The following is a 57,429-nucleotide window of genomic DNA, read 5'->3' as shown; positions in this document are numbered from 1 at the left end:
GCCGGTAAGCCGGTAGCCAGCACCTTCAAGCCCGCTAAGTTCACCATCAAGGCCTCGAAAAAGCGCGAAGATTTCACCACCGAAAACGTGCTGGGCTACCTCGAAGGCTCCGACAAGAAAAACGAGGTTGTGGTGCTTTCGGCGCACTACGACCATATTGGCATCATCGGCGGCGAGGTGCACAACGGCGCCGACGACGACGGCTCGGGCACGGTGACGGTGCTGGAAATGGCGCAGGCTTTCACCAAAGCCAAAGCCGAGGGCCACGGCTCGCGCCGTAGCATCTTGTTCCTGTGCGTAACGGGCGAGGAAAAGGGTCTGCTTGGCTCGGAGTATTACACCGACCACCCCATTTTCCCACTCGAAAGCACCGTGGCCGACCTCAACACCGACATGGTGGGCCGCACCGACAAAGACCACGAAGGCAAAGCGGACTACGTGTACGTTATCGGCTCGGATAAGCTTTCCTCGGAGCTGCACGAGATTGTGCTCAACTCGAATGAGAAGTACACGAAGATGGACCTGGACTTCCGTTTCAACGACCCCGAAGACCCCAACCGCTTCTACTACCGCTCCGACCACTACAACTTCGCCAAGCACAAAGTACCGGTGGCCTTCTTCTTCAACGGCGTGCACGACGACTACCACGGCCCCGGAGACGAAGTGGAGAAAATCGAGTTTCCGAAGACGGAAAAGCGCGCCCGGCTGGTGTTCCACTCGGCCTGGGAAGTAGCCAACCGGGAGCAACGGCTGGTAGTGGACTCCAGCAAAAAATAGCTGCTTAGCCTGCTTGCATCTCTTGCTGGCCGGCGGGTGTGAGCGGGGCCCCTCGTTCGTGGTAAAACCGGAGCAAGTCTCGGGTGATGGCCGCGGATGAGGGGCTTATTTCGTATTCGGTGTGGTCAGCAAACTGCAAAATCACTATGGCGGCGCGCAGAAATCTTTCGGGTTTATAATCGACTTGCCGTAGGGCCGTATATTCGTGGTGGCTGGTTTGCAGCACCTTGATGGCCATGTGTTGCGGATACAGCACCAACTGCGGGCTGATGCCGTTACGGGAGCGGCCCGGCAGAATGCCCCAGACGCGGAAGTGACTGCGGATTTTGTCGATGGGCACCGTAAAACCGTCGTTGGGTAGCGGGTGAGGAATGCGGGGTGATGCCATAAGAACAGTAACAACTACCAGTACAACCTATTAGCCACGCGCTTACATGGCCTCTTCTCTCAAAGCTGCGCAATTTCTGGCCGACTCCGACCGTAAGGCCTTCGACTTGGAGCACCGGCGCAAAATTCGCTTCAACATCGGCAAATACAACGCGGCGGTAAGCACGGGACTGGGCTTCTACCAGGACCATGAGCTGGCGCGCGAACGGGCGGCCTACCTCAAAGCCGACGTCATCAATCACCTCGACGAGTACTTGCTGGAGTTTGAGCGCAACTTCACAGCGCGCGGCGGCCGGGTGATCTGGGCGCAAAGTGCGGATGAGGCGTTGCGGGAAATCGGGAAGATAATGGCCCGGCGGCACGCCCGCACCGTGGTGAAAGCCAAGAGCATGACCACCGAGGAAATTCACCTGAACCACTTTCTGGAGCAGAACGGCATTGAGTCGGTGGAGACGGATCTGGGCGAGTTTATCGTGCAGCTGAACGGCGAGCGGCCCTACCACATCGTGACGCCGGCCATGCACCTGAGCAAGCTCGACATCGCCGACATCTTCGTCAAGCACCTCGGCATCGAGTACACCGACGACGCGCAGAAGCTGGTGCTCACAGCCCGCCACCTGCTGCGCCGCAAGTACACCGAAGCCGAAGTAGGCATCACGGGCGGCAACTTCCTCATTGCGGATACCGGGGCCATAGCCGTGACGGAAAACGAGGGCAATGCCCGGCTGTCGGCCACGTTTCCGCGCACGCACATTGCCATTGTGGGTATTGAGAAGGTGATTCCGAAGCTGGCGGACCTGGACTTGTTCTGGCCGCTGCTCAGCACCAGCGGCACCGGCCAGCAAGTCACGGTGTACAACACCATCTACACGGGCCCGCGGCAGCCGCTGGAAAAAGACGGCCCCGACGAAATGATTGTGGTGCTGCTCGACAACGGCCGCACCAACCTGCTGGCCCAGCCGGCTCAGCGGGAAGCGCTGCACTGCATCCGCTGCGGTGCCTGCCTCAACGTGTGCCCGGTCTACAAAAACATCGGCGGCCACACTTACGAAACCACGTATTCGGGGCCCATCGGCTCGGTGATTTCGCCCCACCTTGGCGGCATGGCCGAAAACAAGCACCTGAGCTACGCCTCGTCGTTGTGCGGTGCGTGCACCTCGGTTTGTCCGGTGAAGATTCCGATTCATAACCTGCTGCTCCAAAACCGTCAGCAAGCCGTACGCGAGCAACTTACTGATACCGAAGAACGCACGGCGATTCGGTTGTGGCTGCTGGCCATGAAAAACCGCCGTTTGCTGGACCTACTGCCGGCCCGCGCCAAAAATTGGGTGTTGCTGCGCCTGCTCAGCCAAGTAGGCTGGAACAAGCGCCGCGACGCGCTGCAAGTGGCGCCGAAATCGTTCAAGCAGTTGTGGAAAGCCCGGTAGGCCAACCCTAACGCTGCCAGCGTAGTACAAGAAGGGGGCTCCTAAGTGGAGCCCTTTTTCTATATGCTCGATCTTGCGCTTCGCGGGCTGGCTTTGGCCGCCGGCATCTACTTCATTATGGTTACGCTCTCGGCGGCGGTGCGCTCTTTTGTGATGCCCCGCAATGAGGTAGTGCGCCTCAATGGCTACGTGTTCCGCGGCCTACGAGTCATCTTCGATTGGGCCACGTCCATGCACAAAACCTTTGGTGGCCGCGACAAGGTGCAGGCGCACTACGCCCCGGTTGCGCTGGTAGCACTGCCTATTGTGTGGCTGGCGGTGGTGGCCGGAGGCTTTACGCTTATTTACTGGGGTCTGAACGAAGGCTCCTGGCTCGAATGCTACCAACTCAGCGGCAGCTCGTTGCTCACGTTGGGCACTCACAAGACGCGAGGGCCTATTGTTACCATCTTCACGTTTGCCGAGGCTACCATTGGCTTGCTACTGCTGACGCTGCTCATCTCCTACCTGCCCACTATCTACCAAGCTTTTTCGCGGCGCGAACTGGTGGTGTCGCGGCTAGAGTTGCGGGCCGGTACGCCCCCTTCTTCTTGCGCTTTGCTGCAATGGCTCAACCGCAGCGGCTCGCTCAGCGACGACGCTGCGCAGTGGGAGCAGTGGGAAGCGTGGTTCGTGGAAATCGAGGAAAGCCACACCTCGCTGCCCGTGCTTACTTTCTTCCGCTCGCCCCAGCCGGGCCGCTCCTGGGTGACGACGGCCACGCTGATTCTAGACACAGCGGCGCTGATGTTCAGCGTAATCGAAGGACCGCGCGACCCGCAGGCCGAGCTAACCTTTAAGGCGGGCTGCCTAGCGGTGAACCGCGTGTACCGCTTTTTCGACGAAGACCTACGCACAAAACCCACCGATAGGCTACCCAACAACGACCCAATTGAAGACCCCGGCCGCGCCGATTTCGACCAAGCCTACGATGACCTGCGCGACGCCGGCTTGGAACTGCGCCCCAACCGCACGGAAGCCTGGCAGCAGTACCGTGAACTACGCAGCCGCTACGCTACAGCCCTAGATTTTCTAGGCAAGGTCACGATGGCACCGGAGGTGAAACCTGTTTGAGGTTATCATCAGCGTATAAGATATAAGCATCACTCGCTTGCACCAAGAACGGCCTGGTTTGGGCTGGCAGCGCAGCAAAACAAAAGTTTACCACGCATCTAGCTACCCCACGTTGCGGAGTAGGCGCGTAGCGGCGCCAGGTTTGTAGCCTCTAGTCGGTTCAGCAGGTAGTGCCGCGTAGCGGTGCCAGAGACACCCGCCGCTCTGGCACCGCTACGCGGCGCAGGGTCGTTTTGGGCCGGGTGTTCTACAAACCTTCAGCCGCTACCTCGCAACGTGGGGTAGCTAGTTAGCGCGGTTCTGGCCGGGTTTCGGGCCTGTTGGATAGAAGGGCCGAATACTTGACTGTAAATGTTACGGTTCGGCTTGCGCGGCGTACCTTCCCCATCCCGCGCGCAACGCCGCACGTGGCAGTATACTCTCCTCTATGGCTAAGATTAGCAAGCTGTACGACAGCAAATTTCGCAACTGGCTGCTCTATCTCGTGGCATCCCGGCAAGACCTAAAGGCCATTGCGGGCTACACGTTACGGGCCTTGCGCCAAGACGGAGCCTTGTTTCAGGCCCCGGCCGACAAGATTCAGCCGCTTTACGATGCCTTCGACGCTACCCTCACCACGCAGGCCGGGGCCGGCGCCCAGCGCAGCTCCCACACCCTGCAAGCCGAAACCGCTTACGGCCTGGTGAAGCAGTTTATGAAGCGCGCCTACAAGCTGCACTTCGCCGCTCTGGAAGAAACCAACCCCGCCCTGTTCAAAGAGTTCTTCCCGTCCGGCCGCTCAGAGTTTTCCGCCGCCACGCGCAAGTCGCTGAGCACTTCGTTTGCGCGCTTCATCGGCACGCTCGATACCAACCAGGCGGCCATCACGGGTGGGGCGGCCCTGCTGGCCGAGGCCCGCACCCTGGCCGAGCAGTACACCGCCGCCCGCACCGCCCAGGACGAGCGTAAAAAGCAGGTGCGCACCGCTTCCTCTACCCTCGCCACCGACGAAACCGACCTGCTCATTGAGCTATTCGGGGCCTACGCCGCCCTGCTGGCCCACTACTACCGCACCCCGGAACGCGTAGCCGACTACTTCGACTTCTCTACAGTGGCTCGCCGCGGTAGCGACTCCGAGGAGGCAGCGCAGTAATTCGATCCGCGGAGCATTCAACATTGACCGATACGCCCGCGAAACGCTTCGTGAGGCATTGGTTTTTCGCACAAGTGCCCGCGGAACGTTTCGCGGGCACTTTGTTTTTGCCGCAATGGTCCGCGAAACGTTTTGCAGACCATTTGACTTTGCCGCAGTGGTCTGCAAAACGTTTTGCGGACCGTTTGACTTTGCCGCAGTGGCCCGCGAGATGTTTCGCGGACCGTTTGTTTTTGGCGGAGTGCCGCGCGGAACGTTCCGCGCGTGCCCGCGCCGCAAAAAAACCCAGCTGCGCGGGCGGCCGGGGCTGGCAAAAGGGTGGGGCGGTTATTTCCTGGGGCGCGGCTGGCGCTTGCGGCGGGGTGCCTTTTCCGCTTCGGCCCGCGACTGTATTGGGGCCGTACGCGTCAGCTCTTCATACTCGGCGCGGCTGGTATAGAAGCCGATTTCAAAGAGGTAAGGGTCTACGTAATGGTCCTCGACCCCTACAGGGTTGATAGCAAGCGGCGCTGGCTGCTTCTGCTTGGCAGCCATTGCGGCCGTAATGGCGCGCGCTTCCACTGTTTTGCTCAAGCTCGCTTCGGGTGCGCCCCAAGGCCGGTCCAGGGATTTATCAACTGTTTTTTTCATGACTGTTGCGCGGCAGCATAGGCAAGATGCTGCTGTTTATTGGAGCGATATGCCGTAACAACTACGCATTTGCCCGGCCGGTTCCGGCTGCCTTCTACCAAATATACATGTATCTCATATACGCAACGGCGCTGATTGTGCCACTGCAAGAAAGTGTAACGATTGTTGCGTTCCGGCACCACTGCATCGTACTGCTCCAGTAGTTGGGCAATGTCCTCGTGGTGCAGGTCGTGGAGTTTATCGGCATTGAAGTTAGAGCACACATGCCTTGCGTACTGCGTAGTCCAGAAGATTTCGTACTCGCGGCCGGCGTAGCGGATGCGTTTGTTGTGGTGCATAGCAGCCGCTGGTTACAGTTTTTTGCGCACGGCGGGGTCGATGTAAAAGCCTACTTCGCTCAGCTCGTCGGCCAGGCGGCGCTTCCAGGCGTCGGCTTTATCGTAGGGCTCGTACACTACGCCGCTGAAGTCGCTGGGCATTTCCACGCTGCCGGCCATCAGCACAAACACGTGGCGGCGGCCCAGCAGGGCCACAAAGTATCCCAGCTCCAGTATCACGTTCTGGCGGGCGCGGGGAGCTAAGGCGGGTGCCGCCTTGCCGGCTGGTTTCAAGCCGCCTACGTCGTCGGGGCTGCACAGCACAATGGCATACCCGCAGGCGCGTGCTTCCCGGTCGAACTTCTCAATCAGCGCCCAATAAAGCTGAATGAGAAGTAGTAAAGGCATTAGAGCCGCACCATGTGCTGCATCACAGGCTCTTGGCTGGAAGCCGTTTGCTCAAATACCACCATCGACAACGAGCGGGTAGCAGCGGGCGTAGCGCCCAGGCCGAAGCACCCGCCGGTGCCGGCCACGGTGGTAGTTACTTGCTCTAGGCGCACGTAGCGGTAGCCCTGCGCTGAGTGTTGTTGGATGAGTTGCTGCAACTGCTCGGCGGCTTGGGCAGACGTGCCGTTGTTGGCAATGGAGGCTACGAAGGGTACAACAATATAGGACATACAGAAAAAGAGGTTAAAAAATGGAAAATCAAACATACTCGCTGGCCGCTCGTGCCCCCAGCAGCCGCGTCTCAAACGCGGCTTTGGCGGCTGCCCAACCGGCTTCGGCTGCCATGCGCAACTGCTGGGCCTGCGCACGGCGGCACACAGCGAGCGGGATACGGGTGTATCTCTTGCCATCATGCAGATAATATTGAGGTAGAGCGGCCGAAGGTACGGCACACCCTATGCGTCCTCGCCACCCTTTCACCTTATCACTCCCCTTCGTCGGGCAAAATATGCACGTCCTGCACCAGCACCATCTTCTCAATTTCGCGGCCGCGGGGCGTGTTGGCGAGGCCGCCAAGGGCGGTTTCCTTGTAGCGGGTTTCCATGCTCTGGCCTACCTCCCCGAGCGCGGCCACGCATTGGTCGACGGGGATGACGGGGTTGACGCCGGCAATGGCAATCTGGGCGGAGCTGAAGGCAATGGCGGCGGCCGAGGCGTTGCGCACCACGCAGGGCACTTCCACCAGGCCCGCCACCGGGTCGCAGATGAGCCCGAGCATGCACTGAATCGTAACGGCCACGGCGGCAAACGTCTGCTCCACCGTGCCACCCAGGCAGTACACGATGGCCCCGGAGCCCATAGCCGCCGCCGAGCCGGTTTCGGCCTGGCAGCCGCCCACGGCCCCGGCCAACGAGGCATTCTGCTCGATGATGAGGGCAATGCCCGCCGCCACCAGCAGCCCTTCCAGAATCTTTTGGTCCGAGAGGCTATGCAGTTCCTGAACGGTGACGAGCACACCCGGCAAGATGCCCGAGGCGCCAGCCGTTGGGGCCGCCACCACCCGGCCCATGCACGAATTCACTTCCTTGGCTCCCATCGCCCGCGTAATGAGCTGCTTGAATTCCGGTGAGAGCACCGTAACGGGCGAAGCAGCAATTTTCTTCGCCCCGTTGTTGACCATACCCGAGCGGGAAGTCATGTCCTGGGTGAGACCGGTTTGCACGGCGTCGCGCATTACGTCGTAGGCGCGTTGCAGGCCGTCCCAGATTTGTTGTTCGGTGCGGCCTTTCTGCTCTATCTCGTAGGCCAGCACCGGCTGGTAGAGTGGCTCGCCCGTAGCGGCGCAATGCGCCTGCCAGGAGCTGAAATCAGTGAAGAGTAAAGACATGGCGGGTGGGAAGAGGAGACAGAAAACGTAGGTAGGCGGCGTAGAGCGAGGAATCTGAACCTAGGGTTTAATCAGACTCGGCGCACACTCAAAACGAGAGAACAAAGTAACGCAAGTACGGGTGCGAAAGTCAGGAGTTTTTCGGCGCGAGGCCACCCACGAAAAACCGCCATCAACCTAAAGGCTAACGGCGGTTTTTAAGTGGTGAGCAGTGAACAGTTAGACATCCTGCTTGTGAGCAGAATCTTACAGCAGGGGCGCTACTTAGGCCTACCACTCAAGTAAGCGAGGACCGGCGCGGCGGCATATCGCCTCTGACTTGGGTTGCGGACTATACGATTGGCGGCTCGGCGGTAATTTCCTGTGGCTCGCTCACTAGCTTGATGGCGGCCGAATTGATGCACAGACGCAGGCCGCTAGGTGGCGGACCATCGGGGAAAACGTGGCCTTGGTGGGCATCGCAGGTGTTGCAGAGCACCTCCACGCGGGTCATGCCGTAGCTGGTGTCCTTCTTGTAGCGCAGGGCGTTTTCCTTGACGGGCTCCGTGAAGCTGGGCCAACCCGTACCCGAGTCGAACTTGGTGCGCGAGTCGTAAAGCGGGGTGTTGCAGCAGATGCACGCGTACAGGCCGGCTTCGTGGGCCTCGCAGTATTCGCCCGTGAAGGCCCGTTCGGTGCCGTGCTGCCGCGTCACGTGGTACTGCTCGGCCGTGAGTAGCTCTTTCCACTCGGCATCGGTTTTCTCTACGCGCCGGTCGGGGGCGGGGCTGCCGTGGTTGGCCAGCCGGATAACGTCGTTCCAGGTTTGCATCAGGAGGTTGGTTTTGGGGTCAGAAGCGGAAATTAAGTAGTGAAGTCTTAGAACTGAGACAGGAGAAGTAAGGCGTCTGTTAACGCCTTACTAACCACATCATGAGCCTTGGTTTTTGACCTACCACTCAGTTCTCCAACAAACGCGGCAGCCCAACCGGAAGTTTAAAGAAACCTCCCCGCCATTGGCAACGGCTCACAACTGCTCCAACTGGTCGCGCACGGACCACTTGCGCCATTGCTGCCGCGCGAAGCGCAGAAACGCGGGCGGCGCGGCCCGAAACTCCTTCTCTGTCTCGTAGCGGCCAGCCAGCAACAAGTAGCCTTCGGGAGCGTCGAGCTGCTCTTTGCTGATCGTGTCGAGGCAGCAGGGGTTGGCGGGCGCCCGCTGGCTTACGGGTACGGAATCGTACTGCACCACCGTGTTGCCGCGCAGGGCATATTTGGCAGCACCTTCGCGCATGATGAGCTTGAGTTGCGAAGGACTCACGTCGCTGCGGCAGGTGAGGGAGTAGAGCAGCGTGGTTTCGGACTGGCCGTCGTGGTCGAGGTCCGTGACGGAGGTAGCACCGGGCAGCGGACCAAGGCCTAGATCAAACGGGCAGTTATGTACGGCGTCTTGCAAATGCCACAGTTCCTGCCAGCGTCCGGCGCGTTGCACGTATTGGCGGACAAACAGTTCGGCGTAGCTTTCGTCTTCACTGGATTCGGTGGTTTTCTCCGGCAACGGCCCGCGGCGGGTGATTACCAACAGATTTTCGCCGTTGGTATCGGTCCACTGCCGGGCCTCCAGCAAGGTGCCCGGTGGCAGCAGGCCCTTGGCAGGCAGCTGGCTGGCCGTTAGGAGCCGGACGGCGATGGAATCGGAACTAGCAGCCGGTGAGCCCGACGCTGGCGCGGCGGACGAGGCAACGCCGGGAGCCGCGGTTTCCGTAGGTTGTTTCGGCGCTTCGTTGCACGCTGCCAGCACCAGGAGTAGACTTAGAACCCGAAATTTTTTCAGCATTATCGTTCGGTGGTTTATCCGCCAAGTATAGCCAACTCCGCATGAAAATCCTCTCTGCCTCGCAAACTCGCGCCGCCGACCAGGCCACCATTCAGGCCCAGAACATCAGCTCCGCCGACCTCATGGAACGCGCCGCCACAGCCTGCACCGAATGGCTGCTCACCTACCTGGCGCCTGGCTACGGCAACGGAATCATCTGCCTCTGCGGCCCGGGCAATAATGGCGGTGATGGCCTCGTGGTGGCGCGCCAGCTCCACCAGGCGGGCTACGCGCCCCAGGTGTGGCTGCTGCCCGCGGCCCAGCACTCCGCCGACTTCACGCTGAACCGGCAGCGCCTGCCCGCCGCCCTGCCCGTGACCGAGCTGGCTCCCGACCAACTGCCCCAACTGCAACCAGATATGGTGGTGATTGACGCCTTATTCGGAACGGGCCTGAGCCGGCCTCTCACCGGCCTCGCCGCCGAGGTGGTGCAGCAGCTAAATCGTTCGGCGGCGCACGTCATTGCGCTGGATGTGCCCTCGGGCCTCTTCGCCGACGCGCCGCAACCACCCGATAGCGCCGTGGTGCGGGCTCAGCACACACTCAGCTTTGAGTTGCCCAAGCTGGCTTTTCTGCTGCCGCAAAACGCGGAGCTGGTGGGCGAATGGACAGTGCTGCCTATAGCCCTGGACGAAGGTTTTATCGAAGAGACTTCGGTGGACCACTACTTTGTGGATGCTGCTTTTCTGCGGGGCAGGCTACCAAAACGAAAGAAATTCTCGCACAAAGGCACGTTCGGACACGCGTTGTTGCTGGCGGGCAGCTACGGCAAAATAGGCGCGGCCGTGTTGGCGGCGCGGGCCTGCCTGCGCGGCGGCGTGGGTCTGCTAACGGTACGCGTACCCGCCGTAGGCTACGACATTCTGCAAATTTCCGTGCCCGAAGCCATGGCCCTCCCCGACCCTACTCGCGAAGCCGTGACCGAACTCCCAAACCTGCACCCTTACGCGGCGGTAGGCATTGGCCCCGGCCTGGGCCAGGCCGACGCAACGGCGGAGGTGCTGCGGCAACTGCTGCAAACCGGCGCCCACCTCCCCCTGGTACTCGACGCCGACGCGCTGAATCTGCTAGGCACGCACCGGGAGCTACTCGCGCTATTGCCATCTGACAGCCTACTCACGCCCCATCCCAAAGAATTTGAGCGCCTCACCGGCGAACCCGCCCGCGACGACTACCACCGCCTGGCCCAGCTCCGCGACTTCTGCCGCCAGCACCATTGCTACTGCGTGCTCAAAGGTGCTTACACCGCCATCGGTACCCCCGATGGCGCCATCTACTTCAACAGCACGGGCAACCCTGGCATGGCCACCGGCGGCAGCGGCGACGTACTCACCGGCCTGCTCCTGGCCCTGCGCGCCGACAAACGCCTCTCCCCTCTTGACGCCGTGCTACTAGGCGTATTCGCCCACGGCTGCGCCGGCGACCTGGCCGCCGCCGAAACCGGCGAAGCCGGCTTGCTAGCCGGTGACATTGCGCACTTTATTGGGCCAGCTTTGCAGGAAGTCGTTGGTTGATGGTTTGTGTCTAATCTACCTCACAGAGTGAGCAGTTGAGCCCCAGCGGGGCGGCATGTTGGTAGTCATTGGGCTTCCATACCGTTTCAGAGCCCCATCGGGGCGACACACGCATTGCCGAGTGTCGCCCCGATGGGGCTAAATTCAACTTCTCGGGTATTCTTTCTACCGATATATTGCCCCGCTGGGGCTTGATCCTTGGCGCCGTGAGCTGATTAGTGGGCTTTAGGGCACTGAAATAAGTCTTCAAAAGAACTATGATGCTTTTTAGTCGATCATGTTACAAGCTAGCAAACAGTCCTGTGATTCTCGGAGGACCATCAAACGGAAACCAAATACACCACTAAGAACTGCACTATCATTACGCCATCAGTGAGCAGGGCGAAGTAGTAGTCGGGACGGTTTTCGTGGGCGTACCAGATGATGGGGGCGGCCAGCGCCAGGGGTAGTAACTGCGCCAGCAAATGGGAGGGCGTAGTACCCCAAGGCAATAGCAACCCAGCTATAGTAAGCGTTGCCAAGGACACTAATTTGGTGGCTCGCACGCCGAACACGCCCGGAAAGGTGAGCGTGCCCATGAGGCGGTCCTTGGTGTAGTCCCGGATGTCGAAAACGAAGGCCAGGGCCAGAATGAAGCAGAACCGCCGGGCAAACAGCACCATCACCAGCGGAGCGGCCAGCGGCTTGCCCAGGTACAGCGCCGGAATCCAGACCGTAACGGCGGCCCACACATAGGCAATAAGGAACACCTTCAGCAGCGGCAAGTCGCGGAGGGCCCGCCACCGGCCGCGCCACTTCAGCAACGGCAGCGAATAAAGCAGCGAAATAGCCGCTAAGTGGCCCAGAAACAGGGCCAGGTGCAGCCATCCATCCAAGAAAAACAGCACGGCCGCCACCGCCAATGCGCCCAGCGCCAACGCGAACAGCTCGCGCCGATGTTCCAGCATCCAACGCTTGCGTCCCGAGAGAACCAGCTGCTGCTGAAACTTGTAGGGCAGCACGCTGTCGATATTGTAGAGGAAAAGCGTGGCCGCGAAGATGAGCACCGCCAGCCGCCACGGAATATGCACCTGCCACACCAGGAAGGTGGCCCAGGTAAGTCCCAGGGCTGCCAACGCCAACCACGTGCTACTGTAGAGTAGCGCGTCGGTGCCGCGCCGCAGCGTGGTGGTCCAGGGTAGCGGGCCGGCTATTTCGGGGGGCTTGGACGAAGGAGGACGCATACAACCGGAGCTAGCAACCTGAAGGGACGGAAGTCTGCCATGTGCGCCCTAAAGGTAAGGTTCCAGACAATCTACCGTCCCGTCTCCTCGTGGCTGGCATCTACCGGCTTGGACTCCGGGGAGCCTTTCTGCCGCAGAAAAATAGACAGCCCCACAATAGAAACAATGCTCAGCATCTCGCTCTGCCAGTTCTGCAACGACTCAAACCAGAAGCGCGTCGTGCCTAGATACTCCATCGTCGAGACGGCCGGTTTGCCTTCGTGTCGCTGCTCGATGCTGTAGACTTCGGCTCCACCTTTGGCATGCAGCCACATAGCAGCCAGAAACAGGAGGAGAAAAGTCAGGGTGAGCGAGTTCTGGTACAGCAGTAGCTGCCAGCCGCCGCGCTTCACCGGGCTTGGAGCATCAGGTTTGGTAGGGTCCGGCTCCTTGTCTACACCCTCTTCTTCGTAAAGCTTTTTCGACTCGGCGGAGCCCTTTTGTCGCAGCCAAATGGTGAGCAGCACGTACAGGCCCATCTGCAAAAACTCGCTCTCCCAGTTCTCGAACGTTGCCTCTAGAAAGTGCCCCGATGTCAGGTACTTGCCCAGCGTAAGCAGCGGCAGCTTCATTTCTTCCAGCTCGGCATTGTAGTCGTGCCAGCCGGTGAATACCTGTCCCGTCAGCGTGCCGAGCACCAGCACGGCCCCCAGCAGCAATAGCCCATTCTCGTACAGAAAGCGCCGGAAAGCGGAAGTAGAAGGTTGAGCTGCCATGCTGCCGCATACGGCTTTTGGTTTTTGGTTGTTGGCAGATTGTTATCAGCTCCTTTCCAGCAAACAACCAAAAACCAACTACCAATAACCAAAAAACCCTCCCCCGGCGCCTTGGCCGAAGAAGGGTTGCTGTTGCTTGTTAGGCGCAGTGCTTACAGAACTACCGAAGCGGCGTCTTTGGGGAAAGTTTCGTTGTAGAGCTTGATGCTTTGCTCGATGATACGGTAGGCATCGTCGCGGCCCATGAAACGCTCTACGGTTACGTGCTTGTGCTCCAGGGCCTTGTAGTCTTCGAAGAAGCGCTGCATCTCGCGCAGGGTGTGCGGGGGCAGGTCGTCGAGGTCGTTGTAGTGGTTTACGGAGATGTCGTGGGCGGCTACGGCAATGATTTTGTCGTCTTCCTCGTCGCCGTCTATCATCTGCATCACCCCAATTACTTTGGCCTCCACGAGGCACATTGGTACAATGTCCACGGAACACAGCACCAGAATATCGAGGGGGTCTTTGTCGTCGCAATACGTCTGCGGGATGAAACCGTAGGCGGCCGGGTAGTGCACCGCCGAAAACAGCACCCGGTCCAGTTTCAGCAGGCCGCTGTCTTTGTCCAGCTCGTACTTGCCTTTGGAGCCTTTGGGAATTTCGATGATGCCGTTTACCACGTGGGGCGCGTCGTCGCCGCGCGCAACATCATGCCAGGGATTGAAATGAGACATTAAATTCGTTTTTCGTTGTTCGTTTTTTGTTTTTCGTTATTGGTTTCTCGTTGCTCGTTTCTCATTGGGTACTTAGGCAACTCCACCCAACGAACAACAAAAAACGAACAACGAAAAACGATCCATTACCGCCGTAGCACCTCCTGGAGTGGGGTGCCGCTGCTGCCGTTGGGTTCCTGAATGTGGAGCCAGCTCGCCAACGTGGGCGCAATATCGGTAATCTTAGCCGGGTGGTGCGAGTCGCCGCGCTTCACGTGCCAGCCCCAGAATATGAGCGGCACGTGGGTGTCGTAGTTGTTGAGCGAGCCGTGCGTGGTGCCCTTGCTCACGGGGTAGGAGTACGATTCTAGCCAGCCCGGCTGCAACACCACCAGCACGTCGCCGCTGCGCTTGGTGTAGTAGCCGTTTTCCAGGTACATCAGCATCCCGCTTTCCCAGTGCGACTTCTGCAAGTCGTCGGCCGTGATGGCGCGGTTGACGCCGGCCAGCCGGGTGGCAATGTCCACTACTTCGTCTTGTACCAGCCGCAGGTTCAATTTCTGTCGCGCAATGAGCGGGCGGTTGAGGTAGACCTGCTGGTTTTCGTAGCTCAGCACCCACTGGCCCGGCCCGTGGCGGCGCACCAGCGCCTGCTGAATAGAGTCTTGCATGACGCGCGGCCCTACGGAACCGCCCGGCAGGTGATGGTCGGCCAGGAAGCCGGGCGAGTGCGCGGCGGCGTGGTCGGCGGTCAGAAACACCAAGGCCTGCCCCCTTCCTACAGTTTTGTCGAGGTAGTCGAACAGGCGGGCTAGGTCCTGGTCGAGGCGCAGGTAGGTGTCTTCGGTTTCAATGGCATTTACCCCGAACTGGTGGCCCACGTAGTCGGTGCTGCTGAAGCTCAGGGCCAGAAAATCGGTTTGGCCGCGTTGGCCTAGCTGCTCGGCGCGCACGGCTTCGAGGGCGAAGTCCAGCGTGAGCGAGTTGCCGAAGGGTGTGGAGCGTACCAGGTCGAGGTTGCGGGTGGGCGTGGTTTTTTCGCCCGTGGCGGCCAGCGCGCCTTGCACCGGCGCAGGCAACGTGGCGCTCAGCGTGGGCAGATCGTGCGGAAAAACTGGCTTGGCCTCGCCCTTGTATGTGGCTTCCCAGGCTACATCGTCGGGGGAGCTTTCGGTGTACTGGGCTATGGGCAGCAGCGTCTCCCAGGGCTTGCTCAGGTACTGCGCCGCCCTGTTTTCAGCGTTGAATTTGGTAACCCACTCCGGCAGCACGGTTTGGTAGTAGGTGCTCGTGATGAAGGCGCCGTTGGTGCCGTCGTACCAATAGGCGGCGTTGGCGGCGTGGCCAGCCGGCAAAATAGAGCCCCGGTCTTTGATGCAGACCCCAATCACCTTGCTCTGGAAGTTGGTAGCCAGCCGCAGCTCGTCGGTGACAGTGCTCGTCAGCATAAGGCGCGGCGACTGTTGCCCCCACTCCGACGTACTGCCCACCGACTGCACGGTCTTGTCTTCCGTCACGTAGGTGCCTTTGCCCGTCTCGCGCACAAACCAGTTGTTGCCCACGATGCCGTGCACGGAAGGCGTGGTACCGGTGTAGATGCTGGCGTGACCCGGCCCGGTGTAGGTGGGCACGTAGTTGTAATGGGTGTTTTCGTAGCTGAAACCCTCCCCCAGCAACCGGCGGAAGCCGCCGCTGCCGTACTTGTTCCAGTAGCGGTAGAGGTAGTCGTAGCGCATCTGGTCCACCACAATGCCCACCACCAGTTTGGGCCGCGCGAGGGCCGGGGCCTTCTTCTGGCCGGAGGCCGCTCCCGCCAGGGTAGCGGCCAGCAAGAGTAACAGGCTCTTTTTCAAATCGAAAGTAGTTAGGCAGTAGTTAGCCGAAACCTGGAAATTAGGTACCAGCGCAAACGGCCGCAAAGATAGCCGCCACTGGCCGGAATCAACTCGTCCGCAGCTAAATCGGGGCCCGACGCGTACGTGCAGTACCCCGTGGCCGTTGCGCCCGCGCCTACTTCTATCCCGCCATTTCACAACCGAAGTCGTGCTTCGGGCTCCACTTCCTATGCCAGCTTCCAACCAGCCCTACGCCCTCGTCTTCGACATGGACGGCGTGCTCATCAACAACACGCCCTACCAGGCCCGCGCCTTCCAGCTTCTGTTCCGTGACCTGGGCCTAACCACCAACGCCCGCCGCCTGTTGGCGCGCCTCAACGGCATGCCGGCCAGCAACATCCTGCAAACCGTCTTCACCAACCCCGTCCCGAAAGAGAAGCTCAAAGAATACGCCTCGCAGCGGGAGTTCCTGTACCGCACGCTCTACTGGAACAAGCGCCGCGAAACGGCGGGCCTCACGCCGTTTCTGCAAGCGGCCCGCGCGGCGGGCTTCAAAATCGGGCTCGGCACCGGCTCGCCCCCCGAAACCATCGCCTACATCATCGACCACCTCGACCTGCGCCGCTTCTTCGACGTGGTGGTAGGCAAAGCCGACGTAGAGCGCGGCAAGCCCCACGCCGATACCTTCTCCGTCACGGCCCAGCAGCTCGGCGTGCCGCCCGAGCGGTGCGTGGTGTTTGAAGATGCCATCCTGGGCGAGCAGGCCGCCTACAAAGCCGGTATGCGCTGCATCGCCGTCAGCAGCGGGGTGAAGCCGGAGCAGTTTCAGGCGCCCCTGCAAGTCATCCGGGACTTCACCGACATCACTCCCGAGCGGGTGCTAGAGCTATTGGAGCAGCACCCCGACACGCCCAAGCCCAGCAAGGAGTTGGCGAAACGGCAGTATATGCACCTGTAAGCGCAGCTTCCCGCGAACGAGCACAGCGAGTATCCGGTGCCGCGCCCGTAGCGCGAAGCTCCCGCTTCGCGCATCGTTGAACGACAGGCGTTGCAGCCTCGCGCGAGTCGTTCAACCTCAGCAACGATGCGCGTTGCACGGCACGGCTCCAATCGTGCAACCTCAGCAACGATGCGCGAAGCCGGAGCTTCGCGCTACAATCTGCTTGGCGCTCTGCCGGATACTCGCTTCGTTCGTGCGCGGAACGGGGCTTCGTGCTGCGGGCGTGGCAGTCCTGCCTACATACCTTGTCTTTTATAAATAAAAACATCCATATTTAAAGAGCCGGCTGATTGGCTGGTCTGATGGCCTGGCAGCGGGGGCCGTCAGCTCTTTTCTTACTGTTTATTCTCTTACCCTCATGCCGAATCAAATTAACGTCGCCATTCCGCCGGCCGAGCTGGCCAAGGCCCTCGACTTGCTCCAGCAGGCCCGCGCCGTACTGGCGCCCTATCTGCACCCGCTCACCCCGGACGAGCGCAAAAGCATCATCAAAATGGGCGATAAGTCGGTGGGCTTTATGAACAAGCTGCTCGATTACGCCACCAACAACCCCAGCTTCGTACCCGACTTCATCAGCCTGGAGGAGCTGAAGCAGGACGTGAGCGTGGCTACCGACCTGGCTCCGGTGGAGCAGCTCGCCGCCCAGCTCGCCCTCGACCTCGATAGCACCGTGATGCTGGCCGGCTCCGAAGGTATGAGCCAGGCCTCGCCGGTCTACCAGAACATCCGGTTCCTGGCGCAGCAGAACCGGCCCGGCGCCCAGGCCGCCTACGACGACCTGAGCCAGCGCTTCCCCGGCCGGCCGTCCAAAAAACCCTAGCAGCCCTCCGTACTACTTCTGGTAGCGCTGCCCTACCGGTTACCAGCTCCGAACGACCTGTTGCTCGTTCGGAGCTATTTTTTTCTTCCTCCGAGGCTCCGGTAAGTCGTTCGAAAGGACTTATTGGAGCCTCGGAGGGAGTAATAAGTCGTTCGGAAGGAGAAAAAACACCCTCGGAGGGTATTTTTTCTCCTTCCGAGGGTGTAAAAAGTAGCTCCGAGGGTGTTTTTTCTCCCTCTGAGGCTCCAAAAACACCCTCCGAGGGTGTTTTTGGCGGCCCGGCCCGGGCGTGCGCCGCGCCGTAGCGGGCCGCTCCTACCCTGCCGCGGCGGCTCCGGCCGGTAGCGCCACCCCGTAGAGCGCGGCCACGGCGGCATCTACGGCTGCTTCGGCGGCGGTAGTATCGGCGGCGGGGTCGGCGGCTTTGGCGTCGAGGATGCTCTGCACGAGTTCAGCAATGTGGGCCTGCTCGGCGGGCGTGGCGGTGGGGATGGGGAGGTCCAAGATGTTGCTGAGCATGATTTGAGGAAACAAGTCAGTTACATCAATCTCTAGGCGCAACTTGATGATACGTGCCATTATGCGCGAGTTCAGCAACGCCAGAATGAATAGGTAGCCGTAAGGACTATTTGGCTTTAGTTTCAGTAGAAACAACAGCGTGTTGCAGTAGCTCTCCTCATTTATATAGGTGGCGAGCAGAGTATCAGATACGATTTTACGAACCAATATTTTCTCTCCCAAAAAGATGCTTGGCTCACGAGGTTCAGCAAGCCAAGAGCCGTAATGAATCCAATTATCAAAGGCCCAGTTAGTGCCATATCGTAGCACATGCTTCCCTTCATAAAATGGTCTCCACTCTTGAGATAGTTGCTTATTAGAAGTATGTGGTTTTGCCTCAACAATTGCTTTCGTTTGTGGAGGCTTGCCCTTACCTGTTTGGTAAGCTTTAATTCCTGAGATACCATTAGCGTAAGTACTCAGAGGTTGAGAAACAGCCATTATTTTCTCTAAAATCTGCACCTCATGGGTTTCAAGCAATAGAAATAACCCCATTTTCTGCCACAGCATGGGCTCTATCTGAAAGCTTTGTGCGGGAGCATCCATAGCAAAGCGCGTAGCTCGTTTATTAAACCGCTTGATTTGAACAGCCTCAGTTGAGGCTACTGAATTTTGCAATGACAACATGACCACATCCACGACGGCATCTGGAAAGACAGTAGAAGGCATAGTAAATATTTCCTCAATCTGAGACTTGTCTAACAACAACTTTCTAAGGGACGCAGTGAAGTCAAGGGTCAAAAAGGTGTCAGGAATTATGTAAGCCAAATGGCCGGTTGGTGATAGGAGTTGAAGTCCTTGCTCTACAAAAGCGACGTAGCTTTCAATCCTGTAGTTGAGTGTAGAAAAACGTTCAATCAGCGCTTTTCTAACCCCAGCGCTGAATTCCACGCCATACGGTGGATTCCCAATCACCACGTCAAACCCGCGAAACTGGCCGTCCTCATCCAGCACTTCCGGGAACTCGAAGCGCCACTCAAAAGCGTCGCGCAACTGGGCGCCCTGCTCGTGGGCCTGGATGTCGGCGTCGAGCTTGTCGGCCAGCAGCTCCAGGCGGCGCATCTCGAAGTGGCGGGCCTCCTGCTCCTTCGCGGAGCCGGTGAATAGCTGCCCCTGCGTTTCGAGCACCAGCCGCTGGTTGCGGTACTTGCGCAGGTCTTCGCGCTTCTTGTCTTTCTTGTGCAGCACGGTGGTAAACTGCTGCTTGAGCTGCTCGAAGAAGCCCAGCAGCCGGTTTTTCTCCTCGCGCCCCCGGCTGCCGAAGTACTCATGCACGGCCGCCTTGTACTGCTTCGGCGAGAACTTGCCCTGCTTAAACACCTCCGACAAGTCTTCGTCGAGCTTGAAGCGGGCCAGCAGGGAGTTGCCAGTTTTCACGTTCAGGTCGAGGTTGGGCAGGGTTTCCAGCTCGCGCCAGTTGGTTTCGGGCTTGTAGTAGGCGTGTTTGAGCAGCTCTATCCAGAGGCGCAGCCGGCAGATGCGCACCGAGTTGGGGTTCAGATCGACGCCGAACAGGGCATGCTCCATCAGGGCGCGCTTCTCCCGGAATAAGGCTTGCTGGAGGCGGGTGCGCTCCGGCCCCACGCCGCGCTGCCCGGTGGCCGGCTCGAAGGTGGCCACGCGGTAGGGCGCGGGCTGGCCGTCCTGGTCGGTTACTACCAGCTCGTCGTGCTCCACGTCGAGCGTATAAGGCAGCCGCGCCCCGTCGTCGGCCACGAACAGGCCGAGGCGGCTTTTGAGGGCCAGCAGCTCGTTGAGGGCACTCACCAGGAAGTGGCCCGAGCCCACAGCCGGGTCGAGCACGGTGAGCGTGTTGAAGTGCGTGGCGTAGAGCAGGCGCTGGGCGCGCTTGGCCGGGGCCAGGGCATCGGCCAGCTCCTCCACCGATTCGCAGCCGGCCAGCTCCGCGAACTGCGGGGCCTGCGCGAAGTGGCGCACCACGGCGCGGCCCAGCGTCTGGCGGGCCATGTACATGGTCACGAAGCCAGGCGTGTAGAACGAGCCGTCCTTGTAGCCATTGATTTTCTCGAACACCAGCCCCAGCACGGCCGCCGACAGCAGCGGGCGGGCGGCAGCCGGCGCGCCTTCGGTGCCGCCGCCCGCGTGGGTGGTAGTGGGGTCGGTGGCGAAGTCGTAGGCATCGAGAAAGTGCAGCAGATAGGGCAAGGCGGCCCACTGCGGCGCGGCGCTGGTGCTGGCTTTGGCGGGCGGCACGGCGGGCGCACCGGCCTTGCGCAGTACCGAGCCGGGAAAGGGCGCCAGCCCCAGCCCGTCGCGCAGCCCGCTGATGTCGAAGGTGTAGCCTTCCAGGGCGCTGGGCTCGAAAAGGGAGGAATTGAGGTAGGGCACCTCGGCGAAGGCGGCGGCCACGTCGGGGGTGCGCTCGGCGGGGGCGCGGTTGAGCACCTCGAAGAAGAGCGTCAGCACTTCGTCGTAGTCGGAGAGGCGGGCCGGGTGCAGAAAGCGGAAGGCCGCCGCGTGCTCGGGCGCATGGTAGCGCACGAGCTGGCCCTCTAGCAGCTTGAGAAACAGCAGGCGGTTCACCCACATCAGGCACAGCGCCAGCGCCACGCCCTCGCGCTGGGCGGGCAGCGTGTCGCCGTAGCCCAGGCGCTCGGCTTCGGGCAGATAGTTGAGGCCGTGGCCGGTTTCGAGCTTGCGCAGGGTGTTTTCGAGCAGGGAGCCGGGCTGCCGCTCGCCCTCCGGGCAGCGCCCGATGCGGCGCACCGAGCCCTGCTTATCTTCCCGCAGGCCCATCAGGTAGAGCAGCTCGTGGTAGAACTCCTGGTTGAGCGTGTTGGGGTCGCGCCGCCCGGTGAGGGGTTCCTTGAGCAGGTAGCCAGGGTGAAAGAGCCGGTAGAGGTGGAGCAGCTCGGCGGGCGTGGTGGGCAGGCCGGGGCGCAGGTCCACGTAGGCCACGCGCAGCTCGCCTTCCAGGGCCGCCAGCTTCTTGCCCGCAATGGACTTGTAGAAAAAGTCGGTATCGGTGGCGGCTTTGGCCCCGGCCTTCCAGGCGCGGAAGTCCTTCACGAATGCCTTATCCTTCCAGAACAGCCGGTTGAAGTCGATGGCGTCGAACACGTACCACTCGTAGCCGGTGGTCACGATGAGGCGGCGGAAGTCGTCGGCTTTTTCGTCGGTGCGGTCTTCGAGGTAGTAGAGCAGGAGCTGGTGCAGGGCCTTGCGGTTGAGGTCGTCGGGGGCCAGCATCTCCTTGGGGTTCTTGGGTCCCTTCACTTCCAGCACCACCCCCACCGGCGAGTCGGCCGTGTCGCCGAGGTGCAGCACCAGGTCGCGCTTGCCGTGCACGTTGCCGTAGCGGGCGCCTCCCTCGGCCGGTTTGCTCACCGCCCGCAGGAAGTCAAGAATGTGGGTTTCGCCGTGTCGCTCAATCTTGTTGGGGTCGAGGTGGCGCAGCATCTCGGCCAGGTGCCCCCGGAAGTCGGTGAGTTGATCGGGAGTGGGCCGGAGGCGGCGTAGTGCCGCGGTAGCTTCGTGAGGTAGCAGTAGTTTGGGTAGCAGCATAGGATACGCAAGGTAAGCGCGAAACCCCTAGCCTCAACGATTGGCCTCACCCCCTAGCCCCCTCTCCCACAGGAGAGGGGGGACTAGCTCTAGTTTGTAAAAACAAAAGCTCAGCGGGCTGTTGCCCGCTGAGCTTTTGACTAGACTAAGATGTAGATAAAGCTAGAAGCTAGTTCCCCCTCTCCCCTAGGAGAGGGGGCTAGGGGGTGAGGCCAATCGTTGAGGCAAAAAGCAACAAACTTTACCGGCTCGCGGCCAGCGCCTCAGCGCCACCCACGATTTCGAGAATCTCGGTGGTGATGGCCGCCTGGCGGGTGCGGTTGTAAGTCAGCTTGAGTGACTTCAGCAGCTCCCCGGCGTTTTCGGTGGCCTTCTCCATGGCCGTCATGCGGGCGCCGTGCTCCGAGGCGTTGCTTTCCAGCACCGCCTTGTAGAGCTGCACCTTCAACGACTGTGGAATCAGGGTCTGCACGATTTCCTCTTTCGAGGGCTCGAAGATGTAGTCCACGTTCGAGGTTGTCGTGGCGGCCGGGTTGGGCTCGGCGGGTACCAGTGGCAACAACTGTTCGGCCTGCACTACCTGGGTAGCCACGTTCCGGAACTCGTTGAACACCATGACCACCTCATCGAAACGGCCGTCGCGGAAGCCTTCCATAGCTTCTTCGGCCGCCACCCGCACCGTGTCGAACGACAGTTTGCCGAACACGTGCGTGTAGTTGCCGAGCAGCGGGCCGCGCTTGCCGAAGTAGTCGTGGGCCTTCTTGCCGATGGCCATCACGGTTACGTTGCCGGCCGCTGCCTGCGCCGCGTAGCGCTCCTGCACCAGCGCGTTCACGCCTTTGAAGATGTTGCTGTTGAAAGCCCCAGCCAGCCCGCGGTCCGAGGTGATGGCGATAACCAACACGCGGCGCACCTCGCGCTGCACGGCGTATTCGCTCACCATTTCGCCCCCGGCCAGGCCGGTGAGGTTGCTCAGAATACTATTGAGCCGCTGCGCATACGGACGCATCCGCATGATATTGTCCTGCGCCCGCCGCAGCTTGGCCGCCGCCACCATCTTCATGGCTTTGGTGATTTGCTGCGTGCTCTGCACCGATGTAATGCGGCTCCGGACTTCTTTTAAGCTAGCCATTTAGGATTGGTTCTTGGTTTTTGGTTGATGGTTTTTAGCTACTAACTCATACCTGAGCCAACAACCGAAAACCATCAACCAAAAACGAATTACTTAGAGGCGTACGACGCCGAGAGGTCCTTGGCGACTTGGCGGATGGCACCGGTGATGGTGTCGTCCAGCTTGCCGGCTTTCAAGCCCTGCAATACTTCTGGGTGACGGGTGTTGAGCACTTGCACGAACTCCTTTTCGAACTCCCGAACCCGGGTTACGGGCACTTGGTCGAGCAGGCCGTTGGTGGCGGCGTAGATAACGGCTACCTGGTCTTCCACCCGTTGGGGCGAGAACTGAGGCTGCTTCAGGATTTCGAGGTTGCGACGGCCGCGCTCAATCGTGAGCTTGGTTGAAGCGTCGAGGTCGGAGCCGAACTTGGCGAAGGCTTCCAGCTCGCGGAACTGCGCCTGGTCCAGCTTCAGCGTACCCGCCACCTTCTTCATCGACTTGATCTGGGCGTTACCACCCACGCGCGATACCGAAATACCCACGTTGATGGCCGGCCGGATACCCGAGTTGAAGAGGTTGGTTTCGAGGAAAATCTGGCCGTCCGTAATCGAAATCACGTTGGTTGGGATGTACGCCGAAACGTCGCCGGCCTGCGTTTCGATGAGCGGCAGGGCCGTCAGCGAGCCGCCCCCTTTCACGAGGTGCTTGATGCTGTCGGGCAGGTCGTTCATGTCGCGGGCAATCTCGTCCGAGGCGTTGATCTTGGCAGCACGTTCGAGCAAGCGGCTGTGCAGGTAGAATACGTCGCCAGGATACGCCTCGCGTCCGGGAGGACGGCGCAGCAGCAGCGACACCTCGCGGTACGCCACGGCCTGCTTCGACAAGTCGTCGTACACCACCAGGGCCGGACGGCCGGTGTCGCGGAAGTACTCGCCGATGGCGGCACCCGTGAAGGGCGCGAAGAACTGCATCGGGGCGGGGTCCGAGGCCGAAGCCGCTACCACCACGGTGTAGTCCATGGCGCCACCTTTCGTCAGCGAGTTCACTACCTGGGCTACAGTGGAAGCTTTCTGGCCCACAGCTACGTAGATGCAGAAAACCGGCTCGCCGCGCTCAAAGAACTCGCGCTGGTTGAGGATGGTGTCGATGGCCACCGTCGACTTGCCCGTCTGACGGTCGCCGATGATGAGCTCACGCTGGCCACGGCCAATCGGAATCATGGCGTCGATAGCCTTGATGCCCGTTTGCAGGGGCTCATTTACCGGCTGGCGGTAGATAACGCCGGGCGCTTTACGCTCCAGCGGCATGTCGTAGGTCTGGCCCTGGATGGGGCCACGGCCGTCGATGGGTTGGCCCAGCGTGTTTACCACGCGGCCCACCGTGCCTTCCCCTACCTGAATAGAAGCGATTTTATTGGTACGGCGCACTGTGGCTCCCTCCCGGATTTCGCTGTAGTCGCCGAGCATTACGGCCCCTACGTTGTCTTCTTCCAGGTTAAGAACCAGGGCTTGCAGGCCGTTTTCAAATTCGAGCAATTCCCCCGACTGGGCTTTGCCCAGACCGTAGATGCGAGCTACACCGTCGCCAACTTGCAGCACCGTACCAACCTCTTCGAGTTCGGCTTCGGTTTTGAAGTTGGACAACTGCTCCCGCAGAATGGCGGATACTTCATCCGGACGTACTTCTGCCATGATGGATTATACTAAAGGTTGGTAGGGGTTCTTCGAGAATTCGTTGCGCAGTTTGCGCAAGCGGAAGCTCACGGAGTCGTCGATCTGCCGGTCGCCCACGCGCAGCACGAAGCCACCAATGAGCGAAGCATCTACTTTCTCGGTGAGAATGACCCGCGCGAGGCCGGTCTGCTGGCGAACCAACGTTTCCACGTTGGCGCGTAGTTCCGGCGTCAGCGGTGTGGCCGTCGTTACTTCGGCCGTCTGCACGCCGCGCAGCTTGTTGTATTGCAGCAGAAATTCGGAGCCGATATACTCTAGCGCACTTTCGCGGTTTTTCTGGGTGATAATGGTGAAGAACTTCTCCGTGAGGTCCGACACCTTGCCCCCGAAAACGGCGCGCAGGATGGCCAGCTTCTTGTCGTGCTTGACGATGGGGTTGCGCAACAGCAGCCGCAGGTCCCGGCTCTCGCTCAACGTTTTGTTGAACAAGTCCATGTCCTGCTTCACCTGCTCCAGCGTACCCTGCTCCTCGGCCAAATCGAGCAACGACTTGGCGTAGCGGGAGGCAACTCGTAGTTCAGACATTGATTTTAGTATGGAGTAGTTGGTAGTGAGTATTGAGCAAGCGGCTACCCGGCGGCCCGGATCTCACTACTCAATACTTAATACTCACTACTAATTCAACTTTACTTCCTTCAGGTACGAGTCCACGAGTTGCTGCTGGGCCGGTTGGTCGGTCAGCTCGCGGCGCAGGATGCGCTCGGCGATATCGATGGAAAGCTGGGCCGCAGTGTTTTTCACCTCGGCCAGAGCGGCGTTTTTCTCGTTCTGAATGGCTTCGCGGGCCTGGATAATCATGCGGCCGCCTTCTTCGGTTGCCTTCGTTTTGGCCTGCTCGATGAGCTGGTTGGAAACGTCAGTGGCTTCTTTCAGGATACGGTCACGCTCCATGCGGGCTTCGGCCAGCAGCTTTTCGTTGCCGGCTTTCAGTTGCTGCATTTCCAGCTTAGCTTGGTCGGCCATCCGCAACGCCCCTTCGATGGAGCTTTCACGCTCGCGCAACGAAGAAAGAATCGGCCCCCAAGCGAACTTGGCGAGCAGGAAGAACAGGATTAGAAAAATGACCAGCTGCCAAAACAGCAGGCCTAAACTAGGGTTGGTAAGCATGGTTGCTCAGCAAATGTGGTGAATGATCGGGCGCGGTAGCTGGCGCGCGTGGCGCCGGCAAGCCGGCTCGCTACAACCCAGAGAAAACGCAAGCCCGACGCACCGGCCGCCGGCAGCGCCAGCAACTGGTGAGTCGGGCCGGGCGACTTCTCTATTAGAGCTTCAGCGCAATCAGCAGGCAGACTACCACCGCGAACAGAGCAGCGCCTTCTACCAGAGCCGCGACGATCAGCATGGCCGTCTGAATTTTGCCGGAGGCTTCTGGCTGGCGGCCAATGGCTTCCATAGCCGAGCCACCGATGCGGCCGATACCCAGACCAGCACCCAGAATAGCCAGACCGGCACCGATACCGGCACCCATTACAGCCAGACCAACAGAATTAGCAACCTGCAACAACAGAGAGAGCAGCATAAGACAAAGAGTTTGAGGGGAATGTGAAATGAAAAAACTCGGGGGAAAGAAAAAGGCGGGAATTAGTGCGCCGCGTGGGCGGGCGCATCGGCATTTTCGCCACCAATGCCGTAGTCATGGTCGTGGTGCTCCTCTACTGCGCCACCAATGTACATGGCCGTGAGTAGGGTGAAGATGTACGCCTGCAGAATGGCTACCAGCAGCTCCAGCACGTTGATAAACAAGCCGAAAGCAATGGACAGCGGCGCTATAGCCACCGACTGGAAGATGAAAATCAAGCTAATGAAGCTCAGGATGATGATGTGGCCGGCGGTGATGTTGGCGAACAACCGGACCATGAGCGAGAAAGGCTTCGAAATCACGCCAATCAATTCCACCGGAATCATAATCGGGCGCAGCCACAGCGGTACACCCGGCGTCCAGAAAATGTGCGACCAGTAGTACTTATTAGAGCTGAACGTGGTGATGCACAGCGTGATGAAAGCAAACAGGAAGGTAACGGCCAGGTTACCAGTAAGGTTGGCGGCACCCGGCAGCAGCCCGAGCAGGTTGTTGAACCAGATAAAGAAGAAGATGGTCAGCAGGTACGGCAGGTACTTCTCGTACTTCGGGCCGATGGCCTTCTTGGCTACCTCGTCGCGCACAAACACAATGACCGGCTCAAAAAACGACTGCAAGCCTTTGGGCGCTTTGCCGTGGTTCTTGCGGTAGCCAGCCGCCACTGAAAGAAAAACAATAACCAGAATGGCTACGCTCAGCAGCAACGACGCCACATTTTTGGTGATGGACAGGTCGTATACCTTGCTGCCATCGGTGGCTTCTAGTTGCTCGTGCTCCAGCTTGAGGCCCTCGTGCACGGTACCTTCTGGGTAGAGGTGGTGCGAGGAAAATACCGACAGTCCCTTAGTAGGCTGGTAGGCTATGATGGGCAGCGGTAAAGTGAAGTGCATGCCTTCGTTGGCTTCCCCGAAAAAGTGCCACTCGTGCGCGTCGCCGATGTGGTGGAGTATCATCTCCCCGGCGTTGAAGCCTTCCTTCTCGTTTGCCTCCTGCTTGGAAACCGTCTGTTCCTGGGCGAAAACCGGGAACGAGAGAAAACAGAAAAGGGCTATCAATAAACGCTTCATTCAGAATGACTTAAGCCAAAGTTCACCGGAAACTCACGAAGGGGTTTCACCCGGTTTTGAAAACGGGCGCAAGTTAGTCAGAACGCTCCAGACTTCAAACCCAGTGAAGAGAAAATAGCCGATAAAAAAGGCTCCTAGAAAGGTGTACGTCCCGATGCCCTCGTGGGCGCCACCCTTATATAAGTACACTACCACAATGCCGATGCTAAGCATCATGCGCAACACCATGGACCCAAAATAGGCGCTCATGAAATTGTCGGGACTGGCTTTTACGAGGCGGGCCGTAACCCAGTAGATAACGGCCGTGAGCAGGGCAAAGTAGCCCAGAATATACCCCGCCAACGGATGCACGATATCCGTCCCGTAGCGGGCATTCAGCAGGTAGAGCGTGCCGTAGAGCAGGAGGCCAAGCAGCAGCAGATTGCGGAAAAAACGGAGCAATTGGTGGGGCGTAACGGGTGATGGGGCCGCAAAGGTAGTTCAGCCAACGCTAGAAAATTCGCTTCCCGCTCATTTTCACCAGATAATGCTCCTACCGTTGGCCCCGCCTACTTCTCCGCTACCCCTCTAATGACGAGGTACATGGCCGTGAATACACCGAGCAGCGTGAGAACAACAGTACCCCAAGGTCCGCTGCCAAAACGACCATCCAGCCAGGTGCCGAGCCAGGTGCAAATCCCAATAGTAGCCAGCATTTGCACGCCAAGGCCAGAGAAACGGGCGAAGTTGCCGCCGCGGGGCGGCTGGGAATCGGGGGTGGGAGTGGCAGCCATTGCGAGAGGAAAAGGAGCGGCGAAAGTAGCGTTATTATGGGCCTGCTGCCGTGTACGACAAACGGCTAAGGTGCAGATACCAGCGCGGCTGGGAAAAAGGCGTAATTTTACCCAACATGCGTCGTTATGATTCGCGCGCCGCGCATGAGCTGAACAAACCCGTTGGTTTTCGGCGTTGGCGTATTCGTAAGCTATGCTCCCGACTTCTGCTTTGACTTCATCTGCTTTATTTCGCCTGCTTTCTAAGCCGTTGGCTGCCGTACTGCTGCTAGCTGGCGTGGGCGGCTGTGCTTCCGAGCGCCGCGGCATGGTTGGCCGCAGCTACGACAATATCGTAGCGCGCGACAACGGCTATTTCCTGGCCCGCGAGAAAATGCGGGAAGCTGAGACCAAGCTCTATAAAAGCCGTATCAACGACTACAACCAGGTGCTGCCGCTGTTTCCGACCATGGACGAGGCCGCCGCGAAAGCCGTTACGGCCGACATGGAAGAAGTGGTGAAGAAGGCTTCATTGCCGATCCAGCACCGCTCTGGCTCCGACTGGACCGATGACGCCTACCTCCTCATTGGCAAAAGCCGCTTCTATAAGATGGAGTACGAGGATGCGGCCAAGACCTTTAAGTACGTCAACAGCATCAGCAAGGACAAAAACGCCAAACACGAGGCGCTCATTTGGCTGATGCGCACCTTCGTGACCACCAAAGAGCTGGAAAACGCTAAGGCGGTGTCGGACTTGCTGGATAAGGAGGAAGGTATTGAGACCAACGCCAAGGAGCTTTTCCTGACTCGGGCCGACTACTATTTAAAGGTGGAAGAGCCCGCCAAGGCCATTGAAAATCTAGAAAAGGCCATTCCGCTAATTGAGCCCAAGAACGAACGGTCGCGCACGCGCTACATTCTGGCCCAGCTCTATCAAGCCCAGGGCGATGATAAGAAGGCCTACGCGCAGCTCAACCAAATTTTGAAGAAGAATCCGCCTTATGAGCTGGACTTCTTTTCCAAGCTGATGCTGGGTCAGGTTTCAGACCTGAACAACGACGATAAGGCTCGTTTGGATAAGTACTTCGCCAAGCTGCTCAAGGACGCTAAAAACAAGGAGTACCGCGACAAAATATACTACGAGATGGGGCGACTGGCTTACCGGCAGCAGCGCTACGACGATGCGCTGAAGCTTTTGCAGCAGTCGGCGCGGGCTAACACTACCAACCGAGCGCAGAAGTCTTATACGTATCTGCTGGCGGGCCGCATCTACTACGAGAATCTTCAGAAGTACCGGCTGGCGGCTGCTTACTACGATAGCACGGTGCAGAACCTCCCGAAGGAAGCGCCCGTCTACGCGGCTACGGCTGAGCGCGCAGCTATCCTAAAGGATTTCGCGCAGCAGTACACCATCATCGAAACGCAGGACAGTTTACAGGCGCTGGCCCGGCTTGACACCACGACCCTCCGCTCTCGTCTCGTTGCCTTTGCTGATGCGGAGCTCGCCGCGCGTCGTAAAGAGGCGGAGGCACTGGCGGCCAAGCAGGAAATAGCCGCTAGCCGCCAGAATCTCAGTGGCCCCAACTCCTCCCGCGACCTACAAACCGGCATCGACCCCGAAGACTTTATCAATAGCAGTACCGGCCCCAAGTGGTATTTCGACAACCCCACGGCGCTAAGCACAGCCCGCGCGGACTTCATTCGGAAATGGGGCGACCGGCCTTTGCAAGACAACTGGCGCACCGTGAGCGTAGCTAGTTCCTCACCCGTCACGGCGCGCGGCGGCAACGTGCCCGTCACCATTGCCGGCGCTGACCAAACCCGGGTGACGGCTGGCGCTACCACCGGCCTAGGCCAGGCAATAGTAGATCCGGCCACGCAGCAGCGGGCCTTGGTGGCGCAGTACCGGCAGGCGCTACCCCTGACGCCAGAGAAGATGAAGGCTTCGGAGCAGATGGTAGAAGAAGCCATGTTTGCCCTCGGCGGTATTTACAACCAGCAATTGCGCGAGCCCGTACCCGCCGCCCAGACCTACGAGAAGCTGCTGACTCGCTTCACCGCTAGCAAGCACCTGCCCGAAACGTACTACAGCCTCTACCTCATCTACAAGGAGCAAAACGAACTGGCGAAGGCTGAAATCTACGCGCAACGCCTGCGGCAGGAATTTCCAACTTCGCAATACGCACGCCTAGCTGCCGACCCGGAGTACCTGCGTCGTACTTCGCTCGTGAACAAGGAAGTGGCGGTACTCGTCGATTCGGCTTTCGTGTTCTATAAAGAGCAGGAGTTCAAGAAAGCATCGGCCATTCTCGCCCGCACCACCAAGCGCTTCCCCGAAAGCGACCTAAATGACCGCATAGCTTACCTCAACACGCTGATTGCCATCCGCACGCAGCCGCCGTTGGTAGCGAAAGCCAAGCTGGAGAAGTTTGCCAAAGACTACCAACAGACGCCCCTGGGCAAGGAAGCGCAGGAAATGCTAGGCTCTTATAAGAGGTATGAGTCGGGCGAAATTGTGGGAGCTATGGCCTCGACGCAGAAGCCGTCCGTATCCATGTTCCGGCCAGGCGAGGTGAACAACCGAATCCGGATTTTCTACGGCGAGAACGAAACGCCGACGAGTGTAGCGCCGCCCGTAACATCGGCCAAGAAATCTGATGCTGCTCCGGCTAAAACAGCCGAGCCAGCTCCGGCAACAACAGACAAGAAAGAAGACAGCGCCACGAAGCCAACGACGGAACCCACACCAGCTGGTACGGAACCCACGACAAAAGCAGAGCCCGCCGTTGACCCCGTAAAAGCGGCCCGCATGGCTGCCGCCCAGGCCCGGGCCCGCGGCAAGAAAGTACCGCCCGCTCCCAAGACCGCAGCTCCTGCGCCCGCCGATCCGGCTACGCCCGCACCAGGCACTCCCCCTACGGACAGTTCGACCCCAGTTCCGACGGGCACGAACACGCCTCCCGCAGCCACGCCGGAACCGACCAAGACGGAGCCCGCAAAACCAGAACCGACGAAGGCAGAACCCGCTGTTGATCCGGCGAAGGCAGCTCGGATGGCCGCTGCCCAGGCGCGTGCCCGCGGCAAGAAAACACCCGCTCCAGCTCCCGCGAGCCCGGCAGCCACAACCCCAGCCGCTCCGGCCACTGCTGCGCCAGCCACAGTAGGCACGCCTGCACCGCCCGCAACCGCCCCAGCGGCTCCCAACAACAAGCCAGCCGCCACTCCAACGCCAGCCTCAACTACTCCGGCCCCAGGCACGCCAGCGCCAACCACGCCCACACCGGCGGCCTCGCCTTACACGGCCAACGTACTAGATGCGCATTTGGTAGTACTGGTGTTTCCTAAGGGTGCGGCCCCCGCGAAAGATCTGTCCGCCCAGCTCGGCGCTTACAACGCTCGTTACTTCAAGGCCAGCAACTTGCAAGTGCAGCAGCAGCCACTCGGCGATTCGCTCGAACTGGTAGTAGTGAAGAGCCTGCTCGGTGCCAAAGGTGCTCAGAGCTACGCCCTGAAACTGCGGGGCCCACAGTCGCCGCTGAGCCGGCTGCGCGGGGCGGGTTACCAAACCTTAATCATCAGTATTGATAACCTGCCGTTGCTGCTTCAACGCCGCGACCTGGAAGAATATCAACGCTTCTACCAGCAGACTTACTCCAAATAATTCTGAATTATGAATTCTGGATTATGAATTGTTCTGTAGTTATTGGATTGACTCGGCTCAAGCCATAATTCAGAATTCATAATTCATCATTCAGAATTGCCTAATGGCTCACCCCGCCACCAAACCCAAACCTAATTCCCGCAAATCACAACGCCCTGGCCGTTTTCGGGCTCTGACTCGCACCATATGGGTGCTTTTTGGTGGTGGCTTGGTGGCGTTTCTGCTGTACGTGTTTGCCGTGAGCATCAACTTCCTGAACTTGTTCGGAAGTATGCCCAACCTCAAAACGCTGGAAAACCCGAAGAGTGAACTGGCCTCAGAAGTGTATTCGACCGATGGGGTGCTCATGGGTAAGTACTTCCACGAAAACCGCACTCCCGTCGACTACAACAACCTGCCCCAGCACCTGATCGACGCGCTTATTGCCACCGAGGATGTGCGCTTCGAAGACCATTCCGGCATCGACCTCAAGGGCATGGCGGCCATTCCGTACTACCTGGTTTCTGGGCGCGTGCGGCGCGGTTCCAGTACGCTCACGCAGCAGGTGGCCAAGCTGCTGTTCCGGACCCGCGAAGACCTCAACGACGGCACGCTCCACAAGGTCCCGGTGCTGGGCATGGCCATCACCAAAACCAAGGAGTGGATTCTGGCCGTGCGGCTGGAGCGCAACTACACCAAGCGCGAAATCCTGCGCATGTACCTCAATACGGCTGAATTCGGCTCCAACGCCTTTGGGGTGCATACCGCCGCCCGCACCTTCTTCAATAAAGCTCCACGCGACCTGAACCTGGAAGAATCGGCCGTGCTGGTAGGCGTGGTGAACGGGCCATCCTGGTTCAATCCGGTGCGCAACCCCGAACGCTCCCGCCGCCGCCGCGACTGGGTGCTGAGCCAGATGCGCAAGTATGGCTACATCGATGAAGCCGCCTTCACCGCGGCCACTGCCAAACCCATCAAGCTCGATTACAAGGTCGAAAACCAGAACGAGGGCATCGCGCCCTACTTCCGCACCGAGCTGAGCAAGTCGTTGCGCGCCTGGGCCAAGGACACCGAGCACGATTTGTATTCCGATGGCCTGAAAATCTACACCACGATTGACTCGCGGATGCAGAAGTATGCCGAAGCCGCCGTAGCGGAGCACATGAGGCTTCAGCAGAAATGGTTCGACGCGCACTGGAAAGGTCAGCAGCCCTGGCGCGACGAAAACGGCCGCGTCATTCCCAATTTTCTCAACACGGCCATCCAACGCACCGAACGGTACCGCTCTCTCAGTGCCCGCTACGAGGGCAATAAAGATTCCATCAAGTACCATCTGAACAAGAAGTACAAGATGAAGGTCTTCACCTGGAAGGGTGGCGAGAAGGAAGTGACCATGTCGCCGCTGGACTCGCTGGCGTACTACAAGCGCCTACTGCACTCTGGCTTTATGGCTATGAACCCGCTGAACGGCCAAATCAAAGCCTGGGTGGGCGGCATCAACTACAAGTACATCAAGTACGACCACGTAAAGCAGGGCAAGCGCCAGCCGGGCTCCACGTTCAAGCCCTTCGTGTACGTGGCGGCCATCGACCAAGGCTATTCGCCCTGCTACCAGCGGCCTGACGTAGCCACCACCTTCCCCGCCGAAGCCGGCCGCCCCGCGTATACGCCCCGCAACTTTGAGGGCTCCTATTCGGGCCGCACCTTCACGCTCCGGCAGGCCCTGGCCCGCTCTATGAACTCCATTACGGCGTGGCTGGTGCAGAAGCTCGGCCCCGACGTGGTAGCCAGCTATGCCAAGCGTCTCGGCATCACCTCCCCCATCGAAGCCGTGCCCGCTATTGGGTTTGGCTCTTCCGATGTGAGCATCTATGAGTTGACAGGCGCCTACAGCACTTTCGTCAACAAAGGTGTTTGGACTGCCCCCATGATGGTGACGCGCATCGAGGACAAAAACGGCAACGTGCTCCGCGAATTTGTACCCCAGACGCGCGAGGCGCTCAGCGAAGAAACTGCTTATCTGATGACCTACATGCTGCGCGGCGCCACTGAGGAACAGGGCGGCACGTCCATCATTTTGAAAGGCGGCTTCAAGTTTCCGTACGAGATAGGTGCTAAAACCGGCACCACGTCCAACTACTCCGACGGCTGGTTTATGGGTCTCACGCCCGAGCTGGTGTGTGGCATGTGGGTGGGTGGCGAAGACCGGAGCATTCACTTCCGCACGGGTTCCTACGGCCAAGGCTCGCGCCTGGCGCTGCCACTCTACGGCATCTTCATGAAGAAAGTATACGCCGACAAAAGCATCGGTATCAGCACTGCCCCTTTCCCCAAACCCGCGCAGCCGCTCAGCGTCGAAATCGACTGCTCGCGCTACTACAATGGGGCCGCCCGCGACACCATTCCCAACGACCAGCAGCTGAACCAAGTGGAGCTGGAGGATCTGAACGAACAGGACATCTAAGCGCCGACTTCCGCAACGGCCGGGTGGCTTCCACCATGCGAAGTCGCATAAAAAAGATGCGACTTCGCATCTTTTTTATGCGAGCGAGGATGAAATTCATTCGAAGCCGCATGAATTTCACGCCACCTCGAATGAATTTCATGCTCCGTCCCGTGAAATTCATGCGGCCTCGCACGATTTCGGCGGGAAATCGTGCCAAATAATACCGACCTCGGATGATTTTTATGCGCGGCTGAGTGTTTCTGGTGAGAAGGCGAATGAAATTCGTGCGACTTCGATAGTATTTCGTGCGAGGTCGAATAAATTTTGCCCTTCGTCGCGTAGTGGAGATGACAGGGAGAGTCTCATTACCCCCGCTCCCATTCTTTTACTCGCCTCTGCCCCGCCGTTTGCTGTTTCAGGCGCAGGGCTTTATTGTCCGCTATTTCCTTTTCACCTGATGGCTGCCAAAGAACATCTACAAGAGCAAATCCGCCAGCTGCCGCACCGCCCCGGCGTGTACAAATACTTCGACGACGAAGGCATTATCTACGTGGGCAAGGCTATCGACCTGCGTAAGCGGGTGAGCAGCTACTTCACCAAGCAAGACCACAACAAGAAGACGCAGCAGTTGGTGAAGAACATCAAGCGCATCGAATTCACCATCGTGGACAGCGAGTCGGATGCCTTTTTGCTGGAAAATAACCTGATCAAGCAGCACCAGCCGAAGTACAACATCCTGCTCAAAGACGGCAAGACTTACCCCTACCTGCTGCTCACCAACGAACGGTTTCCGCGTCTCATTCCCACCCGCAACAAGCGCGACGGCGACGGCCGCTACTACGGTCCCTACGCCAATGTAACGGGCATGAACCTGCTGCTGGAGCTGATTCGGATGCTCTACCCGCTGCGCACTTGCACTTATAATTTGTCGCCTGACAACGTGGCGGCCGGCAAGTTCAAAGTATGCCTAGAGTACCATCTCGGCAACTGCAAAGGCCCCTGCGAGGCCAAAGAGGATGAGGAAACCTACAACCTCTACATCCAGCAGATCCGCCAGATTCTGAACGGCGACCTGCGCCTGCCCAAGCAGTACTTCCGGGAGAAGATGACGAAGGCCGCCCAGGATATGCAGTACGAGCAGGCGCACCAGTACAAGCTCAAGCTAGACCGTCTCGACGAGTTTCAGACGAAAAGCACTATCGTCAACGCCAACCTCACCAACATCGACGTTTTCAGTATTGCTTCCAACGAGAAGTCGGCCTTTATCAACTACCTCAAGGTGATGAACGGCTCCATCATTCTCACGCAGTCCATTGAGGTGCAGAAAAAGCTTGATGAGCCCGACGACGAAATCTTGGCGCCGATGATTATGCAGATGCGGCAGGAGTTCGAAAGCCAGTCGAAGGAAATTCTAACCAATGTGGCGGTGCCGGAGCTACCCTTGCCTGGCGTCGCCATCACGCAGCCCCAAATTGGCGACAAACGCAAGCTGCTGGAGCTAAGCATCAAGAACGTGCTTTACCTGCGCAAGGAAAAGGAAAGCATGAACGACCGGAGCAAGGACCTCAACGAGGTGCGCATCATGGAAACCGTGAAGAAAGATTTGCGTCTCACGGAGCTTCCTAAGCACATCGAATGCTTCGACAACTCCAACTTCCAGGGCGACAATCCGGTGGCCGCTATGGTGTGTTTCCGCAACGCTAAGCCGAGCAAAAAGGATTACCGCCACTTCCACATCAAAACCGTGGTAGGCCCCAACGACTTCGACTCGATGTATGAAATCGTGACGCGCCGCTACCGCCGCCTGCTCGACGAAGGCGCCTCGCTGCCGCAGCTCATCATTGTGGATGGTGGCAAAGGCCAGCTCGGCATGGGCGTCAAAGCTCTACGCGACCTTGGTCTCTGGGGCCAGATTCCCATCATCGGCATTGCCAAGCGCCTCGAAGAAATCTACGTCCCCAACGACCCGCTGCCGCTCTACATCGATAAAAAGAGCGAGGCGCTCCGTCTCATCCAGCGTATGCGCGACGAGGCCCACCGCTTCGGCATCACCTTCCACCGCAGCCGCCGCGACGCCGCTACCCTCAAAACCGAACTCACCGACGTAAAAGGCCTCGGCCCCGTCACCGCCGATAAGCTGCTGACCAAATTTAAGTCGGTGAAAAAAATCAAAGAGCTAACCGAAGCAGAACTAATAGCCGAAGTTGGTAAAGCCAAAGCCAAAGTCCTCCTGAATTATTTCAGCCAACAACCCACAGCTGAGTAGAATAGTAACTCTGTTCTGTTATTCAGACTCCTCGTTCCGCTCGGAACGACAGAACCAAAAGAGCAAACAAAAGCCCCGGCCAATACTGGTCGGGGCTTTTGTTTGCTCTTGCAGATCAATCGTCCACAAAATCCGTGAAATCCGCTAAAATCCGCGCTAATCCGTGATCCTAGAAGGACCACAAATTATACTCATACTCAATCAAGTCCGAAGCGGCTTGCTGCGAAGCGAGAATGCCTTGCTGCTGGCCGCCGTAGATTTCATCGAGGCGGGCATCATTCGGGTTGGACACTTTCACGATGTAGGAGTTGAACAGCCACAATTCGAAGGCATCGGCCAGGTTCTTATGCTGCGCGTCGTTCTGCGAGTTGAACCAGATAGCTTTGTCTGGATTGTTACGGAACACTTTCACCAAATCGTTGTACTTGAACGTACCTATCGGCTTTTCAATGCCCGCAACGTTGGAGCTTAGCGTAGAAGGAACCAGCAGTGTTAGCGTTTTGATGTCATGATACATCCGCGACCGTTTCTTGTCGAAGATCATATCCTCTTTCAATTCCATCTGATACAAGTCCTTGTAGCGGTACTCGTAGCTAGGCGGAGCAGCAGGCTTGGCGGGAGCTTTTGCCGCGCCTTTGCCTTTTTTAGCTGGCGCACCCCAATCGTCTGTCGTCTCTTCCGTGAAACCAGCGGCTCTCTCTTCATCGCTCAGCCCTGCACTGGACTCCGCGTACGACATGTTAGCCGTCACTTCGGAACCCGTGAAGGTTGAGGTCAACGAATCATTGCGGTACGCGACAAGCTCTCCGCGTTTCACCGCATCAATGATAACGCGGCTGATTTCTTTGCCTTCCGAAAACATTGGCTTGTTCTGCTTTTCGCGCAGATCAATGGCCCGCCAAATGGTTTTGCGGAACATAATATCCGAATTAGGAATCGGACGATACGAGCCATTACTGCTCGCGGTAGTAGCTTGTTCCTGGGCCGAAGCGGCCACCGACAGCGTGAGGGCGGCTGCCAGAGCAGCGAAAGAAAGAACCTTGTTCATAATGCGGAAAAGCGAATGGAACGCTTTTAGTTCATCAACTGAAACTTACAACAACGGCACGTTGAACTGCTTCGACACGTTCACCTGCTCGGTATTGCCCTGGAAGTTCATGCGCTGAACTTCTTTCACTTCGATGTAAAGACGGTCGCCTTCACGAGCCGAGTTTACAACGCTGTTCAGGTTAACATCAGGGCCGCTCACGGGAATGGCAGGCATGGCCGGGCGCTTGCCGCGCACCAGCGTTACTTCGTAGCGGGTTACACGATAGCGAGCGTCATCAGGCAGGAAGGTGGCGAAGCCGGCGTCCGGCACGGCTTTCAGGCTCATGTTACGCACTGCCGTAATAGGCGTGCCTTGCTTTTCGTTGGCCTCGCGGCCCCCTACGATGCACTTAATCTCGGGCTTAGGAATGGGGCGAACCTGGAAGACCTGCGAGCCAATGGGGTTACCACCGCTGCTTACGCTCAAGGTCACTTCTTTCGAGTTAGGCACCAGCGTTACTTCGCCTTTAGCCGAACCTTTGATAGTAGCAGCACCGGCAGCCGAGAAGCTAGGATCGTACTGGGCACCTAAAGCAGGCACTTGTACGCTCAGCTTATTGCCGCACTTGAAGTACAAGGCTTGCACCGAAGCCGATTGGATCTGCATTACCGGCCTAGTTATGGTGTACGGCACCGCAACTTTAAACGTGGTGTCGCGACCGTTCTGCTTGAAGCGAATAGTACCCGTCCACTGCGCTTTGGCATTGCCAGCCGCATCGAACGAACCAGGGCGCGCCGTGAACTCCACCTTGCCTTTGCCGGTAGCCGGATCAACGGACAAGGGCGAGCCATTCAGGGTCATCGTCGGGCGCAAGCCCGTAGCCGAAGCCGTCAGGAAAAGCTCAGCTTTATATTTAGTGCCAGCAGCTACTGTGTTCGACTCGGCGCTAGCGAAAGCACCAACCTTATCGAATACGATGATGTTGCCACCTACCTCTTGCGAGAGTTTAGACAAAGCATCGGATTCGTACTTCAACACTTCCGTTTCCTTCTGCGATAAAGTTGCTAGAGCAGCTACCAACGGCGTGTTCTCGAAGTTCAACTCAGCGAAGTTCTTGGCTCGCTGATCTGGGTCCGTCACCATTGGGTCATCTTTCGCGTCTAGGGCAAGCGCCGTAGCATTTGGAATAATCTTCTGAATGTACGTAGAGTATTCATTCAGCTTATTCTTCATCTCGTACGCGGCACCATCGCGCTTACCGCCGAGCATAGTAATGGCCACCTTGTCTTCGGCGCTCATGTTCTTGTACTCGTTTTTGCCTTTGGTGTTTTCCGTAGCAGCTACGAGCTTGTCCCGAACTCCGCGCAGATAGTCGATCGTCTGCTTGGTGCGTGCACGTACTTCCTCGCTTTGCCTCAGGATGGCGACATCCTTAGCTGCATTCCGGTTCTTCTCCACCTGGGCCGCAATGCCCTTGATGGTCCCGTCGTGGTCTTTAGACACCTTTTCGTTGATGCCGAAAAGGCTGTCATCGAGAAACTTGAACTTGAGAAGAATTGCTGAGTTTACTTGTAGGGCTAGAAGAGCAGTCAGTACCAAGTACATCATGCCAATCATCTTCTGCCGCGGAGTTTCTTTTCCTCCCGCCATTGTGTCTACCTATATTATTATAAGGGTGGGACCGAAATTCTGCTGCGTAGCTACTCAGCTTAGCTGGTAGCGCGCATCGCGTTCAGCATGTTGCCGTACACGCGGTTCAGTGAGTGCAGATTGCCAGTCAGAGCAGCTACCTCATCCTTGAACTTCTCAGTGTCTTTGCTGGCATCGGTCATGTTCTGCATGGCCTGGCTCAACGTACCGTAGAACTGGTTCATAGACTTCAGGTGCGTGTTGGCATCCTGCAATTCCATTTCGTACACAGCGTTCAGAGCACCAAGGTTCTTGGTTACGTTCTGCACCTGTACGTGATATTCTTTAGCGTCTTGCGTAGCATCCGACATGGCGCTCATAGCTTGAGCCGTGTTGGCATAGGCCTCGTTGATGCGCTCCAAAGAAGTAGCCGCGCTACGCACTTTAGCCGTGTACTCATCCGTAGCGCTGGTAGCTTCGCTCATGTTAGAAAGCTGCTGCGTGGTAGCCGTCAGACGGTTCAAGCCCTGACCTAGAGTGGAAATTGCTTCTGGTGTTACGTTAGCATCCTTCAGCATATCGTCCAGCTTGCGCGTCAGGCCTTTGCTGTTGTTTTCCTCTACAAACTTGTTGCTGTTCGTTGAAGGGTCGTAGCCTTCTGCCAATTCTGGGTATACCAGTGACCAATCGTGCTCCTTGGACTGAGGTTGGAATGCGCTCAGGAAAAAGATAACTGCTTCGGTACCGAGACCGACAATTAGCATAATATCAGCAAATTTCCAGTGCTGGATTTTAAACAAAGCCCCGATGATTACGACTGCGGCCCCGATGCCATAGATCTTGGGCATCACCACATCATACAGGAAGTTACCGCCTTTAGCTGCCATGTGAGTTGATTGTTGGAAAGAAGAGGTTGGTGATTGAATGAAAGCGAGAAAGTTGGAAGGGGAGAACGTTCTGCGGTAAGCAGTGGCAGGAAAAGATTAGTTGAGACTGTTGTTGGTGCCCATGCCAATCTGAATCATGGCGGTGCGGAAACCAATGAAGGAACGCGAAGAATCCTGGTATTCAAAGTTGCGGGTGCCCGTTTCGAGGAAGTAGGCAATGTCTTTCCAGGAACCACCACGCACTACTTTGCGGGGCTCATTGTCGTCGGGGTTGGTGGGGTTCATATCCCACACTACCGGCACCGAAGCCTCCATGTAAGCATCGTCACACCACTCGGCCACGTTGCCCGACATATCGTACAGGCCAAAGTCGTTGGGGAAGAACGCGCCTACGGGCGAGGTGTAAGCGTAGCCATCGGAAGCGTAGTCGCCGCGGCCCGGCTTGAAGTTGGCCAGCATGCAGCCTTTGGAATTACGCAGGTAAGGACCACCCCAAGGATAGGTAGCTAAGTCACGACCACCGCGGGCGGCGTATTCCCACTCGGCTTCCGAAGGCAGACGGAAGTTTGGCGTAGGAGCAAGACCAGCTTCTTCGTTGGCGCCATTCTTATGCTTGGTGCGCCAGGTACAGAAATATTTGGCCGCAAACCAGTCGACACCAACCACGGGGTAGTCGTCGAACGCAGGGTGGGTATAGTAGTACTCCATCAGCGGGTCACCCATGTGGTAGGTGAAGTCCCGCACCCACACGGTAGTGTCGGGGTACAGCTCCGTCATGACATATTCTTCGCCCAGTACATCAATAGAGTCCTGGCGAATAGCATTCATAAACTGACGGTACTCGTTGTTGGTGATTTCCGTCTCATCCATGTAGAAGCCGGCAATAGTTACCTGCTTGTTCATGTTCACCATAGATGCCGAGATATCCTGATCCGTTTGGCCCATGTGGAACGTGCCACCGGGACAGGGTACCATGCCGTAAGGAACTTCCTGAGGATTAAACTCGGGACGGTCCTCTGCTCCAACCAGGTCACCTTGCGGTCCTTTGCCAAAGCCACAGCCCCCCAGAAGCAGTGCCGAAAAGGCGACGAGAGGCAATAAGAGAAACTTGTTCATGTGAAGAAGAAAAAGACTGTTAGGCGGCGATACCCGAAGATTACAATTTTGTGAGCCGGCAAATCTAACGAAACTTACGTTCGTGCGCAAGCCTATCGCTCAATGCCTTTCGTTTGTCTATGAACTGACAATAATGCCAGTTAAACGATGAAAGGCAAAGAGTTAGTGCGGGCGGGCTGGAAATCCTTTCTCCACGTAATCAGGGCGTCAATATGACCCACTACAGCTAAAAAATCTAGAAACTGTAACGTGGTGTACGAATTGCCGGCCGTGTGGTCACGTTCGGCTTCGGCAGGCGGTAGGAGAGCATAATCTCGTGCGAGCTTAGTGCACGCGCGTCTTGGTTGAATGCAACAAAGTCGAAAGCGTACCCTATGCGCAACGCATTGTCTTTGGCTAAGGAGAGACCCGCCATACCCGTAAATGACTCATCGTAACGGTAGCCTATTCCACCCCAGTATTTGTCGTTGAAGGTGGCGCGAACATTGGCCTCGTACGAATTGTTTTTGAAAGTGAATTTTCCATCGTCCCCAAACTCGCCCGGCATCACCATTTTCACTAGTACCGAAGGAGTAACGACAACGGAGGACGAAGCCTCAATATTGTAGCCAACGGTAAGATACGAGTGATTTTCACTCACGTATTGTGAGGAATTGGTGTAGCCGATAACCTGACCCGCGTCGTTAGTGATAGCGCTTTGCAGCGTGTACTTGGAGCGTAACAAATTATTTACGCTCAGGCCAGCGTAAAGAGTTGGCGACTCGTACCACACGCCTGCTCCAGCATCAATCTTATTATCGGTACCATTGAAAGGTACGCTTGGGTCGTTGGGGTCTATAGACCGGTAAGTGCCTTTCGACAAGTGAGTGTAGATGCCCTGAATACCAATCCCAAGTTTGCCTTCGCCTAGTTGAATATGCTTGGAGTAGGAAATTTGCGCATTTGTCATCTTCGCCTGTGCGATTTGGTCGCGGTAGACGTGGAACCCAACACCGCCACCCAACACACGAACTGGTATAGAACCAGTTAGCATGAACGTCTGGGGCTCACCACCTTCATCGAAGCTAGCCCCATAATTGAAGTATTGATAACGACCTATTGCTGTTATTTCTCCCTGCTCCTTAATGCCCGCGTACCCTGGATTGAGGTACATTCCATTGAAACCATAGTGGGTGAACTGTGGCTGTTGCTGAGCAAAGGCTGCGGTTGAAATAGCCGACAATAAGAGCGTTGAAAGTAAAGTCGCTTTCATATAAAGAGCTGATCTTATGTTTATTGCAAGCAGGCAACAACAGTGTAAGGCATTTTCAAATGTATGGAAAAAACACTGTGCAACAAATCCTACCAAAAAAACAAACGGGGAAGCAGACTACCTACCTCCCCGCTTCAGATCATCAGGCGCTTTGCTTTCCGTTCTTGCTTTTTTCTTTTCCTACATCTGGTCCGTGGTGGTGCCGAATATAGGCCTCAATAGCCCCCGTCATGGACGGAGCATTGGGGTGGGGCGCTTCGATATCTAGTTCCAAGCCAGCATCGATAACAGCCTTTGCGGTGGTAGGACCAAAGGCCGCAATCCGCGTGCCGTTTTGCTCGAAATCAGGAAAATTGATGAACAAAGAACTAATCCCGGAGGGGCTGAAGAAGGCAATGCAGTCATACTTCACATCGGATAGGTCTGACAAGTCGCTGGCAACAGTGCGGTAGATGACAGCCTCCGTGAACTTGAAGTTGTTGGCCCGCATGAACTCCGGAATATCATCCTTGCGAATGTCGGAGCAGGGGTACAGAAACTTCTCGCTCTTGTGCTTTTTGATGACATCAAAAAGGTCGGCGGCGGTACGCTGCCCTACGAACAGCTTACGCTTGCGCAGTACGATGTACTTCTGCAGATAGTTGGCGGTTTGCTCGGAAATGCAGAAATACTTCATTTCCGCTGGCATTTCGAGCTTTGCTTCTTGGCAGACGCGGAAGAAATGGTCTACGGCATTACGGCTAGTGAAGATAACGGCCGTGTGCTCCAGAATATTGACCTTCTCCTTGCGGAAATCCTTGTAGGAAACCGGCTGAACATCGATGAATTCTCGAAAGTCTACTTTGATGCCGTATTTCTCGGCAATAGAAAAGTAGGGAGAAACGTCGTTTGTGGGCTTAGGCTGGGTGACAAGAATGCTGGAGATTCGCTTGGCGTGACGGCCCGTCCCCGGTTTGTCTGTGCTCTCGGCCATATAAGAAGAAAAAGGTAAGTCTAGGTCAATAAGTAAGTGGTGCAAGAGCCCATTCAGGACCCGTAGGCCGCTGCTTAGTACGTGAAAACGATGAGCTTAAGCAAAATGACCAGCGGAATCACTTCTGTGGCGCAAAGGTAGGAAAACAAATGTAGATTTAGTAGGGATGCCTTACGATGAATAGTTCGTGCTACGCGCATTACTGTACCAATCAACAGCAAGGAAACCACCCCGTTGGAAACCCACAGCACTGTTTCCGGTAGCGTTTGATTCAGCCCCAGGTAAAGCAGCATGACTAGTGGTAAGCAGAGGCCCAGAAACAAGATGGTTCTGATGAACTCCCGATACTGTACCAACACCACCTCACCCACGTCAAAAATGTAGCCCATCAACTCCAAGAACAGGTATTTGCCGAGCACGAAGCCGGCTACTAAACCAGTGTAGAGTAAGATGCGAGGAACCAAGGCAGACTCGGGCACATCGAATAGGCGCTGCAGGATGAGGATGTGCTGAACGTTGGTGTGAATGGCAACCAGCAGCAAGGCAAAAGAGAGTGAAAAAACCAATACCAATAGAATATTCAGCCACGTAACGGTTGGTTTCACTAGGAAATCCTGTTCGGAAGCCGATTTGCTCCACACGTTCTCAAATTGGTAGATGCGCGCGAACCCCGGCTGATAAGTGGCCCGGATACCACCGTAGAGTAAGCCAATCAGCAGCAGAAACAGCAGGAATACATTTTCGCCGGGGTGGCTGCGGGCGAGTGGCTGGGCTAGCAGCCGGCGCACCGAAGACGACTTAGCAGTGGTTGGGGGAGCCGAGCGGACGTCAGTGAAGGAGCTAAGATCGGGGGCTACTTGGGGGTGCCAGACGCAGAGCAAGTGCGCTCCCGGCACGGAGCCGGGCGGCAGGAGAGCCGCTAGATTCAGGGTGTACGACGAGGTGGCCGCGGCAGTGAATACCAACCGGTTATCCAAGAATAAGCTCTGTCCGCTACGGGCCGCAAACGAAACCATGAACGGCGTTTGGGGCTGCAGTGTCAGCCACTGATAGTATGCGTGAGCCGGGGTGTGGTAGTCGGGCAGGTACAGTACCAGCCGGTTCCGCTCCTCGTCGTGGATAAGCCAATCGGTGGACAGGCCGCTATGGGGAGCGGGAGGCAGCGGACGATACTCGGCGGCGCGCGTTTGCCAGGCTAATAGTAGCAGCACCAGCCAGAGCAGCGGTTGTCGCCACGTAGCCCATCTGCTTTTGTGCTGCCTACTCATACTATTCCTTTTTTAGGATGCCACGCGCTGGGCGGTGCTGCGGCTACGATACACTCCCAAAAATATGCTCAGCAATACCGAGAAACCAGTCAAAGCGGCAATTAGAATCGTGTTGCCGAGGGCGGCGAAGTTGATGACGAACAGAATAACGACGATGTTGAGTAGCGCCAGCAACATTACGGTGCTAATCTGCTGGAAACCCATAGCCAGAATCCGGTGGTGAATGTGGTTCTTGTCGGGGGAGAAGGGTGAGCGGCCGGCCATCATGCGCACAATGAATACGCGCAACGTGTCGAAGAGCGGCACAAACAAGATGCCGACGGCAACGGAAGGTGCCGAGGAGCCGAACGGTTCCCCTACTTTCAGACCCATTTCAATGAACTGAATGGTGAGTACGGACACGATAAACCCACAAACCAACGAACCAGTATCACCCATAAAAATGGTGGCTCGGTGAAAATTGTACCGCAGAAAACCTAGCAGCCCGCCAAGCAGGCACACCGAGACAAAGACGTAGTTGCCGTAGCCGGAGCCGCCGTAGCGCACGAAATAATAACCGAAGGTGCTGGCAATAAGCAGCACAATAGTGCCAGCCAAACCATCCAAGCCATCGATGAGATTGATGGCGTTGGTGATGCCCACAATCACGAAGAAGGTGAAGGCGTAGCTGATACCGATGGGCAATTCGTGAATGCCGAGGATGCCCTGGAAGCTGGTCAGGCGCACATCGGCCATAATCATGACGATGCCCGTAGCCAGCAGCTGGCCCACGAATTTCTTGGACACTGAAATCGTCACTAAGTCATCTTTCAGCCCCACAAAAAACAGCACGATACAGCCCGCTAGGAGCTGCTGAATACCGTTGCCAAGATCGGCAAAGATGGTAAGTGCCGACATGAAGCCCGCAAATACGGCCACGCCGCCGAGCCGAGGCGTGAGTGATTCGTGCACGGTACGCACGTTGGGCGTATCGAGCATATTTTTCAGGTGAGCAATGTAGATGATGGAAGGCACCGCGAACAGTGCCACCAGAAATGCCCAAAGAAAGGACAAGCTCAACTGAATTCCGAGGGGAGTCATGTAGGGGGCGGCTTGAAAGAAGGCAGTCAGTACTGAGGCAGTAGCGGCTGCGAGAAGTATTATCCGTGCAACACGCCTTCACGGCTGAGCAGGGCAATATGGATCAGGTTGGCGGATACGATGGAATCGGGCACGAAGATGAATTTCTTATCGAAAATCTGCGGGCCGCGGTAGTAGCTCACCCAATACTGGTTGTTGAGATGGAACAATCCCGGGTCGATGGGCTCGACGGCAACGGCCGTACGAGGCGCAACTTCCGCAAAAACGTGTCGCAATGTGGAAGTCCGAACCTGCTCGCCATCGGGCTGTGTGCCGTAGCCATTGGAATTCACGATGACGTTGTCGAGCGCATAATCATTATGGTTGATCAGGTACACCATCCAAGCAGGTTGCCCATCTTGCAGCAAGTCTCCTTCATCAGGCACTATAGCCACTGAAACCCCTTCTACCGGGTCGAAGTTGATGTGTTCTTTCATTCAGCAATAGGTGCGGCGAACGGGGAAAGGCCGGCCGGCTCCGTGGTTGTAGTGGACAAGGAAATCATTTCGGCCCCAAACAGACGCGCTAGGTGCGGAAGCAAGTAGGCTTGCACTTCGGCCAGCGGAACGGCCCATCCCAGCTCTCCTTGCAGCGAGGTCACCGCCTTGTCGGTAATGCCGCAGGGTACGATGTGGCCGAAATACGAGAGGTCCGTGTTGACGTTGAGCGCGAAGCCGTGCATGGTTACCCAGCGGCTGCACTTCACACCCATCGCACAGATCTTGCGGGGGTTGGCGGCGCCTTCCTCGAAGTCGAGCCAAACTCCGGTGAGACTCGCAATGCGGCCCGCCCGCAAGCCATAGTCGGCCAGGGTGAGGATAATGGCCTCTTCCAGCAGACGCAAGTAGCGGTGAATGTCGGTGAAGAAATTATCGAGGTCGAGGATGGGGTAGCCGACTAGCTGGCCGGGGCCGTGGTAAGTGATGTCGCCGCCGCGGTTTATGCGGTGAAACGTGGCACCGTGGGCGGCTAAACCTGCCTCATCAAGTAGTAAATGTTCGGGTTTGCCGCTTTTACCGAGCGTGTACACCGGCGGATGCTCGCAAAGCAGTAGATAGTTGGGCGTAGGCTGCGGCAACTGACCAGCTTCAGTGGCTTGGCGGTTCTGTGTTTTCAGGGCTAGTATGCTCGCCAGTAGCTGCTCCTGGTAGGCCCAGGTAGGCTCGTAAGACGCCAACCCCAAGTCCTGGACCTTAATCACTCGGTTTTGCTCGGGCGCGGCCGGGCTGGCAGCACTGCCCGTTGCGGTGGGAGATGGTGCTAGGTAAGAGGAATATAAGGACATGACAGTAGGACGCTTAGCAACGGACGGCGTTCCACAGTTGCTCATTCGCTGGTGTTTTAGGCCTTGTGGGGCGAGGAACCTCCGCGGAAACGTACAAAGTTACTAGATTCAGCTCCAAACCCAATCTGCACTATGTCAGCGCAGAATACTCCTTAGCATCCATCTCGCTATATGCAAAACACGGCGCACGAATTGGGCCAAGCCGGAGAGCAGGCCGCAGCAGCCTTCTTAATGCAGCAGGGCCTGGCAGTGCTGTACCGTGGCTACCGGCACGGCCGGGCCGAAGTGGATCTGATTGCTCGACGCGGGCAGGAGCTGCTGCTATTCGTAGAAGTAAAGGCCCGCTCTTCCAGCCAGTTCGGCTATCCTGAAACCTTCGTTTCGGAGCGTAAAAAGCAGCTTTTCCGATTGGCCGCCGAGCAGGTACAGCTAGACCTAGATTGGTCCGGCGACATCCGGTTCGATATTCTAGCCGTGACGCCGGTAGCCGATGGTTTCCGGGTGGAGCAGTTCGAGGATGCGTTTTACTGAGTCAGTATTTAGTAGTGAGTATTTGGTAGTGAGACAGGTAGAGACAGATAAACAGTGAATTGCTCTCTATCTGAAAGCCTATTACCTATGACCTGTCACTTACGACCTGCTACCTAATTGCGGCTGCCGGGGCGTTTGGTACCGGGCCGGTCCGTTACGGCGTCGCGACGGTCGAACTTGTCTTTCTCGTACACGAGCACCCCGTTGCGGTTGTACTCTTTTATGAGAACCGGCTCGGTTACTTCTGGGTCGTAGCCCGATTCGCCGTACTCGTATACATAGTGGCGGCGGTTGCGAAAACCCCAGTATTTGGTCCACTCGCTCACTTTTTTGCCGTTCTCAAAGGTTCCGTCCCAGTCGCGCTGGCCGTTTTCGTAGTAGCGAGCGTAGTCGCCTTCGAGTTTGCCGTTGATGTAAGGCACCACTTCTTTCACGTGCTTGCGTTCCGTGTCGTAGTACGTAACGTTGGCGTCGCGCGGGAAGCCCATTTCGTAGTGGACCTTGTTGACCAGCACGTTGTCTTGCGTGAGTTTTTCCCAGCGCAAGTGTTTGGTGCCGAGCGCGAAGTAGCCAGTCTCAATCACCTTGCCGCCCTGCATTTTCTTGTAGGGTCCGTGCAGCACTTTGTCGGTGCCAGGGTTTAGCTCGGCGTTGGCGCGGAAGATTTTACGCTTCTTGGGGTTCAGATAGTAGACTGCCGTGGCATAAGCGTTGGGCTGTTGGAACGTTTTGAGATAGTAGAATATTTCTATTACCTGCTTTTTGCCCTTGGGTCCCGACTTGGCGTAGCCCTTCTTAATTCGCTCGCCCAGGAAGAGGTTTTTCTTTTTCTTCTTGGCCTGGCGTTGCGCTAGTTTTTCCTTGTCTTTGGCAGCTTTCTCTTGCTCTTTGGTCAGACCCAGCTTTTTGGCTTCCAACGAAGGCGCTTTGGTCGTATCCCGGCTCGTGGTGAGCGTGTCGGCTACCAGTGCCGTCCCGGTCGAATCGGGGCGGCTGTTAAAGGAAACTGTTTTCTTGGAACAGGCCCCAATGGTGCCCAGCAGGAGCAGCAACAGGAGAATATGCGGACGGAGAAAGCGCATTGGCAGGAATACAGGCAGTTTTCGCAGCATCGAACGTAAAGATAGCGGGATTTGGTGCCCAGAGGGAAGCAATACAGTAGCCAGCTGAGTGCATAAAGATGGCAAATGCCCACCGCTCAGCCGTTATTAACTCACTTAGCCCCACTTTAAAACGCGAAACCCTGACGGCTACAGCCATCAGGGTTTGCGGGACATCGTTCTAGGGCTTACTCAAAATTATTCGGCAACCAGCAAATCAGCACTGCGCTTTACGAAGGCAGTCAGGGCCTCGCCTTTCAGCATGTTCTGGGCCAGCAAAGCCAGGTCGTAGGCTTGACGGGCCAGTTTCTGGCCGGCATCCGCGTCGGCTTGCAGCACGCGCTGTGCCACTGGGTGGTTGGCGTTGATGCTGACCGTGTACGAGTCGGGGAGGCTGCCAAACATGGCCATGCCGCCGCCACCGCCAGCGCGCTGCATATCCTTCATGCGACGCATAAATTCGGGCAGCGTGATAATAACCGGGGCATCCTGCGGCGAAAGGGCTTCCACCTGCACGTGCATTTGCTCGTTGCTGATGGCTTGCTTGAACACCTCTTGCAGCTTGGTCTTATCGTCGTCGCTGAGTACGCTCTCGGTGCTTTCCTCCTTCTCGATTAGCTTGCCTATGGTGTCGGCATCAACGCGCTTGAAGGTGGTTTTTTCCAGCTTCTGCTCCAGCTGACCGATGAAGTGCGAATCGAGCGGGCCGTTCAAGTCCAGCACGTCGTAGCCCCGGTCCTGGGCGGCCTGCACGAAAGCGTGCTGGGCCTCAGCGTCGGTGGTGTAGAGCACCACGGTTTGCTCGCTCTTGTCTTTCTGGTTGGCCTGCACGAACTCCTGGTACTCGGTCAGGGTGAAGACCTTGCCCACTACGTTGCGTACCAGCGCGAAGTCCTTGGCCTTGTCGTAGAACTTTTCATCCGACAACATGCCATACTTCACGAACAAGCCGATATCCGACCATTTTTCCTCGAAGCCGGTGCGGTCTTTCCGGTAAAGCTCGGCCAGTTTGTCGGCTACTTTCTTGGTGATGTAGGTGTTGATTTTGCGCACATTGGCATCAGCCTGCAAGAAGCTGCGCGACACGTTGAGCGGAATGTCGGGCGAGTCGATGACGCCGTGCAGCAGCATGAGGAACTCCGGCACTACGTCCTTCACTTCGTCGGTGATAAACACCTGACGCGAATAGAGCTGGATCTTGTTGCGCTGGAACTGCAACTCGTCCTTCACCTTCGGGAAGTAGAGAATGCCGGTCAGGTTAAATGGATAGTCGACGTTGAGATGAATCCAGAACAGCGGGGGCTCCGAAAACGGATACAGTTCCTGGTAGAAGTTGGTGTAGTCCTCGTCGGTCAGTTCGGCGGGCTGCTTGGTCCAGATGGGCGCCGTTTGGTTGATGACCTTGTCTTCGAACTCAATTTCGATGGGCAGGAACTTGCAGTACTTGGTGAGGATGCCCCGCAAGCGGGCTGCTTCCAGAAACTCGTCGGAGTCTTCGGCTACGTGCAGCACTACGTCGGTGCCGCGCTCAGCCTTGTCGGTGGTTTCGAGGCTGAACTCGGTGCTACCGTCGCAAGTCCAGTGGGCGGCTTCGGTATCGTCTTTGTAGCTGCGGGAGAAGATTTCCACCTGCTTCGCCACCATGAAAGCCGAATAGAAGCCCAAACCAAACTGCCCGATTATCTGGTCTTTGGCGGCGGCATCTTTCTCCTTGTACTTCTCCACAAACTCGGTGGCGCCGGAGAAGGCAATCTGGTTGATGTACTTCTTGATTTCCTCGGCCGTCATGCCAAGGCCACGATCGGAGATGGTGATGGTGCGCGCCTCTTTATCGACGCTTACCTTCACCTTTAGCTCCCCCAGCTCGCCTTTGTACTCGCCTAGCTGCGCCAGGCTTTTCAGCTTCTGCGTGGCATCCACGGCATTGCTGACCAACTCACGCAGGAAAATCTCGTGGTCGGAGTACAGGAATTTCTTGATGATGGGGAAGATATTCTCGGTATGAATCGAGATGCTGCCGGTTTCTTGCATAGCGCGTTAGCAGTGAGAGTGAACAGTAAAAAGCCGGACGATTTGCCACCTCCACAAAGGCAGACATCGTCCGGCGGCTCGACTCAAAACTTATTCCAGCTCTTGGCCGCTGTCAAACTGACAGCAACCGCGCTGCTTTCAAGCACGATTCAGTGATTCAACCAAGCCATAAACTGGTTGGTTTGGCTGCTGAAGTTGCGGCCCAACCATTCTTTCTCCAAGTGTCCAACCTGCGTGGAATTTCGCATCAGCCAATCAAGAGCGGAGGGAGCATCGGAGAAGAATTGCGCCTTGGCGTTGAAATACGGTTGAGCCGCCTGCACGAAATTTTCTACTACCAATTGGTTGTGGAGGCTGCCGGGCAGAATGAAAGCCAGTCTTTCCAGTTCGAGGCAACGCGCCCGGGGCAACCACACCTCACTCAGCCACGCTTGCTCATCATGGCCTAAGAGAGGCATACTTCGTACATCGGCCAGCATGTGCGTAATGTCGTGCCGCACACTATAGGTCAGCAATTCGTCGAAAGCTTGCTGAAAAAAGGACAGGCTCAGGGCACCGCGCCACTCCCAGCGGAGTAGGCTCATGGTGGGCTGAAGCTGTAGGCAGAGGGAATTTAGAGTATAGAGCATGAAAACCTAAGGCCCCAGCAAAATGAGGAGCTTTAGGTGATACGAATATAGAGTCGGGTTATGGGGTAACAGGGCCTTTTCGGTCGCTCCGTAGTTTGCAGCGATGAACACGTTCGGCAGAACGTCAGACAGTTAGGCAGCTACCGTCCAGCTTATGTATTCGGGCCGCAGCCGCGGTATGGGCCTTACCGCAGACGGCGCCGAAGCGTTCAGCTCGGCCTGCTGCGCCACCCGAAAGATAGTAGCGGGCCGACGGTAGCCAAACTGCTTGATCCGGTAATCGAAGGAGCCACTCTTCATACGAACAATGCGTCGGCAGTACCTGTGTTGGAGCGTTTGAGAGTAGGCCGAAGCACTGCCGCAACGCGGCGTAGCAAACGGGAAGTCAGCGTTTTCATAGGTGAGTAGTAGGCGTCAAAAACCACTGCAAAGGTCTGCCTAGCATATGTCCTAGGCATTGCCGCGTAGTTATGCTTTCGTTATTAGGTAGAAGCTTCAAGGATATGATTTTGGGTTTTGGACACCCATTTTGAATTTTCGTGTACATTTGCCTCGTTCGACACATTGTTGCAAATGCAAACTCTTCGGTCCCGGCTGGCTCTCTTGCTGCTGCTCTGCTTTACGCGGGTGCTGCTGCCAGAGGCGTGGGTACTGAGTTTGCACGCGCACCAGCACACCACGGAGGAGCCCACGCAGGAAGCAGGCGCCTTCAAGGGTAAAGCGTTACTGAGCGTAAAGCACCAGCACTGCGCCGTCGACCATTTCTACGATGTGCCCTTCCAGCCAGCACCGCCGCTGGAATTGCCAGCCCTCGTAGCCGTTTACCAGGCGTCGACGGCGACGCCCGAAGTTTCCGTGTGGCTGTCGGCCACGCGCCCCACGGCCGACCTGCGCGGCCCACCCTACCGGAGCTAAGCCTTTTCGTGGCCGCCCGTAGCGGCTCTGGCGTTGCCTGCCAGAGCTAGCACCCTGCGTTAGCAGGAATGCTTCCCTCCTACCCTGTTACTGTTGGGGCGAGGCAAGTATGGCGGCTGGTTTAGTCTCCACCGGCTAGTTATATTTTCCTATGTCTTTCCGTGTTCCGGGTGCTCCGGGAGCGGCGTGGCGTTGGCTGTGGCTTTGGGCTCTATTCGGGCTGGCTCTGCCAACGTGGGCGCAACCGGCTTGCTCGCTTACTCTTAGCGGGCGCGTGGCCGACCATGAGTCACGGGCCTTCTTGCCCGGCGCGACGGTGCTCGTGCTGGAAACCCAGCAAGCCACCCAAACCGACGTCGACGGCCATTACCACCTGCAATTGTGCGCCGGTACTTACCGTGTGCAGGTCAGTTTCGTGGGCTACGCTCCCGAAACCACCGAGCTGCGCCTGACGGGCTCGGCAGTGCGCGACTTCCGGCTGCACCCCGACGCGGTGCTGCTGCGCGGAGCCGTGATACGAGGCGAGCGAGTAGCGGCGCCTACCACGCAAACGACGGCCGTACTGAGCGGGCAGGAATTGCAGCGGACCCGTGGCCAGGCATTAGGGGAGGCGCTACAGCGCGTTAGCGGCGTAACGGCCATTCAAACCGGGCCGGGCATTTTCAAGCCCATGATTCATGGGCTGCATTCCAACCGCGTGACCATCCTCAACAATGGGGTGCGGCAGGAAGGGCAGCAGTGGGGCGTGGAACACGGGCCGGAAATAGACCCTTTCATTGCCTCCCGCCTAACGGTGGTGAAAGGCGCGGCCAGCGTACGGTATGGCTCCGACGCCATTGGGGGCGTGGTGCTGGTAGAGCCCAAGCCGCTGCGAGATTCGGCGGGTGTTGGCGGGGAGCTGAATGTGGTGGGTATGAGCAACAACGGGCTCGGCGCTACTTCGGGCACGCTGGAGGGCAACCTGCGGAAGCTACCCGCATTGAGCTGGCGGGCGCAGGGCACGTTTCGGAAGGCGGGAACTATGCGGGCACCGGGCTACTACCTGAAAAACTCCGGGTTTGAGGAGCACAACTTTTCTGGGGCGCTAGGCTGGCATAAGGACACGTACGGCCTCGACGTCTTTTACAGCCAATTCAACACTCGAATCGGCATTCTGCCCGCGGCCCACGCCGGCAACCAAGCCGACTTGCTGCTGGCGGTGGGCCGGGAGCGGCCTTTAGAAACCACTGGGTTCAGCTACGACATCGACCGGGCCTATCAGCAGGTGCGCCACGACGTGGGCAAGCTCACGGCCTTCGTGCGCACCGGCAACGCGGGTCGCCTGCAACTGACCGTGGCGCAGCAGGTGGACTACCGCGACGAGTACGACAAATTTCGCCCCCGCAACGACAACCGAGCCTCGCTCAACAAGCCGGAGCTGAGCTATACCAACCGCACCAGCACCGGCGAGCTGCTGTGGGAGCACGCGCCGTGGCACCATTTCACGGGCAGTATTGGCCTGGCGGGCACCTACCAAGCCAACCGCTACGCCGATGGCAGCCGGCAGTTCATTCCGTTCTACACCAATCAAGTAGGCGGGATCTTCCTCATTGAAAAATGGCAACAGGGCCGCTGGCTGCTGGAAGCCGGGCTGCGCCTGGACCGCCGCGACCTGGCCGTGCGCCGCGCCGACCGGGACACGACCGGCGCGTTTTTCGTGGAGCGAATCCGCTTCCAATACACCACGCCTGCCGCTTCGCTAGGGGCTACCTACGACCCATCGGCCCACCTGACGCTCAGCCTGAACGGTGGCCTAACGCGCCGGGCACCGGCCGCCAATGAGCGATACAGCGACGGCGTGCACAATGGCATGTACGAACTGGGCAACGACCTTGTGCCCGGCAACTCGCCTCTCACCCCCGAAACGGCCCTGAACCTGGGACTGACGGCAACCTGGCACAATAACCCACGGCTCAATGGCGAGCTGACCGTGTATCAGAACCGCATCACCGGCTTTATCTACCAAGTGCCCTTGCTGCCGCTGGTGCAGACCATTCGTGGCAGCCACATCAGCTGGCAGTTTCTACAAACCGATGCTACTTTCCGGGGCCTCGACCTGAGCGGTTCCTACCAACTGGCTCCGCGCTGGCTGCTAGGCCTGAAAGGCTCTGTAGTGCGCACCCGCGACACTCGCGCCGACGAGTGGCAGATTCTGATGCCGGCCGACCGAGCCGAAGCGTCTGTCCGCCACGACTGGCCCGTTACGGGGGCCACCAGCCGTTTCGCCGGGGTTTATACCCAGCTGAGCGGCGTGGTTGTAGCCCGCCAAACCCGCGTGCCCGATAACTACGAGGCCCGCGACTTACTGGCGCCGCCAGCTGGCTACGGCTTGCTGAATCTGGAGTTAGGCGGCACGGTGCGCTGGGGGCGGCAGCCGCTGGACGTAAGCCTGGTGGGCACTAATCTGCTCAACCAGCGCTACCGCGACTACCTCAACCGCTACCGCTACTTCACCGACGAAATGGGCCGCAACGTGACGTTGCGTCTCACCCAAAAATTTTGATCCTGCACTCATTTCAACATTTGACCATGAAGCTTGCAATTAACTACTCCACGCTTTTCCACTCTTTCCTAGCCGTTCTGTTCAGCGGCGTCCTCATTTCCTGCGACAAGGACCAGGACGAACCCAGCAAGCCGGAAACAGAAAGCGCGTTTGCCCGACTGCTCATTACGGACAAGACCAACAATACGGTCACGCTGCTGAACCCCGCTAAAAACGAGCAGACCGCTTTTCAAGCCACGCATGGTGGCAGTGCCGTGTACCCTTCGGCCACGGGCCGCTGGGCCGCGGTGGTGAGTTCAACCAACAGTCTGGTAGAATTCTTCGATACCGGCATTGAAGGCCACGGCGACCATGTACACATCAAGGGAACACCCAAGTGGGGGCTTACCAAGGCTACAGCGCCTACGCCCTCGCACGTGCATGCCTCGCACAACAAGCTGAGCATTTTCCACGATGGTAATGCTTCCATCAGCTACGTGGAAGAAGGCGAACTGCACCGCGTGGCGGCCCCTAACAACGTTGTGACGGGCGCTGCGCACCACGGAGCCATGATCTTGTTCGACAACGGCAGCTACGCCGTAACGCACAAGAATAATACGGTATCGGGCTCCCTGCCGGAGCAGGTGAAGATTGTGAATGCCCAAGGCGCCGTGGTAGCCGCCCCAAGTGTGTCTACGCAAGGCATCCACGGCGACGCCGGCGACGGGCAGCAGGCCTTGTTTGGCTCGGCCAGTGGCGTGCTGGTGGTGAAGCAAACCGGCGAGCAGCGCCTCATTCCCTACCCCGCCGGTTCTGGTAGCAACTGGCTCTCAACCATCTATTACGCCCCAAAAGCTCGTGCCTTTTTCGGCTCTCGCAACAACTACGGCGTGTTTCGCATCGATGTGGCCGCCAATACTATGACCCAACTCGGTACCGCTACTAAGCTGACGCGCGTGGCGCTGGACCAGGAAGGCGAGAACCTATTGGTGCTCGAAGAAGACGGTACGCTGACTGTATTCGACGCGGCCACGGGTGCGCGCAAAGCCAGCCGCTCGCTCAGCGGCCTACTCGACACACCAGCCGCCACGCCCTACCTGGCAGCCAGCCGCCGCTACGTGTACGTGACCAACGCGCCCCAGGGTAAGGTGCACATGCTGAACAAGAACGATCTGACCGACAAAGAAACCTTCACGGTGGCGGGCGCTCCGCTACGGCTGGCCTTCATTGGCGCCGATGCCGACAAAGAAGAGGAAGACTAAGCTCTTCTGCCGCTGCTAGTCCTTGTCGGTGCTTTTCCTCAACCTGACTAAGCCAAACCAAATTTTCCACTTACTCCTTTCCTTTTATCATGAAAAACACCCTGCTCATCAAATCCTTGCTGGCCCTGTTAGTGGCCGCTCCGCTGTTCAGCGCTTGCAGCAACGACGATGACGACCCCAAACCCGACGAAGACAACGAGCAAATCACGACCGTGACGTACACGCTCACGCCAAGCAGCGGCGGCACCCCGGTTTCCATCATTTATAAAGACCTGGACGGCGACGGGGGCGCAGCTCCCACTTTTACGCCAGCCACGCTGAACCTGGCTGCTAACACCACCTACACAGGCCGCCTAACCTTGCGCGACGAGACGAAAACGCCAGCAGAGGACATTTCCAACGAAATCAGAAATGAGGCGAATGACCACCTGTTCGTCTTCACTCCTAGCCCCACGCTGAACCTTACCATCACGCGGACCGACAAAGACTCCCGTAACCTGGAGCTGGGCCTCGAAACACGCGTCGTAACAACGAATCCAAGCGTGACCAACGACATCAAAACAATAAGGGTAACGCTACGCCATCAGCCGGGCACCAAAGACGGCACCCCTACCCCCGGCGACACCGACGTGGAAGTGAATTTCCCAACTGAGGTGAGGTGAGGAGTGACAGGTGCAGAGGCGACTGGTCACAGGTGAGAGGAAATGAGAGAGAAAAGCCGCAATGATTGGTTGCGGCGCGGCCAACGCAAAAAGCTTCCGCTCCATACTTTGTCACCTCCTCACCTGTCACGTGTTACCTGTCACCTATTCACCTTCTCACCCAATCACCCAAAATATTGCGGGGCTGGCTGCAAACGGCTCCGCGCCAGCTTCTCCTGGTTTGGTTTTGGAGAATTTCAAGGAAAGCACCGGCCTGTGGCTGGTGCCTTCCTTTTTTCGGGAAGTGCATCTTGCCCGTTCATTCCCCGTTCATTGGCACGCATTTATTTTACGTCATGCTTCGTCTTTTGCTTACTGCCATCCTACTCTTGGGCATGAGTAGTATACATGCCCAAACGCCCCCGCCCTCGCCGGTGCGCGCTGCCGCTGCTCCCGTAACGGGCCGCGTAACCGATGCCGCTTCTGGCGAGGCACTGCCGGGCGCCACCGTGTACTTCTCCGACCTCCGCCAAGCCACGGCTACCGATGCCAACGGCAATTTTCGGTTCGCCAACTTGCCGCGCGGCAAGTTTCTGGTGCAGGTGCGCTTTATAGGCTATACCACGCTGGTGCGCACCGTAGATACGGGCAGCGGCCAACCGCTGGCAATGGTCCTCACACCCACCGAAACCGAAATTGGGCAGGTAGTGGTAACAGGCGTATCGGCTAGCACGGAGATGCGCCGCTCGCCCATTCCGACGAGCGTGGTAGACCAGACGCGCCTGCGCCAAACTTCGGCCACCAATGCTGTGGATGCCATTGCGCACACGCCCGGCCTCAACCAGATTACCACCGGCCCGGCCATCAGCAAGCCCATTATTCGGGGGCTGGGTGCCAACCGTGTTATCACCCTCAACAACGGCGCCAAGCAGGAAGGCCAGCAGTGGGGCGACGAGCACGGCATCGAAATCGACGAGTTCAGCATCGACCGGGCCGAAATCATTAAGGGCCCCGGCTCCTTGCTTTACGGCTCCGATGGGCTGGCTGGCGTCATCAATTTTCTGGCGCCCGACCCCGTGGAAGATGGCCGGATTGTGGGCGCGGTGGCATCCAACTACCAAACCAACAACCACCAGCAAGGCTATTCGCTGTGGAACGCGGGCAACTTAAATGGCTTCAACTGGCAGGCGCGCGTGTCGGGGAAGGTGGCCGGCAACTACCGCAACCGCTACGATGGCCGCGTGTA

Annotated in this window: 52 protein-coding genes (2 of these 52 cut by a window edge); 17 read left to right on the top strand and 35 right to left on the bottom strand. The window is 57.9% G+C overall.

Annotated features, from left to right (window positions below):
- Positions 1–777, top strand: partial view of a M28 family peptidase gene (locus ACYSMN_RS10045; protein WP_488923740.1) — the 3' end only. The gene continues 930 nt to the left of window position 1, outside the view; only the last 777 of its 1,707 coding nucleotides appear in the window; the start codon falls outside the window, past its left edge; it ends in the stop codon at positions 775–777.
- Between the two features lie 4 nt (positions 778–781).
- On the opposite strand, the gene ACYSMN_RS10040 is transcribed toward ACYSMN_RS10045, so the two are convergent.
- Positions 782–1,165, bottom strand: a complete 384-nt coding sequence (locus ACYSMN_RS10040; protein ID WP_488923739.1) for a hypothetical protein — start codon at positions 1,163–1,165, stop codon at positions 782–784.
- A gap of 46 nt (positions 1,166–1,211) precedes the next feature.
- Between ACYSMN_RS10040 and ACYSMN_RS10035 the strand changes: the two genes are divergently transcribed.
- From ACYSMN_RS10035 to ACYSMN_RS10025, 3 genes are all read left to right on the top strand, one after another.
- The gene (locus ACYSMN_RS10035; RefSeq protein ID WP_488923738.1) at positions 1,212–2,591 is read left to right on the top strand and encodes a LutB/LldF family L-lactate oxidation iron-sulfur protein; all 1,380 of its coding nucleotides are present in this window, start codon (positions 1,212–1,214) and stop codon (positions 2,589–2,591) included.
- 63 nt (positions 2,592–2,654) lie between these two features.
- Positions 2,655–3,704: a hypothetical protein gene (locus tag ACYSMN_RS10030; RefSeq protein WP_488923737.1), complete on the top strand. Its 1,050-nt coding sequence runs from the start codon at positions 2,655–2,657 to the stop codon at positions 3,702–3,704.
- 427 nt (positions 3,705–4,131) lie between these two features.
- Positions 4,132–4,836 carry a BAR domain-containing protein gene (locus ACYSMN_RS10025; protein ID WP_488923736.1) on the top strand — a complete coding sequence of 235 codons (705 nt, stop codon included), beginning with the start codon at positions 4,132–4,134 and terminating at the stop codon, positions 4,834–4,836.
- A gap of 327 nt (positions 4,837–5,163) precedes the next feature.
- On the opposite strand, the gene ACYSMN_RS10020 is transcribed toward ACYSMN_RS10025, so the two are convergent.
- The 7 genes from ACYSMN_RS10020 to ACYSMN_RS09990 form a co-directional block, all read right to left on the bottom strand.
- Complete coding sequence (locus tag ACYSMN_RS10020; protein ID WP_488923735.1) at positions 5,164–5,466, bottom strand: hypothetical protein; 303 nt, start codon at positions 5,464–5,466, stop codon at positions 5,164–5,166.
- Positions 5,463–5,804: a hypothetical protein gene (locus ACYSMN_RS10015; RefSeq protein WP_488923734.1), complete on the bottom strand. Its 342-nt coding sequence runs from the start codon at positions 5,802–5,804 to the stop codon at positions 5,463–5,465. Before ACYSMN_RS10015 ends, ACYSMN_RS10020 begins: the two co-directional genes overlap by 4 nt.
- Positions 5,805–5,816: 12 nt before the next feature.
- Entirely contained in the window at positions 5,817–6,191 is a 375-nt protein-coding gene (locus ACYSMN_RS10010; RefSeq protein ID WP_488923733.1) for a TIR domain-containing protein, read from the bottom strand.
- Entirely contained in the window at positions 6,191–6,463 is a 273-nt protein-coding gene (locus tag ACYSMN_RS10005) for a hypothetical protein (RefSeq protein WP_488923732.1), read from the bottom strand. Before ACYSMN_RS10005 ends, ACYSMN_RS10010 begins: the two co-directional genes overlap by 1 nt.
- Positions 6,464–6,717: 254 nt before the next feature.
- Positions 6,718–7,620: an L-serine ammonia-lyase, iron-sulfur-dependent, subunit alpha gene (gene sdaAA, locus ACYSMN_RS10000; protein WP_488923731.1), complete on the bottom strand. Its 903-nt coding sequence runs from the start codon at positions 7,618–7,620 to the stop codon at positions 6,718–6,720.
- A gap of 331 nt (positions 7,621–7,951) precedes the next feature.
- A complete protein-coding gene (msrB, locus tag ACYSMN_RS09995; protein WP_488923730.1) occupies positions 7,952–8,431 on the bottom strand; it encodes a peptide-methionine (R)-S-oxide reductase MsrB in 480 nt (159 codons plus the stop codon).
- Positions 8,432–8,626: 195 nt separating this feature from the next.
- Positions 8,627–9,436: a M949_RS01915 family surface polysaccharide biosynthesis protein gene (locus tag ACYSMN_RS09990; protein ID WP_488923729.1), complete on the bottom strand. Its 810-nt coding sequence runs from the start codon at positions 9,434–9,436 to the stop codon at positions 8,627–8,629.
- 41 nt (positions 9,437–9,477) lie between these two features.
- Here ACYSMN_RS09990 and ACYSMN_RS09985 point away from each other — a divergent pair, with 41 nt between their 5' ends.
- Entirely contained in the window at positions 9,478–10,989 is a 1,512-nt protein-coding gene (locus ACYSMN_RS09985) for an NAD(P)H-hydrate dehydratase (RefSeq protein ID WP_488923728.1), read from the top strand.
- Positions 10,990–11,309: 320 nt separating this feature from the next.
- On the opposite strand, the gene ACYSMN_RS09980 is transcribed toward ACYSMN_RS09985, so the two are convergent.
- The 4 genes from ACYSMN_RS09980 to pafA form a co-directional block, all read right to left on the bottom strand.
- Positions 11,310–12,212 carry a UbiA family prenyltransferase gene (locus ACYSMN_RS09980; RefSeq protein WP_488923727.1) on the bottom strand — a complete coding sequence of 301 codons (903 nt, stop codon included), beginning with the start codon at positions 12,210–12,212 and terminating at the stop codon, positions 11,310–11,312.
- A 71-nt stretch (positions 12,213–12,283) separates the two neighbouring features.
- Positions 12,284–12,967, bottom strand: a complete 684-nt coding sequence (locus ACYSMN_RS09975; RefSeq protein ID WP_488923726.1) for a DUF6766 family protein — start codon at positions 12,965–12,967, stop codon at positions 12,284–12,286.
- Between the two features lie 152 nt (positions 12,968–13,119).
- Complete coding sequence (locus ACYSMN_RS09970; protein ID WP_488923725.1) at positions 13,120–13,680, bottom strand: inorganic diphosphatase; 561 nt, start codon at positions 13,678–13,680, stop codon at positions 13,120–13,122.
- Positions 13,681–13,805: 125 nt separating this feature from the next.
- Complete coding sequence (gene pafA / locus ACYSMN_RS09965) at positions 13,806–15,512, bottom strand: alkaline phosphatase PafA (RefSeq protein ID WP_488923724.1); 1,707 nt, start codon at positions 15,510–15,512, stop codon at positions 13,806–13,808.
- 211 nt (positions 15,513–15,723) lie between these two features.
- Between pafA and ACYSMN_RS09960 the strand changes: the two genes are divergently transcribed.
- Complete coding sequence (locus ACYSMN_RS09960; RefSeq protein WP_488923723.1) at positions 15,724–16,452, top strand: HAD family hydrolase; 729 nt, start codon at positions 15,724–15,726, stop codon at positions 16,450–16,452.
- Positions 16,453–16,852: 400 nt separating this feature from the next.
- Complete coding sequence (locus ACYSMN_RS09955) at positions 16,853–17,314, top strand: hypothetical protein (RefSeq protein ID WP_488923722.1); 462 nt, start codon at positions 16,853–16,855, stop codon at positions 17,312–17,314.
- 315 nt (positions 17,315–17,629) lie between these two features.
- Here ACYSMN_RS09955 and ACYSMN_RS09950 read toward each other — a convergent pair whose 3' ends face one another.
- The 9 genes from ACYSMN_RS09950 to ACYSMN_RS09910 all read right to left on the bottom strand — a co-directional run bounded on the left by ACYSMN_RS09950 (position 17,630) and on the right by ACYSMN_RS09910 (position 27,663).
- Entirely contained in the window at positions 17,630–21,397 is a 3,768-nt protein-coding gene (locus ACYSMN_RS09950; RefSeq protein WP_488923721.1) for a type IIG restriction enzyme/methyltransferase, read from the bottom strand.
- Positions 21,398–21,638: 241 nt separating this feature from the next.
- On the bottom strand, positions 21,639–22,529 hold the full coding sequence (gene atpG, locus ACYSMN_RS09945; protein WP_488923720.1) for an ATP synthase F1 subunit gamma: 891 nt from the start codon (positions 22,527–22,529) through the stop codon (positions 21,639–21,641).
- 89 nt (positions 22,530–22,618) lie between these two features.
- A complete protein-coding gene (gene atpA, locus ACYSMN_RS09940) occupies positions 22,619–24,202 on the bottom strand; it encodes a F0F1 ATP synthase subunit alpha (protein ID WP_488923719.1) in 1,584 nt (527 codons plus the stop codon).
- Positions 24,203–24,208: 6 nt separating this feature from the next.
- Positions 24,209–24,769, bottom strand: a complete 561-nt coding sequence (gene atpH / locus ACYSMN_RS09935; protein ID WP_488923718.1) for an ATP synthase F1 subunit delta — start codon at positions 24,767–24,769, stop codon at positions 24,209–24,211.
- Between the two features lie 90 nt (positions 24,770–24,859).
- Positions 24,860–25,351, bottom strand: coding sequence for a F0F1 ATP synthase subunit B (locus ACYSMN_RS09930; protein WP_488923717.1), 492 nt, complete (start codon positions 25,349–25,351; stop codon positions 24,860–24,862).
- A 154-nt stretch (positions 25,352–25,505) separates the two neighbouring features.
- On the bottom strand, positions 25,506–25,763 hold the full coding sequence (atpE, locus tag ACYSMN_RS09925) for an ATP synthase F0 subunit C (protein WP_488923716.1): 258 nt from the start codon (positions 25,761–25,763) through the stop codon (positions 25,506–25,508).
- Between the two features lie 62 nt (positions 25,764–25,825).
- Positions 25,826–26,890: a F0F1 ATP synthase subunit A gene (gene atpB, locus ACYSMN_RS09920; protein WP_488923715.1), complete on the bottom strand. Its 1,065-nt coding sequence runs from the start codon at positions 26,888–26,890 to the stop codon at positions 25,826–25,828.
- Between the two features lie 33 nt (positions 26,891–26,923).
- Entirely contained in the window at positions 26,924–27,331 is a 408-nt protein-coding gene (locus ACYSMN_RS09915) for a hypothetical protein (RefSeq protein ID WP_488923714.1), read from the bottom strand.
- A gap of 107 nt (positions 27,332–27,438) precedes the next feature.
- The gene (locus ACYSMN_RS09910) at positions 27,439–27,663 is read right to left on the bottom strand and encodes an AtpZ/AtpI family protein (RefSeq protein ID WP_488923713.1); all 225 of its coding nucleotides are present in this window, start codon (positions 27,661–27,663) and stop codon (positions 27,439–27,441) included.
- 193 nt (positions 27,664–27,856) lie between these two features.
- Here ACYSMN_RS09910 and porW point away from each other — a divergent pair, with 193 nt between their 5' ends.
- The 3 genes from porW to uvrC all read left to right on the top strand — a co-directional run bounded on the left by porW (position 27,857) and on the right by uvrC (position 35,994).
- Positions 27,857–31,303, top strand: a complete 3,447-nt coding sequence (gene porW, locus ACYSMN_RS09905) for a type IX secretion system periplasmic lipoprotein PorW/SprE (RefSeq protein ID WP_488923712.1) — start codon at positions 27,857–27,859, stop codon at positions 31,301–31,303.
- 103 nt (positions 31,304–31,406) lie between these two features.
- Positions 31,407–33,746 (top strand): penicillin-binding protein 1A, encoded by a 2,340-nt coding sequence (locus ACYSMN_RS09900; RefSeq protein WP_488923711.1) that lies wholly within the window; start codon positions 31,407–31,409, stop codon positions 33,744–33,746.
- 439 nt (positions 33,747–34,185) lie between these two features.
- Entirely contained in the window at positions 34,186–35,994 is a 1,809-nt protein-coding gene (gene uvrC, locus ACYSMN_RS09895; RefSeq protein WP_488923710.1) for an excinuclease ABC subunit UvrC, read from the top strand.
- Positions 35,995–36,163: 169 nt separating this feature from the next.
- On the opposite strand, the gene porN is transcribed toward uvrC, so the two are convergent.
- The 10 genes from porN to lipB all read right to left on the bottom strand — a co-directional run bounded on the left by porN (position 36,164) and on the right by lipB (position 46,553).
- Positions 36,164–37,042 carry a type IX secretion system ring subunit PorN/GldN gene (gene porN, locus ACYSMN_RS09890; protein WP_488923709.1) on the bottom strand — a complete coding sequence of 293 codons (879 nt, stop codon included), beginning with the start codon at positions 37,040–37,042 and terminating at the stop codon, positions 36,164–36,166.
- A gap of 45 nt (positions 37,043–37,087) precedes the next feature.
- Complete coding sequence (porM, locus tag ACYSMN_RS09885) at positions 37,088–38,674, bottom strand: type IX secretion system motor protein PorM/GldM (protein ID WP_488923708.1); 1,587 nt, start codon at positions 38,672–38,674, stop codon at positions 37,088–37,090.
- Positions 38,675–38,733: 59 nt separating this feature from the next.
- The gene (porL, locus tag ACYSMN_RS09880) at positions 38,734–39,540 is read right to left on the bottom strand and encodes a type IX secretion system motor protein PorL/GldL (protein ID WP_488923707.1); all 807 of its coding nucleotides are present in this window, start codon (positions 39,538–39,540) and stop codon (positions 38,734–38,736) included.
- A 96-nt stretch (positions 39,541–39,636) separates the two neighbouring features.
- Positions 39,637–40,656, bottom strand: coding sequence for a T9SS ring complex lipoprotein PorK/GldK (gene porK / locus ACYSMN_RS09875; RefSeq protein ID WP_488923706.1), 1,020 nt, complete (start codon positions 40,654–40,656; stop codon positions 39,637–39,639).
- 235 nt (positions 40,657–40,891) lie between these two features.
- Positions 40,892–41,908 carry a PorP/SprF family type IX secretion system membrane protein gene (locus ACYSMN_RS09870; protein WP_488923705.1) on the bottom strand — a complete coding sequence of 339 codons (1,017 nt, stop codon included), beginning with the start codon at positions 41,906–41,908 and terminating at the stop codon, positions 40,892–40,894.
- A gap of 142 nt (positions 41,909–42,050) precedes the next feature.
- Positions 42,051–42,881: a uroporphyrinogen-III synthase gene (locus ACYSMN_RS09865; protein ID WP_488923704.1), complete on the bottom strand. Its 831-nt coding sequence runs from the start codon at positions 42,879–42,881 to the stop codon at positions 42,051–42,053.
- A gap of 74 nt (positions 42,882–42,955) precedes the next feature.
- Positions 42,956–44,092, bottom strand: a complete 1,137-nt coding sequence (locus ACYSMN_RS09860; protein WP_488923703.1) for a DUF4271 domain-containing protein — start codon at positions 44,090–44,092, stop codon at positions 42,956–42,958.
- A gap of 69 nt (positions 44,093–44,161) precedes the next feature.
- Complete coding sequence (locus tag ACYSMN_RS09855) at positions 44,162–45,229, bottom strand: MraY family glycosyltransferase (RefSeq protein ID WP_488923702.1); 1,068 nt, start codon at positions 45,227–45,229, stop codon at positions 44,162–44,164.
- Between the two features lie 59 nt (positions 45,230–45,288).
- Positions 45,289–45,705 (bottom strand): hypothetical protein, encoded by a 417-nt coding sequence (locus tag ACYSMN_RS09850; RefSeq protein WP_488923701.1) that lies wholly within the window; start codon positions 45,703–45,705, stop codon positions 45,289–45,291.
- Entirely contained in the window at positions 45,702–46,553 is an 852-nt protein-coding gene (gene lipB / locus ACYSMN_RS09845; protein WP_488923700.1) for a lipoyl(octanoyl) transferase LipB, read from the bottom strand. The genes ACYSMN_RS09850 and lipB overlap by 4 nt, the downstream gene beginning before the upstream one ends.
- 171 nt (positions 46,554–46,724) lie before the next feature.
- Between lipB and ACYSMN_RS09840 the strand changes: the two genes are divergently transcribed.
- The gene (locus ACYSMN_RS09840; protein ID WP_488923699.1) at positions 46,725–47,084 is read left to right on the top strand and encodes a YraN family protein; all 360 of its coding nucleotides are present in this window, start codon (positions 46,725–46,727) and stop codon (positions 47,082–47,084) included.
- Between the two features lie 113 nt (positions 47,085–47,197).
- On the opposite strand, the gene ACYSMN_RS09835 is transcribed toward ACYSMN_RS09840, so the two are convergent.
- The 4 genes from ACYSMN_RS09835 to ACYSMN_RS09820 all read right to left on the bottom strand — a co-directional run bounded on the left by ACYSMN_RS09835 (position 47,198) and on the right by ACYSMN_RS09820 (position 51,144).
- A complete protein-coding gene (locus ACYSMN_RS09835) occupies positions 47,198–48,166 on the bottom strand; it encodes a toxin-antitoxin system YwqK family antitoxin (RefSeq protein ID WP_488923698.1) in 969 nt (322 codons plus the stop codon).
- A 216-nt stretch (positions 48,167–48,382) separates the two neighbouring features.
- Entirely contained in the window at positions 48,383–50,215 is a 1,833-nt protein-coding gene (gene htpG / locus ACYSMN_RS09830; protein WP_488923697.1) for a molecular chaperone HtpG, read from the bottom strand.
- Between the two features lie 149 nt (positions 50,216–50,364).
- Positions 50,365–50,799: a hypothetical protein gene (locus ACYSMN_RS09825; protein WP_488923696.1), complete on the bottom strand. Its 435-nt coding sequence runs from the start codon at positions 50,797–50,799 to the stop codon at positions 50,365–50,367.
- Positions 50,800–50,976: 177 nt separating this feature from the next.
- Entirely contained in the window at positions 50,977–51,144 is a 168-nt protein-coding gene (locus tag ACYSMN_RS09820; protein ID WP_488923695.1) for a hypothetical protein, read from the bottom strand.
- A gap of 273 nt (positions 51,145–51,417) precedes the next feature.
- On the opposite strand from ACYSMN_RS09820, the gene ACYSMN_RS09815 reads away from it, so the two are divergent.
- From ACYSMN_RS09815 to ACYSMN_RS09790, 6 genes are all read left to right on the top strand, one after another.
- Positions 51,418–51,759 carry a hypothetical protein gene (locus ACYSMN_RS09815; RefSeq protein ID WP_488923694.1) on the top strand — a complete coding sequence of 114 codons (342 nt, stop codon included), beginning with the start codon at positions 51,418–51,420 and terminating at the stop codon, positions 51,757–51,759.
- A 151-nt stretch (positions 51,760–51,910) separates the two neighbouring features.
- Positions 51,911–54,301: a TonB-dependent receptor gene (locus ACYSMN_RS09810; RefSeq protein ID WP_488923693.1), complete on the top strand. Its 2,391-nt coding sequence runs from the start codon at positions 51,911–51,913 to the stop codon at positions 54,299–54,301.
- A 26-nt stretch (positions 54,302–54,327) separates the two neighbouring features.
- Positions 54,328–55,542, top strand: coding sequence for a PQQ-binding-like beta-propeller repeat protein (locus ACYSMN_RS09805; protein ID WP_488923692.1), 1,215 nt, complete (start codon positions 54,328–54,330; stop codon positions 55,540–55,542).
- Between the two features lie 89 nt (positions 55,543–55,631).
- Positions 55,632–56,204, top strand: a complete 573-nt coding sequence (locus tag ACYSMN_RS09800) for a hypothetical protein (RefSeq protein ID WP_488923691.1) — start codon at positions 55,632–55,634, stop codon at positions 56,202–56,204.
- A 130-nt stretch (positions 56,205–56,334) separates the two neighbouring features.
- Complete coding sequence (locus ACYSMN_RS09795; RefSeq protein ID WP_488923690.1) at positions 56,335–56,586, top strand: hypothetical protein; 252 nt, start codon at positions 56,335–56,337, stop codon at positions 56,584–56,586.
- Positions 56,579–57,429: the beginning of a TonB-dependent receptor gene (locus ACYSMN_RS09790; RefSeq protein WP_488923689.1), read on the top strand. The gene runs 1,555 nt beyond the window's last position; the window shows 851 of its 2,406 coding nt (coding positions 1–851); it begins with the start codon at positions 56,579–56,581; its stop codon lies off the right edge, out of view. The genes ACYSMN_RS09795 and ACYSMN_RS09790 overlap by 8 nt, the downstream gene beginning before the upstream one ends.

The organism is Hymenobacter sp. M1-2 (genome assembly GCF_057808495.1).
Note: the sequence above shows the minus strand (reverse complement) of the source record. Positions and strands in the feature narration are given on the sequence as shown.

Coding starts and splice junctions, on each gene's coding strand:
- ACYSMN_RS09855 (WP_488923702.1), bottom strand. CDS start 45,229: ATGACTCCCCTCGGAATTCAGTTGAGCTTGTCCTTTCTTTGGGCATTT.
- ACYSMN_RS09990 (WP_488923729.1), bottom strand. CDS start 9,436: ATGCTGAAAAAATTTCGGGTTCTAAGTCTACTCCTGGTGCTGGCAGCG.
- ACYSMN_RS09835 (WP_488923698.1), bottom strand. CDS start 48,166: ATGCGCTTTCTCCGTCCGCATATTCTCCTGTTGCTGCTCCTGCTGGGC.
- porW (WP_488923712.1), top strand. CDS start 27,857: ATGCTCCCGACTTCTGCTTTGACTTCATCTGCTTTATTTCGCCTGCTT.
- atpE (WP_488923716.1), bottom strand. CDS start 25,763: ATGCTGCTCTCTCTGTTGTTGCAGGTTGCTAATTCTGTTGGTCTGGCT.
- ACYSMN_RS09865 (WP_488923704.1), bottom strand. CDS start 42,881: ATGGCCGAGAGCACAGACAAACCGGGGACGGGCCGTCACGCCAAGCGA.
- ACYSMN_RS10030 (WP_488923737.1), top strand. CDS start 2,655: ATGCTCGATCTTGCGCTTCGCGGGCTGGCTTTGGCCGCCGGCATCTAC.
- ACYSMN_RS10020 (WP_488923735.1), bottom strand. CDS start 5,466: ATGAAAAAAACAGTTGATAAATCCCTGGACCGGCCTTGGGGCGCACCC.
- ACYSMN_RS09910 (WP_488923713.1), bottom strand. CDS start 27,663: ATGGCTGCCACTCCCACCCCCGATTCCCAGCCGCCCCGCGGCGGCAAC.
- ACYSMN_RS09870 (WP_488923705.1), bottom strand. CDS start 41,908: ATGAAAGCGACTTTACTTTCAACGCTCTTATTGTCGGCTATTTCAACC.
- ACYSMN_RS09955 (WP_488923722.1), top strand. CDS start 16,853: ATGCCGAATCAAATTAACGTCGCCATTCCGCCGGCCGAGCTGGCCAAG.
- ACYSMN_RS10025 (WP_488923736.1), top strand. CDS start 4,132: ATGGCTAAGATTAGCAAGCTGTACGACAGCAAATTTCGCAACTGGCTG.
- ACYSMN_RS09800 (WP_488923691.1), top strand. CDS start 55,632: ATGAAAAACACCCTGCTCATCAAATCCTTGCTGGCCCTGTTAGTGGCC.
- porN (WP_488923709.1), bottom strand. CDS start 37,042: ATGAACAAGGTTCTTTCTTTCGCTGCTCTGGCAGCCGCCCTCACGCTG.
- atpG (WP_488923720.1), bottom strand. CDS start 22,529: ATGGCTAGCTTAAAAGAAGTCCGGAGCCGCATTACATCGGTGCAGAGC.
- htpG (WP_488923697.1), bottom strand. CDS start 50,215: ATGCAAGAAACCGGCAGCATCTCGATTCATACCGAGAATATCTTCCCC.
- ACYSMN_RS09850 (WP_488923701.1), bottom strand. CDS start 45,705: ATGAAAGAACACATCAACTTCGACCCGGTAGAAGGGGTTTCAGTGGCT.
- porM (WP_488923708.1), bottom strand. CDS start 38,674: ATGGCGGGAGGAAAAGAAACTCCGCGGCAGAAGATGATTGGCATGATG.
- uvrC (WP_488923710.1), top strand. CDS start 34,186: ATGGCTGCCAAAGAACATCTACAAGAGCAAATCCGCCAGCTGCCGCAC.
- ACYSMN_RS09950 (WP_488923721.1), bottom strand. CDS start 21,397: ATGCTGCTACCCAAACTACTGCTACCTCACGAAGCTACCGCGGCACTA.
- ACYSMN_RS09815 (WP_488923694.1), top strand. CDS start 51,418: ATGCAAACTCTTCGGTCCCGGCTGGCTCTCTTGCTGCTGCTCTGCTTT.
- atpA (WP_488923719.1), bottom strand. CDS start 24,202: ATGGCAGAAGTACGTCCGGATGAAGTATCCGCCATTCTGCGGGAGCAG.
- ACYSMN_RS10035 (WP_488923738.1), top strand. CDS start 1,212: ATGGCCTCTTCTCTCAAAGCTGCGCAATTTCTGGCCGACTCCGACCGT.
- porK (WP_488923706.1), bottom strand. CDS start 40,656: ATGAACAAGTTTCTCTTATTGCCTCTCGTCGCCTTTTCGGCACTGCTT.
- ACYSMN_RS09820 (WP_488923695.1), bottom strand. CDS start 51,144: ATGAAGAGTGGCTCCTTCGATTACCGGATCAAGCAGTTTGGCTACCGT.
- ACYSMN_RS09930 (WP_488923717.1), bottom strand. CDS start 25,351: ATGCTTACCAACCCTAGTTTAGGCCTGCTGTTTTGGCAGCTGGTCATT.
- ACYSMN_RS09810 (WP_488923693.1), top strand. CDS start 51,911: ATGTCTTTCCGTGTTCCGGGTGCTCCGGGAGCGGCGTGGCGTTGGCTG.
- ACYSMN_RS09825 (WP_488923696.1), bottom strand. CDS start 50,799: ATGAGCCTACTCCGCTGGGAGTGGCGCGGTGCCCTGAGCCTGTCCTTT.
- atpB (WP_488923715.1), bottom strand. CDS start 26,890: ATGAAGCGTTTATTGATAGCCCTTTTCTGTTTTCTCTCGTTCCCGGTT.
- atpH (WP_488923718.1), bottom strand. CDS start 24,769: ATGTCTGAACTACGAGTTGCCTCCCGCTACGCCAAGTCGTTGCTCGAT.
- ACYSMN_RS10015 (WP_488923734.1), bottom strand. CDS start 5,804: ATGCACCACAACAAACGCATCCGCTACGCCGGCCGCGAGTACGAAATC.
- ACYSMN_RS09840 (WP_488923699.1), top strand. CDS start 46,725: ATGCAAAACACGGCGCACGAATTGGGCCAAGCCGGAGAGCAGGCCGCA.
- ACYSMN_RS09985 (WP_488923728.1), top strand. CDS start 9,478: ATGAAAATCCTCTCTGCCTCGCAAACTCGCGCCGCCGACCAGGCCACC.
- msrB (WP_488923730.1), bottom strand. CDS start 8,431: ATGCAAACCTGGAACGACGTTATCCGGCTGGCCAACCACGGCAGCCCC.
- lipB (WP_488923700.1), bottom strand. CDS start 46,553: ATGTCCTTATATTCCTCTTACCTAGCACCATCTCCCACCGCAACGGGC.
- ACYSMN_RS09805 (WP_488923692.1), top strand. CDS start 54,328: ATGAAGCTTGCAATTAACTACTCCACGCTTTTCCACTCTTTCCTAGCC.
- ACYSMN_RS10005 (WP_488923732.1), bottom strand. CDS start 6,463: ATGTCCTATATTGTTGTACCCTTCGTAGCCTCCATTGCCAACAACGGC.
- ACYSMN_RS09975 (WP_488923726.1), bottom strand. CDS start 12,967: ATGGCAGCTCAACCTTCTACTTCCGCTTTCCGGCGCTTTCTGTACGAG.
- sdaAA (WP_488923731.1), bottom strand. CDS start 7,620: ATGTCTTTACTCTTCACTGATTTCAGCTCCTGGCAGGCGCATTGCGCC.
- porL (WP_488923707.1), bottom strand. CDS start 39,540: ATGGCAGCTAAAGGCGGTAACTTCCTGTATGATGTGGTGATGCCCAAG.
- ACYSMN_RS09980 (WP_488923727.1), bottom strand. CDS start 12,212: ATGCGTCCTCCTTCGTCCAAGCCCCCCGAAATAGCCGGCCCGCTACCC.
- ACYSMN_RS10040 (WP_488923739.1), bottom strand. CDS start 1,165: ATGGCATCACCCCGCATTCCTCACCCGCTACCCAACGACGGTTTTACG.
- ACYSMN_RS09900 (WP_488923711.1), top strand. CDS start 31,407: ATGGCTCACCCCGCCACCAAACCCAAACCTAATTCCCGCAAATCACAA.
- ACYSMN_RS10010 (WP_488923733.1), bottom strand. CDS start 6,191: ATGCCTTTACTACTTCTCATTCAGCTTTATTGGGCGCTGATTGAGAAG.
- ACYSMN_RS09960 (WP_488923723.1), top strand. CDS start 15,724: ATGCCAGCTTCCAACCAGCCCTACGCCCTCGTCTTCGACATGGACGGC.
- ACYSMN_RS09970 (WP_488923725.1), bottom strand. CDS start 13,680: ATGTCTCATTTCAATCCCTGGCATGATGTTGCGCGCGGCGACGACGCG.